The organism is Cryobacterium sp. M91 (genome assembly GCF_002929615.1).
In the GTDB taxonomy this organism is placed as follows: domain Bacteria; phylum Actinomycetota; class Actinomycetes; order Actinomycetales; family Microbacteriaceae; genus Cryobacterium; species Cryobacterium levicorallinum.
Genome location: NZ_PJJT01000089.1, coordinates 171895 through 228243, shown reverse-complemented (window position 1 = coordinate 228243; position 56349 = coordinate 171895). Strand labels below are relative to the sequence as shown.

The following is a 56349-nucleotide window of genomic DNA, read 5'->3' as shown; positions in this document are numbered from 1 at the left end:
GCAAGCTGACCCCGGAGCTGATCGACCAGGAGGCCTGGGGCTGGGGCGATGAGCACCGCGCCCAGCCGCTCGTCGTCGCGATCACCCAGACCACCGAGCTCGGCACCGCGTACACCGTCGACGAGGTGCGCGCCATCGCCGATCACGCCCACTCCAAGGGCATGACGCTGCACATGGACGGCGCCCGCATCTCCAACGCCGCCGCCAGCCTGGGTGTGCCGCTGCGCGCGTTCACCCGCGACGCCGGCGTCGACGTGCTCAGCTTCGGCGGCACCAAGAACGGCATGATGCTCGGTGAGTGCATCGTGGTATTGAACCCATCGGCATCCACTGGTCTGAAATTTCTGCGCAAGTCGAACATGCAGCTCTCCAGCAAGATGCGGTTCGTCTCGGCGCAGCTCATCGCGCTGCTCGACGGCGACCTGTGGCTGCGCAACGCCAGCCATGCCAATGCCATGGCGGCTCGGCTGCGCGGCGCGCTCGAGACCGAACTCGCCCAGGGAACCATCACCGGCCTCAACTTCAGCCAGGCCACCCAGGCCAACGCCATCTTCGCCACCCTGCCCGACGGTGTCGCCGACCGGCTGCGCGAATCCTTTCGCTTCTACGACTGGGATGCGTCCAAGAACGAGGTGCGCTGGATGTGCGGCTTCGACACGACCGAAGACGACATCGACCAGTTCATCGCCGCCATCACCCGAGAACTGTCATGACCTTCAAGGATCAGCCCTGGCTCGCCTCTTACGCGCCCGGCGTGCCCGGCACCATCGACGAGACCACCGAAACCCTCACCGAGATGATCGAGGCCTCGGTCGAGACCTTCGCGTCGAACATTGCCTTGGATTTCTTCGGCGCCACGACCACCTTTGAGCAGCTCGGTGAGCAGATCTCCCGAGCCGCCAACGGCCTGCGCAAGCTCGGCGTGAGCCCGGGTGACCGAGTGGCCCTCGTGCTGCCTAACTGCCCTCAACACGTCGTGGCGTTCTACGCGGTGCTGCGCCTCGGCGCCATCGTGGTTGAGCACAATCCGCTCTACACCGACCGCGAGCTGCGCCACCAGTTTGAAGACCACGGCGCCAAGGTCGCGATCGTCTGGGACAAGGTCTACGACGCCGTCCGTGCTTTTCCCAGAGATATGGGCATAACGGATGTCGTCACCATCGATCTCACGCGCGCCATGCCGTTCTCGAAACGGCTGGCCCTCAAGGTGCCGATCAGGAAGGCCCGGGACGCTCGCGCCTCCCTCACCGCCGGGCCCGGAAAGGGCGCGATCAGCTGGGACTCCCTCGTCGGAACCCGCAAGTTGCATGCCTCGCATCAGCGCCCACTGCTCGGGGACACCGCCGTTTTGCAGTACACGAGCGGCACGACCGGCACCCCCAAGGGCGCCATTCTGAGTCACTACAACCTGCGCGCCAACGCCGCCCAGGGCTCCGCCTGGGTGGCGGGCCTGCGGCCCGGCGAGGAAACCGTGTACGGCGTGCTGCCCATGTTCCACGCCTACGGCCTCACGCTGTGCCTCACCTTTGCGATGAGCATCGGTGCCCGCCTCGTGCTGTTTCCCAAATTCGACGAGAAGCTCGTGCTCGACGCCACCAAGCACGCACCGCCCACCTTCCTGCCGGCGGTGCCGCCGATCTACGACCGCCTGGTCACGGCCGCTGCGAAGAAGAACGTGAGTCTCGCCGGCATCCGTTTTGCTATTTCTGGTGCCATGAACCTGCCGGTGTCGATCGTGGAGCGCTGGGAGAGCGCGACCGGCGGGCTGTTGGTCGAGGGCTACGGCATGACCGAGGCGTCCCCGATCGTGGCCGGCAACCCGATCGGCCCGAGCCGCCGCCCCGGAACGGTCGGCGTGCCGTTTCCGAGCACAGACATTCGCGTGGTCGACCCGGAGGACCCGACGGTTGAGCGCGGCTTCGAGGAGGAGGGCGAGCTGCTCGTGCGCGGTCCGCAGGTGTTCTCGGGCTATTGGGACCGCCCGAGCGAGACCGCCCAGGTGCTGCTGCCCGGCGGCTGGCTGCGCACCGGCGATATCGTGCGGGTCTCCGCCGACGGCTTCATCACCGTCGTCGACCGGATGAAGGAACTCATCATTACCGGCGGATTCAACGTGTCGCCGTCTGAGGTCGAAGAAGCCCTGCTCTCGCACCCCGACATCGTTGATGCTGCCGCGGTGGGTCTGCCGAGCGCGAACGGCGGCGAAGACGTCGTGGCCGTGGTCGTATTGGCTACCGGCGCCGAACTCGACGTGGCCGCGGTGCGCGAGTACTGCCGCACCCGGCTCTCGGCATACAAGGTGCCGCGCCGCATCGTCGAGGTCGACGACCTGCCCCGCAGCCTCCTCGGAAAGGTGCTGCGCCGCGAGGTGCGGGGCCGGCTGCAGGGCAAGTAGACCGGTCGGGCTCCGTCGGAGAGCAACATGCAGCCGGCTCGGTTCATTGTTGCCCGCCGCGGCTCGGCGAGCTTTGCGAAGATCAACGATGCTCTCATGGGCTTCAACAAGGCGTGGGCCGACACGGCATCCGTTCTGATCGCCAGCGTGGCGAAGCTGTCGATCGATGAGACCCGCGAGAACCCGTGGGCACGCTACGACCTCGGTCAGGCCGTTGCCCACCTGTCGATCCAGGCCCAGCACGACGGACTGCACACCCACCAGATGGGCGGATTCGATGGTGCAGCCATCGCCGCAGCGTTCAACCTCACCGAGGATCAGACCGTCGTCACCGTCACGGCGCTGGGAGTGCTGGGCAATGCCGACGATCTCACCGCCGAGCTGCGCGAACGCGAAGTTGCCCCGCGCAGCTGCAAGCCGCTCACCGAGCTGCTGCTCGTCAACGACTAGCTCGCAGCGCGTGGCCCACGGAGTAACAGCGTCGGAATCAACGAACCGACAATGATCAGGGCCGTGAGCCACGCGAGGTGTACGTCGAGCGGGAACGGCCAATACATGGTCACCCCCACGCCGGCAAGGGTGACAATGAGTGCACCCAGGGCCGGCCCCCACACTCTGCGCCACGCCACTACCAGGGCCGCGGCGGGAAGCCAGTAGGCGACTTGGCTGCCCGCACCCATGTCCCGAACCATGTCGGCCGGTGCCAGCAGAAACGACACGGCGTCGACCCAGGGCCCGAAGAACATCGCGGCGCAGTGAAAAACCAGGGCAAGCCCGCTGACGAACGCCACCACAGCCCCCAGCCATCCCACGCGCACCGAACGTTCTCGCAGCAGCGGGTGACCCACCACGAGCCGCAGAATCGCGGAGGCGATGGCGAAGGCCAGTAGCCCTCCCCAGAGGAACGGTTGGTTCACAATTGTCCCTCCAGAGCGGGCCAGACGGTGGGTCAGGGGCGGAGCAGCACCTTAATAGCGCGGCGCTCGTCCATCGCGGCGTAGGCCTCGGCCACCTCGGCCAGCGGCAGCTGCAGGTCGAAGACCCGGCCCGGGTTGATCTGGCCGGAGAGAACCTCGGGCAGCAACTCCTCGACATAGCTGCGAACGGATGCGACACCACCGTTCACGCCCACGTTTGTTCCAAACAGGGTGCGGATCGGCAGTTCGGCGCCGCCGTTGGGCACGCCGACGTAGCCGACCATTCCGCCGGGGCGAGCCGATCGGATGGCCTGGTCCATGGATTCCTGGGTTCCGACGCACTCGAGCACGTAGTCAGCGCCGACGCCATCGAACAGGGCCTGCACGGCGGCAACGCCCTCATCGCCGCGCGCCTCGATGATGTCGGTCGCACCGAATTCGCGGGCGACGGCCTGGCGGTCGGCGTGGCGGGACATGGCCACGATGCGGCTCGCGCCGAGGCGCTTGCTCGCGAGAATGGCGCAGAGTCCAACAGCTCCGTCACCGACGACGACCACGGTGCTGCCCGGTTCCACGCCGGCCGAGACGGCCGCGTGGTGTCCGGTGCCCATGACGTCGGCGAGGGTGAGCAGGCTCGGAACGAGGTCATCGCTCGGAACTGTCGGCGTGGCAACGAGCGAACCGTCGGCGTGGGGAACACGCACGCGCTCGCCCTGGGCTCCGTCGGCGAATCCGCCGAGCTGGTCGTCCGCGCCCCACCAGCCGCCGTTGAGGCAGGAGGTGCTCACACCGTTCTGACAGTTGATGCAGGTGCCGTCGCAGTCGTAGAAAGGCGCAATGACGAAGTCACCGACCTTGATGGTCGAGACGTCGGGACCGATGGCTTCGACGATGCCGACGAATTCATGGCCGATCCGGTGCGGTTCCTTGGTGGGGGCGATACCCCGGTACGGCCACAGGTCTGACCCGCAGACGCAGGCCGCAGTCACGCGAACAATGGCGTCGCCACCGGTCGAGAGTACGGGTTCGGGAACTTCTTCGAGGCGAACATCCCGTTCGCCATAAATCACAGTTGCGAGCATGAATTAAGCGTAACCCGCGACTCTGGACATCTCCCTTTTACACGCGAGAGCGGGAATCGGCTAGAGCAGGTCCTCCTCGAGGGGAACGTCCAACAGCGCGGGGGCGGATTCGACGGTGAGCGAGTCCCCGTCGGCTTCCAGACTCACGAGCACCGTGTCGCCGTCGCGAATCTCCCCGGAGAGCAGCGCCCGCGCCAGGCGGTCGTCGATCTCGCGCTGCATGAGGCGTCGCAACGGACGCGCACCGTAGATCGGGTCATAGCCGCGTTCGGCCAGCCAGCGGCGGGCATCCGGTGTCACGGCGAGCTCGAGGCGACGTTCGGCCAGGCGCTTCTGCAGCCGGTCGACGTCGAGTTCGACGATTTCGCCAAGCTCCTCGGTGCTGAGCGAGGAGAACACCACGATGTCGTCGAGCCGGTTGACGAACTCGGGCTTGAAGGCCTGCCGCACGAGCGACTGCACGGCTTGTTCCTTCTGCTCCACCGACAGGGTCGGATCGACTAGAAACTGCGAACCAAGGTTCGAGGTGAGCACGAGGATGGTATTGCGAAAGTCCACCGTGCGGCCCTGGCCATCGGTGAGGCGGCCGTCGTCGAGCACCTGCAGCAGCACGTCGAATACCTCGGGGTGCGCCTTCTCGACCTCGTCGAACAAAATCACCGAATACGGGCGACGCCGCACGGCCTCGGTCAGCTGCCCACCCTGCTCGTAGCCGACGTAGCCCGGAGGCGCTCCGACCAGGCGCGACACCGAGAACTTCTCGCCGTACTCGCTCATGTCGATGCGCACCATTGCTTTTTCATCATCGAATAGAAACTCGGCGAGCGCCTTGGCGAGCTCGGTCTTGCCGACGCCGGTCGGGCCGAGAAAGAGGAAGGATCCGGTCGGCCGGTCGGGGTCGGAGATCCCGGCGCGTGAACGCCGCACGGCGTCGGCGACCGAGCGAACTGCCCGCTTCTGCCCGATCAGGCGGTGGCCGAGCTCATTTTCGAGGTTCAACAGTTTTTCGGTTTCGCCCTGCAGCAGCCGGCCGACCGGAATGCCGGTCCAGGCGGCGACGACAGCGGCGATGTCCTCGCTCGTGACCTGGTCGTTGACCATGCGGGGTCCGACTGATTCTTCTTTTTCGGCGTCGGCGAGCGCGCGTTCCATCACCGGAATATCCCCATAGAGCAGCCGGGAGGCCTTTTCGAGGTCGCCTTCCCGCTGAGCCCGGTCCGATTCGATGCGCGCGGTGTCCAGCCGCTCGCGCAGTTCGCCGACCCGGTTGAGCGAGGCCCGCTCGGCGTCCCAGCGGGCCTGTAGTTCCCCCAGGTTCGCTTGGCGCTCCGTGAGGTCGCTGCGCAGTTTTACCAAACGTGCTTTCGACGCGTCGTCTTTCTCCTTCTTCAAGGCGAGTTCTTCGAGTTTGAGCCGGTCGACGCTGCGCCGCAGCTCGTCGATCTCCACCGGAGAGGAGTCGATCTCCATGCGCAGCCGGCTCGCGGCCTCATCGATCAAGTCGATGGCTTTGTCGGGCAGCTGGCGGGCGGTGATATACCGATTCGAGAGGGATGCCGCGGCCACGAGGGCAGAATCGGCGATTGTCACCTTGTGGTGGGCTTCGTAGCGTTCCTTGAGCCCGCGCAGAATAGCGACGGTGTCTTCGACCGAGGGTTCGCCGACGAGCACCGGCTGAAAACGGCGCTCGAGCGCGGCATCCTTTTCAATGAATTCGCGGTACTCGTTGAGGGTCGTGGCGCCGATCAGGCGCAGTTCGCCGCGGGCGAGCATGGGCTTGAGCATGTTGCTGGCCGCGACGGAGCCCTCGCCGCCGCCCGCGCCCATGAGCGTGTGCAGTTCGTCGACGAAGGTGATGATCGCTCCGTCGGCGTCATTGATCTCCTTGAGCACGGCCTTGAGCCGTTCCTCGAACTCGCCGCGATACTTGGCGCCAGCCACGAGGGCGGCCAGGTCGAGCGAGACCAGCTGTTTGTCCTTGAGCGAGTCGGCAACGTCACCGGCCACGATGCGCTGGGCCAGTCCCTCGACCACGGCGGTCTTGCCGACGCCGGGTTCGCCGATCAAGACCGGGTTGTTCTTGGTGCGCCGGGTGAGCACCTGGCTGATCCGGCGAATCTCGGCGTCGCGCCCGATCACCGGGTCGAGCTTGCCGCTGCGGGCGATGTCGGTGAGGTTCACCCCGTAGAGCTCGAGGGCCGTCTTGGCGTCTTGCTGCGGTGGTCGCTGACCGGCTTGCATGAGCTGTCTCCTCTAAAGTTGAGCCTTGCTGGCTCAAGTTTAGTCCCCCCAGGCTAACCGCCGAAATAGGTCGCCGAAAATTACAAAACTGAACAACTTGTTCGGCCAAGCCCGCTGAACACCAGTCAGATAGTGCAGTTTGTGACGTGCTGATTGGTCGAATTGTCAAACTTCTGCTGCATCACTACGCTCTGAACCAGACCCGTCATTGCCGACGCTTTACTCGACGCGCATGTCTGGCACACCCGTCCCGAGTTGAGGTTGAAAAGTTATGGTGCAGCAACGCGAAGCCATCAGCAGACTGCCCGCGTACAAGCAGGGCGCCGCAGCGGGCGATTCCGGAGCGTTCAAGCTCTCCTCGAACGAGAACCCGTTTGCGCCGCTCGCCTCGGTGACCGAGGCAATCGCATCCGCTCTCGGGGAGATTCATCTGTACCCGAGCATGGCCGTCGCCGAAGTCACCGACCGTATTGCGGCCCGGTTCGGCGTCTCGAGCGACAACGTGGCCTTCGGTGCCGGGTCGGTCGAGGTGCTATCCCAGATCATCCACGCGAGCGCCGGGGCCGGTGACGAGGTCATCTTCGCCTGGCGGTCATTCGAGGCTTACCCGATTCTGGTGCAGGTCGCCGGTGCGACGCCGGTGCCGGTCGCGCTCACGAGCGATGAGTGCCACGATCTGAACGCTATGGCCGATGCCATCACCGCGCAGACGCGACTGATTTTGGTCTGCAACCCCAACAACCCGACCGGCGCCTTCGTCACCAGCGAGGAACTGCACGCGTTCCTGGCCCGGGTCCCCGAGAACGTGCTGGTCGTCGTCGACGAGGCCTACGTGCACTTCAACCGTGACGCCTCCTCCGCTGTTGGCATTGATTTCTTTCGCCGTTACCCCAACGTGGCCGTGCTGCACACCTTCTCCAAGGCGTACGGCCTGGCCGGCCTGCGCATCGGCTACGCGATCGCACCGACCGCTATCGCGGCCAACCTGCGCCGGGTGGCCCTGCCGTTCGGCGTAACCGCGCTCGCCCAGCGCGCGGCCCTCGCCTCCCTCGACGCGGAGGCCGAGCTGACCGTGCGCATCGACCAGATCGTGGCCGAACGCACCCGGGTGCTCGGGTCATTGCAGGCGAGCGGATGGCGCGTAACCGACTCGCAGGGAAACTTCGTCTGGCTCCGCACCGGCGACGACACCGACCGGGTGAACGCCGTGTTCATCACCGAAGGCATTCTGGCCCGGGCTTTCCCCGGCGAGGGACTGCGCGTGACGATCGGCACGGCCGAGCAAAACGACCGATTCCTGGTCGCCGCGGCAGCCGCCCTCGCGCCCGCAACCGTCTAACCCCTAACCGTCCGGCCGCAGATTCCTGCGTGCCGTATCAGCATAAATTCAAAGGAGAATTTCCAGCATGAAACACACCAGATCTTTATCCGGTCTCGCCCTGGTCGCCGCGGGCGCCCTCGCACTCAGCGGATGCGCGGCGAGCGAGCCGGAAGCATCCGCTTCAGACGACATGATCACGATCGGCATCAGCCAGATCGTGCAGCACCAGGCGCTCGACGACGCCCGCGAGGGCTTCAAGCAGGCCTTCGTGGACGCCGGCTACGTCGAGGGCACCGACATTGAGTTCGACGAGCAGAACGCGCAGGGTGAGCAGGCCACCGCGAGCACCATCGCTGCTAAGTTTGCCGCCGACAAGGTCGACCTCGTGCTGGCGATCGCCACGCCCACCGCGCAGGCCGCCGCGCAGACGATCATCGACATTCCCGTGCTGTTCACCGCCGTGACCGAGCCCAAAGAAGCCGGACTGGTCGAGAGCTGGGAGAAGCCGGGCAGCAACATCAGTGGTACTAGTGACCTGAACCCGGTCAAGGAACAGCTCGAACTGATCCAGGAGATTCTGCCAGACGCCCAGACGGTCGGCATCATCTACAGCTCGGGCGAGGTCAACTCCGACGTGCAGGTTGAGCTCGCCAAGGAGGCTGCTAAGGACCTGGGCCTGACCATCAAGGAAGCCACCGTCACCAACTCAAGCGAGGTCGCCCAGGCCACCGTATCGCTCGGCGATGTCGACGCCATCTATATTCCCACCGACAACCGTGTCACCGAGGGCCTCGAAGCCGTCATCCAGTACTCCGAGTCGAACCAGATTCCGTTGTTCGGTGCCGAAAACGGCCAGGTCGAGCGTGGCGCCATCGCGACCTACGGCATCAGCTACACCGACCTCGGCTACCAGACCGGCCAGATGGCCATCCGCATCCTCGAAGACGGGGAGAACCCGGGCGATATGCCCGTTGAAACCCTCGACACGATCGAGTTCATCCTCAACCCGGCCGCTGCCGAGCGCATGGGAGTGACCCTCACCGAAGAACTCATCGCCAAGGCCGACCGAATCATCGAATAACAACCGCTCCTCATATCCGAAGGAATAACCAGATGAATGCGGCTCTCGAACTCGGCCTGCTCTACGGAATCATGGCGTTGGGTGTCTACCTGACGTTTCGAATCCTCAACTTTCCCGACCTCACCGTCGACGGAAGTTTCACGACCGGGGCCGCGGTAGCCGCGTCGCTCATTATCAATGGTGTGCCCGCTCCCCTCGCCACCCTCGCCGGGGCGGCGTCGGGAGCGGTGGCCGGTCTGGTCACCGGTGTGCTCTATACCAAGGGGCGTATCGACGGCCTCCTCGCCGGCATCCTGACCATGATCGCGCTGTGGTCGATCAACCTGCGCATCATGGGCAAATCCAATCTGCCCTTGTTGCGCGAAGACACCATGATGACGCCGCTGCGTGACGCCGGTCTGCTCGGCGGAGCCTGGAGCATCCTGATCTTCGCCGTTGCGGCCCTCATCATCAAGTTCGCCATCGACTGGTTTCTCAGTACCGACCTCGGCCTGTCGATTCAGGCGACCGGCAACAACGAGCAGATGATCCGCAGCCTCGGCGTCAATACGCACCGCACGACGATTCTTACCCTCGCGATCTCCAACGGGCTTGTCGCGCTCTGCGGCGCGCTCATCGCGCAGTACCAGGGCTTCGCCGACGTCAGCATGGGCATCGGCCTCATTCTGGTCGGACTCGCCTCCGTCATCGTCGGCCAGGCCGTTTTCGGGCGTCGCACCATTTTTCTCGCCTCGCTCGCCGTCATCGGCGGCGCCGTCATCTATCGCTTGGTGATCTTCTTTGCCCTGGGCGCCGGCCTCAACCCGAACGATATGAAGCTCATCTCGGCGCTGCTCGTCGTCGCAGCGCTGCTGTTGCCGCGCTGGGGCTTCCTGAAACACATCCCCTCGCTGCGCCAGATGCGTTCCGCCGCCGGCAGTGCCAACTACAGCAAAGCCACTTAGGAGTCTCATGCTGCTCATTCAGAACATCACCAAGACCTTCTTTCCCGGCACAATCAACGAACGCGTCGCCCTCAACGACGTATCACTGCAGCTGAAAACCGGTGATTTCGTCACCGTCATTGGCAGCAACGGCGCCGGCAAATCCACCCTGCTCAACATGATCAGCGGCAAGCTGCCGATTGATTCCGGCGACCTGTCGATCGATGGCAGTTCTGTCAAGCGGATGCCCGACTACGCACGCGCCGCGTACGTCGGCCGGGTGTTCCAGGATCCCATGGCCGGCACAGCGCCCGACCTGAGCATCGAACAAAACCTTGCGCTCGCGCTGCGCCGCGGTCAGCGTCGCGGGCTCGCCTGGGGCGTCACCCACAAGCGTCGGGCGTTCTTTCGCGAGGAGTTGCTCTCGCTTGAGCTCGGCCTCGAAAATCGGCTCAAGGCCCGGGTAGGACTGCTTTCAGGCGGCCAGCGGCAGGCGCTGTCACTGCTCATGGCGAGCTTCACTCAGCCACGCATCCTGCTGCTCGATGAGCACACCGCCGCCCTCGACCCGCAGCGGGCTGAGCTGGTCACGACGCTCACCCAGAGCATCGTCGAGAAGCACCATCTGACCACGCTCATGGTCACGCACAATATGGAACAGGCGCTGCGCCTCGGCAACCGACTCATCATGATGCACGAGGGCCAGATCATTCTCGACGTCGACGCCGAGCGCAAGGCCACCATGACGGTGCCCGACCTGCTCGCTGAGTTCGCGAAGATCAAGGGCGCGTCCCTCGACGACCGGGCGCTGCTCGGGTAGTCGGCGGCGGCAAGGAACGCGGGTTCGGCCCTGCGGAATTGCGCAGTCCGGGCGGCGCTTCTAGGGTCAGGGACTCAATCGCGGCTGGCTCGGCGGCGTCTGAGCCGGACAGGCGGTCTATAACGACCTTGGTGACGAAGAGCAGGCCGTGGTCCGGTTGGACCTCCAGCGCATCTTCACTGGCACACCATTTTGAGCGGATGCAGTCCACCAGATTGAGCACCACGCGTCACACACGAAGACGGTATGACGGGTTATGACTTGCGTCATGAAGACTGCGATCTCGGTTCCCGATGGCGATTTCGAGCGCTTCGAGCGCATCGCGGGCAAGCACGGCATGAACCGTTCGGAGTTCTATCGACTCGGCGCGCGGGGATGTCGTCTGGGTCGATTTCGGGTCGTCCCGCGGCTCCGAACCGGCGAAAGTTCGCCCTGCGGTCGTTGTTCAGGAGGACTGGCTGTTGGCCACGAACATCGCCACGGTACAGGTCGTCCCGTTGACGTCGAACACGGGACTGGAAGCATTCCCGGGGAACGTCCTGATACCCGCCGAGGCCTCCGGACTTGAGAAGGACTCCGTCGCCATTGTCTCTCAGGTCGGTCCGGTCAGCCGGGAATTCCTCGACCCCTATCCCGCCGGGCATGTACCTGCGTACCTGCTCGCCGAGATCGGCGCGGGCATTCGCCTCGCACTCGGTTTATAGAGCCAGAACGCCCCGCGGCAGCTAACTTAGCCGTCTGACTGAATGCCCTTCGGGCAATTCGCCGCCGCAGAACCCAGGCTATGAGCGACCAGGGCGCGATGGCTCCGCTGCTCAACACTCCCGCTATCCGCAATCCCGGTGTCGTCAGCGTAAGTGCGAACAGGGCGCAGAGAGCGCACGGTGGTGGAGCCACGTGCTGTGGTACGGCGCCAGAGTATCCGCATTCACCCGGCGCCGTTCACAACTGCGGATACTTGTGGATCATCAGCTGAACGGTGGCACGGGAGACGAAACGAACGCAAATATGCAAGTTCTCTTGGAGTACAAACTGTTGCAAGACTTCGCTCACGATACGCACTGACCTAGAAACTGAACGGGCTCTAGCAGCGCTGACCAGTGTTGGACTGTCCCGCTCGGATGGCGATCATGGAGGCTGAACGTACTCACCGCCGCGCTCGACTCCGGGCCGAGTCCGAAGCGCTCCGGAACGATCCGGAAGACGTCACCGCTTCTCGCAAACTTGCGGCCGATCTGGACGCTCTTCGTGCGTGGCGACCTCTACCGCCTGAAGACGCCTAGTGACCCTCGTGGACACGAGCAAACTGGGGCGCGGTTCGCTGTGGTCCTGCAGTCCGACGAGGTGAGGCGTCATTTCGCCCCGAGGTCGAAATCAATGGAACGAAGACCAGAGTGTTGGTCGAGCAACTGACAGCGGTCAATCAGGAAATCCGGCTGGGTGAGTTCGCCGGTCACTTGAATGGCTCGAAAATGCGCGCCATAGACGCGGCTCTGCAGAACCTGCTGGGTCCGGACTGACCGCTAGTTGCGGGGGCGGGCCGTTCCGCTACGACTGGTAGCGGGCGAGAAACTCGATCGCAGCTTGTTTGAACGCCCGTGAGCTGACCGCGTTCATATGGGTACGGGCCGGCAGCCACAACACTTCGGAGCAGGCGGCGAGCGCCGCGAGCTCGGCCGTGCCGGTCGCGAGCACATCACGGTCGCCGGTCACGAAAAGAAGGGGCCGAGACGGAACGGATGCGCCCGGCTCGAACCGCTCAGCCTTGATCGCGGCGACCAGCCGCAGCAGGGCCGGGGTGTTCGCGCCCGGAGCGAGCTGCATCAGGGTCATCAGTGAGGCGGTCGACTCGTGCGCGATCGCGCTGGAATCCGACAGAAACAGGGCGGCCGCCTCGAGGTCGAAGTCGGCGAGCGGGTCCTCGGCGCTCATGCCGCCGAGCACCGCGCGATTGACCAGGTCGGGCCGCTCGGCGGCGAGTTCCCAGGCCAGGCGCGAGCCGAGCGAGTACCCGACCAGGTCGACGCCGGATGCGGGCTGGCCGACCTTGCGGGGCCGGGCGCCGGCCAGGGTGAGCACCTCGAGAACCGCCGCGCGCAGGCGGCTGGGGGCGTAGGCATCCGTCTCGAGCGGTGCCCTGCTCGCTCCGTGGCCGAGCAGATCGATGGTAATGACGCGCCGTCCGGCGCTCACGAGGTCACGCACCCAGCCGGTCGCCTCCCAGTTGAGGGCGGTGGATGAGGCGAAGCCGTGCACGAGCAGCACCGGGGCAAGGCCCGCGTCGAGTTCGGGTTCGTGCTGGCGCCAACTGGTGAGCATGTCTAGTCCCCGTCGAGAACGACGGTGAGGCGCACGCGGCGTTTCGGCGCGGCCTCTGCCGGCACAGTGCCGACGATGCCGGCCGAGTCGTCGGCGACCGTGAAGGTGATCAGCGGAGTGTCGACGAGCACCACGTCGCCGGGCTCGCCGTGCAGGGTGAGCACGATACCGGCGATGGGTGACGGCAATTCCACCGACGACTTCGTCGTTTCAACCTCGACGAATGGCTGGTTGCGTTCGACTTGGTCACCCACCGTGACGAGCCATTCGAGCACGGTCGCCTCGAGCAGTCCCTCACCGAGGTCGGGCAGGGGAAAAGAGATTTCAGCCACGGCGGTACTCCAATACTCGCTGAACTCCAAAGAGAATTCGATCAATGTTCGGGATGTACTCGTCCTCCAGATCGCCAGACGGGTACGGCACGTCGAAGCCGGTCACGCGCTCGACCGGCGCCCGCAGCGTGTCGAAGCAGCTCTGCGAGACGAGCGCGGCGACCTCGGCACCGAGGCCAATGGTGCGCGGCCCCTCGTGCACGACGATGGCCCGACGCGTGCGTGAAACGGATGCCGCCAGCCCCGCTTCGTCGATCGGCTTCAGCCAGCGCAGATCGAGCACCTCGAGTTCGATGCCATCTTCCGCGGCTAACTCCGCCACCTGGAGGCAGCGGGAGACCATTGAGCCCCACGCGATGAGGGTCGCGTGCTTGCCCGGACGGGCGATCACCGAGCCCTCGAGGGAGGCGCGGCCGGTGAGCGGGCCATCCGTTCCCCCGGAGATGCCATCACCGACCACGTTGTCGACCAGGTTGACCCCGGCCTTGTTCCAGTAGCGCGCCTTGGGCTCCATGAAGATGACCGGGTCGGGCATCGAGACGGCGTGCTTGAGCAGGTGGTAGGCCTGCTGCGGGTTGGCCGGCGACACGACCTTGAGTCCGGGCACGTGCGCGAACAGCGATTCGAGGCTCTCACCGTGGTGTTCGGGGGCGCGGATGCCGCCAAAGCTCGGCACCCGCAGCGTCACAGGCATCGGCAGGCGTCCGCGGCTGCGATAGTTCATGCGGGCCAGCTGCGTGATGATCTGGTTGACGGCCGGGTAGGCGAAGCCGTCGAACTGCACCTCGGGGATCGGGTGAAAACCGGCCATGGCCAGCCCAATCGCGGTGCCGAGAATGCCAGACTCTGCGAGCGGGGTGTCAAAGACCCGGTTCGCGCCGAAGCGCTGCTGCAGCCCGTCGGTGACCCGAAAGACTCCGCCGAGCACGCCGACGTCTTCGCCGAAGATGAGGGCGCGCTCATCCGTTTCGAGAATCTCACCGAGCGCCCGGTTGATGGCCTGCTGCATGGAGAGTTGCAGGAGCGGGGCCTCCCGCACGAGTTCGAGGACGGCGCCGTTCATAGACTCAGACATGCTCGGATTCCTCTCTCCACTGGCGCGCCTGGGCGCCAAGCGTCGGGGTTGATTCTTGAAAAACGAAGTCGAACATTTCGCTTCCGGGCCGGCTTTCGAGGGCCACGACTCCGTCGCGAATCTCGTCGGCACGCGCCTGGGCGTCGGCGTCAGCCACGGCGAAGAAGGCAGAGTCAGCCACGTTGTCGGCCAGCAGCACCGCGCGAAACCGGTTGAGCGGATCTTCGCCGCCGTCGGTTTTCTCGTCCTCGAGGGTGCGGTAGCGACCGGGGTCGTCGCTCGTGGAGTGCGGACCGCGCCGGTAGGTCATCGCCTCGACCACGACCGGGCCGAGGCCCGCGCGGGCGTGGGCGACCGCGCGTCGGGTGGCGTCCAGCACGGCGAGCACGTCGTTGCCGTCGACCTGCACGGCTGGCATGCCGTAGCCGGCAGCGCGTGCGGCCACCGAGCCGCCGGCCACCTGTTGTTCGGTCGGCACCGAGATGGCCCAGCCGTTGTTTTGCACGAAGAACACCACCGGCGCCTTCAGAATGGCGGCGAAGTTCATCGCCTCGTGCACGTCACCCTGCGAGCTCGCGCCGTCGCCGAGAAAGGCCAGGCCCACGCCGAGGCCGGTTGTTGAAACGGATGCCGCACCGCCCGTTGCCACAGCCGTCCCGTTCAGCGTCTGGCCGTTCAGGGTCTGCCCGTGCGCCCAGCCCACCGCGTGCAGAACGGATCCGCCGACAACCGCTTGAAAGGGCGCGAAGTGGGTGGCCCCGGGGTCGTAGAGCCCGCCGTGCCAGATCGCTTTGTGGGTCGACATGTACTCGACCATGTTCACGCCGACCGTGTAGGCCACGCCCATCTCACGGTAGGTCGGAAAGATGAAGTCCCGGGTCTTATCGACGCCGAAGCCGGCACCGACCTGGGCTGCCTCCTGGCCGAGCATCGGCGCGTAACCGGGAATAAGACCCTGGCGCTGCCACGCCACGGCATCGCGGTCGAGCTGACGCACGTTCGCCAGCATCCGATACAGGTCGCGCAGCTGATCCGGGGTGAGGTCGCCGACATCCGCACTCTGCATCTGCATCTGCCCTGAACGCAGGGGAAGGGTGTCGAGGGCGTGAGTCGCCATGCTGGCTCCTTCTGATCGTTGACTGGGCGGGCTACCGCAAAGTTAGTGACTTTGCCGAGCGTCTGCCACAGCGACCATTTGAAGTGCACACTCTGTGAATAATTGTGTGCATTTTCAACGAAACACCATACAGTTGGTACACCCCCGCTCGGCAACGATGCCCGACCGGACCACCGAAAGGTCACGCTCATGGATGTCGACTCGCTGGATGCTCGACTCGTCACACTGTTCTGCGAGCGGCCGAAGCTCTCGGTGCTCGAGGCCTCGCGGCGGCTCAAGGTGGCCAGGGCAACCGTGCAGGCCAGGCTCGACCGGCTAATGAGCCGCGGGGTGATCAAATCCTGGGCGCCGACCCTGAACCCGAGCGAGTTCGGCTACCCGGTCACCGCCTACTGTTCGCTCACCGTGCGGCAGGACTCTGGCCACGCGGTTGTCGTTGCGGCTCTCGCGAAGATTCCCGAGATTCTGGAGTTGCACACGGTCTCCGGCGACAGCGACATGCTCGCCCGGGTCGTCGCCCGGTCGAACGCCGACGTGCAGCGCGTGCTCGACCTCATCGTCGCCACCCAAACGGTCGTGCGCTCCTCGAGCGTGATCGTGCTGCAGACCCGCATCGAGGCGCAGGCCCTGGCCCTGCTGCAGGCCACTGCCGCCGGCACTATCTCCACTCCTGGCACGCCGGAGCCGCCCGTCGATCGTGGCTAATTCAGGATAATTTCGGCGAGCGACCCCGCGGCTCCCGAACCAATGCGGCGCAACTCCCCCCGCTCAGGCAATTTCCTGAATTAGCCACCAGGCAGCTCCGTGACACACCACGCTGAGCTGAGCCACTCAGGCTCGCGTGAGAGAATAAGGGTTGGTCCCTTTTTCTTACGGAGCTCCCTCACCTATGGCCCATTCCCTCAGCACTCACGAGATCGCCCGCATCGTCGGCAGCCAGTCGTTCTCGCGCGGTGAACGGTACGCCCGCAACGGACACGTCACCGAACAGTCCTGGGCCCCGTCGGGAACACACCTCACCGGACGCGTGAGCGGCACCAGTCCCCAGCCGTACACCGTGCTGGTCTCGTTCACCCTCAATGCGGCCGGCCAGGCCGTTCGAGCCAGCGGAACGTGCACCTGCCCGATGGCCAGGAACTGCAAGCACGTCGCCGCCCTGCTGCTGGCGAGCCGCAGCACGCCCGCGGAGCTGAATGCCGAGCGCGCGGCGTCCAACGTGCGTGCCATCGGCGACCGCCGCACCCCCGTCTTCGAGTCGACCTTCGTACCGACCGCGTATCAGCCGCCCACCCCGGCCCCCGTCGTTCCCATTCGCCCACCGGTCCCGGCCTGGCGCGCCGCCCTGGCCCCGCTTGCGAAGCCGAGCGGCGCCGAGACGGTCACGAGCACGGCCCTCGCGCTGCAATTCGACCTGCTTGATCCCGTCTACAGCCCGAACCGCCGCACCGGGCCTCGCCGCCTCGGCGCACGCCCCATGGTGATGGGCAAGAAGGGCAAGTGGATCCGCGGCTCCCTCACCTGGGACAACCTGTCCTGGACGCCCGGCACCTACAACCGCGGCCACCGCAAAATCCTGAACGCCCTCTACGCCCTGTCGGCCACCGGGCAGCGTTATTACAGCTACACCGACCACTGGCTCTACCTCGACAACTTCGAGAACAAGGCCCTCTGGGATCTGCTGCACGAGGCCCAGCTGAGCGGTCTGCCACTCGTCTGCGCAACGGATGCCCAGAATCCCGTCCTCCTCTCTCCCACGCCCGCCTCGCTCGAGGTCGACATTCGGCGGGACGATGACGGCCTGCAGCTGACCCCCTTGCTCGTGTTGAACGAGAAGCTGCACCGCGGCTCCGAATTCGGTTTTCTCGGCGATCCGGCGCACGGCGCCTACACCTGGACCGCCCCGGCCGACCCGCTCGCGACCGGCAATCAGCTCATCCTCGCCCCGCTGACTGCCACGGTGAACTCCGAGATCCGCGCCCTGGCCGTGACCGGCGGCTTCGATATTCCGGCCGACGACGAGGTGGCCTTCCTCACCGACTTCTACCCCTTTCTTCAGCAAAAACTAATCTTGACCAGCCATGACGCATCGTTTGAGCTGCCCAAGACCGCTCGCCCCCAACTCGCCCTCACCATCACGCACCAAACGGATGCCCGCATCACCCTGGCCTGGGAGTGGCAGTACGTCGCGCCCACCGACCAGGCCGCAGCCGTCCCGACCGACGCCTTCGAAATAGAGCCCGCCCCCGTGCTCTACCGCCACCCGCTGCGCCCGACACCCAACGACACCCGCTTTCGCAACGCGACCCGCGAGAGCGACACGCTGCGAGACGTCGAACGCGCCATCAGCTCGTTCGAGCAGCTCTGGCAGCCGGCAACCCCGATCAGTGCGGCCCTACTGCTCGAGCACGCCGAGCTGCAGGGCGCCGTCATGATCACCTTCCTCGGTGAAGCCGTATCCCAGCTCGCGAAAGATGGCGTCATCGTGCAGGTCTCCGCCGACGCGCCGAGCTATCGCGAGGCTGACGAAGCGCCCGTGATCAGCCTCGCCACCACCGAGAGCACCGATACCCGCGACTGGTTCGACCTCGCCGTCACCGTGTCGATCGAGGGCGAAGACATTCCCTTCGACGACCTCTTTCGAGCGCTGGCCACCGACCAGGACCTGATGATCCTCGACAGCGGAACCTATTTCAGCCTCGACCGGCCCGAGCTGCAGCAGCTGCGCCGCCTGATCGAAGAGGCCCGTGGCCTGCAGGAGAGCAATGCCGGCACTCTCGGCCTCAGCCGTTTTCAGGCCGACCTGTGGGACGAACTGCAGCTGCTCGGCGTGGTCGCCGAACAGGCCGCTACCTGGCGCAGCGCCGTCGAGGGCCTGTCTGAAGCCGCTCCCATCGCCGAACGCCCGCTCCCGCTGGCCGTGCACGCCACCCTGCGCGCCTACCAGCAGACCGGTTTCGACTGGCTCAGCTTTCTCTACGACCACCAGCTCGGCGGCGTACTCGCCGACGACATGGGGCTCGGCAAGACCCTGCAGGCGATCGCCCTGATCGCCCACGCCCGGGACAGCGAACGCGCGCAGCCGGGCACCGTGCGCAAGCCGTTCCTCGTCGTCGCGCCCACGAGCGTCGTCTCCAACTGGGCCACCGAGTGTGCCCGGTTCGCTCCCGACCTGGCGACAGCAGCCATCACCCAGACCGCCGGAAAGCGCGGCTCCAGCCTGCAGGACGTGATGGGTGAAGCGGATGTCGTGATCACCTCGTACACGCTCTTTCGCCTCGACTTCGAGGAATACAACGCTCAGGACTGGGCCGGACTGCTGCTCGACGAGGCCCAGTTCGTGAAGAACCACCAAAGCAAGGCGCACGTCTGCGCCCGCCGGCTGCGCACCCCGTTCAAGCTCGCCATCACCGGCACGCCGATGGAAAACAACCTGATGGAGTTGTGGTCACTGCTCTCCATCACCGCGCCCGGCCTGTTCCCGAGCCCGAGCCGCTTCGCCGACTACTACCGCAAGCCCATTGAAACGGATGCCGACGGTGAGCGGCTCACGCAGCTGCGCCGCCGCATCCGTCCCTTCATGCTGCGCCGCACCAAAGCCCAGGTGGCGAGCGACCTGCCCGAGAAGCAGGAGCAGGTGCTGGAACTCGACCTGCACCCGCGGCACCGCAAGGTCTACGACATGCACCTGGCCCGGGAACGCCAGAAGGTGCTCGGCCTGATCGAGGACATGAACGCGAACCGGTTCGAGATCTTTCGCTCGCTCACCATGCTGCGCCAGCTCAGCCTCGATGCGAGCCTGTACGACAAGAAGTACGACAGCGTTCCCTCGACCAAGCTCGACGCCCTGCTTGAGCTGCTCGAAGACACCGTCGCCGAGGGCCACCGCACCCTCATCTTCAGCCAGTTCACCCAGTACCTCGGCAAGGCGCGGGACCGGCTCGACACAGCCGGCATCAGCTACTCCTACCTCGACGGCAAGACCCGCAATCGAGCCAAGGCCATCAGCGACTTCAAGGAGGGCTCGAGTTCGGTTTTCCTGATCAGCCTCAAGGCCGGCGGATTCGGCCTCAACCTCACCGAGGCCGACTACGTCATCCTGCTCGACCCGTGGTGGAACCCGGCGACCGAGGCACAGGCGGTCGACCGCGTACACCGCATCGGCCAGACCAAGAACGTCATGGTCTACCGATTGGTGTCGAAGGACACTATCGAGGAGAAGGTCATGGCCCTCAAAGCCACCAAGGCCCGCCTGTTCGAGAGCGTTATGACCGATGGCGCCCCGGCCGGCACCGCCCTGACCGCCGCCGACATCCGAGAACTCCTCGCCTGACCCCCTCCACCCCCTGCGGTCGGGGCCCGGGCCCGGAAAGCGGGCCCATGATAGGTCATGGGCCCGCTTCCACAACCTGGGCCCGGGGGATGACCATCCGTCACCAGAAGTTCACTCGCCACCCCTAGACTGCCCGCGACTCCCCACCCCGCGCTGCAGAAACGGTGACATGTCTAGAACCTTCGATTGGATCGACGCCCGCCTCGCCACGGCGCTCACCCCGAGCCGCCGTCTCACCCTGCAACGACCGCGCACTCTGGCCCTGGGGTTCCTGGGCCTGCACGCGGTCTTTCTCGTCGCGCTGCTCCCGACCATCCTCACCGGCCGGGTGCTCGGTGATCTCCCGCTCTACCGACGATGGGCCGAACTCGGCCTGGGCAACGGTTTCTGGCAGGGCCTCGACGTGGCCTGGGTGTATCCGATCGGGGCCATGCTGCCGATCGCGTTCGCCGGCATCGCCGGGCCGCTGCTCTACCAATTGCTCTGGTTTCTGATGACGGCAGCGCTCAATGCCGTCGCCGCCGGAGCCCTGACCGATTGGGGACGCCGCCGCAGCGGCTACAAGCCGGCCTGGTACTGGTTGCTGTGCTCGTTCCTGCTGAGCCCGGTCGGGCTGTTACGCCTGGAAGGAGTCACCGCACCGATCGTCATTGTCGGCCTCGTGCTGCTCGCGCGTCGACCGGTCATCGCCGCGCTCCTGCTGGCCCTCGCCACCTGGATCAAGGTCTGGCCGGCCGCCGTTTTCCTCGCGGTCGTCACGGTATCGTCGCGAAAACTGACGATGGTCCTGACCGGAGCGGCGTTGTCGGTGGCGGTGGCGGCATCCGTTTGGCTGCTCGACGCTGCGCAGTTTCTCACCGGATTCGTCACCGAACAGACCGACCGTGCGCTGCAGCTCGAGGCTCCGGTCACGACTCCGTGGGTGTGGCTGGCCTCGCTCGGCCAACACGACACGGTCATCTACGAAAACTTTGCCATCGCGACCCGCGAGGTGAGTGGCCCCGGGGCCGGTCTCGTCGCCTCCCTGATGACACCGGTCATGTTCGGTGCCATCGCGGCGATCTTCGTGCTGATGGTCATTGCTCAACGTCGACAAGCGGATGCCGCCGAGCTGCTGCTGCTTGGTTCCCTGGCCCTGGTCAGCGCATTCATTGTCTTCAACAAGGTCGGGTCGCCGCAATACATGCTCTGGCTGGTGCCGATCGTCGCGGTCGGCGTTGGCCGCAGCTGGGCGGCCTGGAGGGTGCCCGCCGTGCTGATGCTGGCCATTTCAGCCCTGACGACGTTGATCTTTCCAATCTTCTACCTGCCCCTGATCGACGGCAACCTATTTTCGCTGCTACTGCTCACGGCGCGCAACGGGCTGCTCGTCGCACTCTGCGGCTGGTCCATCGTCGCGGTCGCACGGTTGGCCCACACCGCACCGCGGAACGAGGCCGCCGCTGGCGCGCGGCGCGCACTCCCAGTCGGCCAAGGCAGAATAGACGGGTGACCACGGCGACGACCTTCGCCCTCATCCGCCACGGCCAGACCGATTGGAACGCCGCCGCGCGCATCCAGGGCGCCACCGATATCCCACTGAATGACGTGGGGCGCGGTCAGGCAGCGGATGCCATCGCTCCCCTGAAACGCTACGACTGGGATTTCATCGTCTCGTCCCCGCTCTCCCGTGCTGCGGAAACCGCCGACCTGATCGGCGAGCGGCTCGGCCTCGACACGGCCCGCCGCCTCCCGGCACTGATCGAGCGCAACTACGGGCCGGCCGAGGGTTTGAGCGCTGGCGCCGAACTCGATGCCCTGCGTTTTCCCGGAGGGTTCCACGGTGCCGAGACCGAACAGGCCGTCGCCGCGCGCGGCATCGACGCCCTGCGCGACCTCGCCCGCGAGCACCCCGGAGCGCGCATCATTGTGGTCGCGCACGGCACGCTCATTCGTTTGAGCCTCGAAAACGCGCTCGACCAGCCCATCGGCAGCATTACCAACGCCTCGCTCAACGTCGTGCAGCACCACCACACACACGCTGATGGATCGACCGCCTGGCAGCTCGACGTTCTGAACGGCGAGCCGCTCGTACGCGCCTGATCGCGCCCGAAGTATCACCGCAGACCGGCAGACCAGTGTCTGCCGGTCGTCACCATCCACTGATCGAGCTTGCCGAGATCGCCCTAGGCCCGCCGTAAGCCGCCCCGAAAAAGCTAGCGACCGGTCGACACCGTCACCGTGAACTTGGTGTTGCGGCCGACTTGGCGGGTCGAACCGACGATGCGGGTCAGCATCGGACGGTAGCCGAGGTGCGTGTTCCAGACCGTCCACAGTTCGCCGCCGGGCGCAAGCACTCGGGCCGCGTCGATGAACAGCTTCTCGGCCAGGCCCGCGTGCACGGATGCGCCGATGTGAAAGGGCGGGTTGAGCAGAATCAGGTCGGCGGAGTCATCAGCCTGGCCGGACAGGCCATCGGCCCGCACGACGGTGACTCGTTCGGCGAGCGCGTTGGCGTCGACGGTGGCACGAGCGGATGCCACGGCAACGGCCGACTGGTCCGTCGCGAGCACCCGCAGCAGGGGTCGCTGCGCAGCGAGCGCCGCGGCGAGCACGCCGGTGCCGCAGCCGAGGTCGATGGCGCGCTCGGCATCGGGCTTCATGCGGTCGAGCACCTCGAGCAGCGCCCGGGTGCCGATGTCGATGCTGGTTCCAGCGAACACTCCGCCGTGGCCGCGCACCACGAGGTCGAAGTCCTCGTGCTTCTCGCTGTGCGGCCAGTCGGTCGTCGACGTGGTGAGCGGCGAGGAGGCGATGAGCACGCGGGACTTCTGGCGAGCCGGGCGCACGTTGAGGGCGCCGAAGTGACGGCGCAGCACCTCGTTCATGCTCACGGTCATGTGCTTGATGCGGCCGCCGGCGAAGACGATCACGTCGGGGGCGGCGTACTTGGCGATGGCGCCGGCGATCTCATCGAGGGCGTCGAGGCTTTTTGGCAGCTGCAGCAGCACGACGTGGGCGTCGGCCAGCAGTTCCTCGCCGAGCGGAAGGGAGCGGTAGGCATCCGTCAGGTTGACGCCGGAGGCGTTGCTGTCAAGCGCGTACTCGCCCGAGAGGGCGTCCTGATAGACGCGAATGCCGCGGGCATCGTGCAGTGCGGCGGCGCCGAGGGTGAGGGCGCCATAGCGGTCCTCGAGCACGACGACTCCACCGCTGCGGTAGGCGGCGATCGCACCGGCGGCCTCATCGAGGATGAGCCGGTCGCTGGCGTCGACGGCGAACAGGTTCTCGGCCTCGATGTCGGGGCGACGTCGCAGCCGATCGAAGTCGAAATCATTGGTGTTCCGCGGCGCGGACTGGTCGTGCGTGCCCGATTCGGACATGGTTCCCCCTGAAAGTGGTGCCGGTGCAACCAGTTCGTGCTGTGAAAGCGAAACGTGGAGCTAGGTGTTGTAGAACTACGTGTGGTCTCGCGGCCGCCAGATGACAATCTGGTTGCTGCGTCTGGTGCGGGTGCCCGCCTTCATCGAAATGACGTCGCCGGCCGAGCCAGCCGCGAAAACGCGGCGGCCCGGACGGTTCAGCAATTCGTCGGCGAGCGTCGATTCCAACTCGCGCAGGCGTTTTTCGAGCCCGCGCACGTGATCCTCGAGTTCGAGGATACGACGGATGCCCTCCAGACTCACACCTTCTGAGCCCAAGAACGCAATTTCACGGAGCTTTGCCACGTCGAGCATGGAGTATCGACGGCTCTTTCCGGGGGTGCGCTCCGGGCTGACCAGGCCCAGGCGATCGTATTGGCGCAGGGTTTGCGGGTGCATTCCCGCAAGCTCTGCTGCCGTGGAAATCACGAAAACCCGGGTGGTCTCGTCCATGACTAGCCCTTCGCTCGCGCGATCAGTTCATCACGCGGATTTTCCTTGGGCAGTGCCTCGGCGAAGGCTGCGAGCTTTTCTTCCGCATCCTTTGACAGGTGTGACGGTACAGCGACCTGCACGATGGCGAGCAGGTCGCCGGTGCCCTTCGCCGTGGTGACGCCGCGACCCTTGACCCGCAGCACGCGTCCTCCGGGAGTGCCGGGGGCCACGCGCAGTTTGACCGGGGCACCACCGAGGGTGGGCACCTCGATCGTCGCACCGAGGCTCGCCTCGACGAAGGTGACCGGAACGGTCACCCGCAGGTTGAGGCCGTCCCGTTCAAACACCGGGTGCTTGCGCACGGTGATCGTCAGCACGATATCGCCGGTTTCTCCGCCGTCGGGGCTGGGCTGGCCCTTGCCGCGCAGGCGAATCTTCTGCCCGTCGGCGACGCCCGCTGGCACCTTGACCTTGATCGGCCGGCCGTCCTGGGTCTGCAGACTGATCTGGTCGCCCTGGGTAGCCGTGATGAAGTCGATGGTCGTCGACGCGATCACATCGCGGCCTCGGGTAGGCGCGCCCGATCCGCGGTAGCCGCCGGTGGGGTTGCCGAAGCCACCGCCACCGCCGCCACCTCTGCCGAACATACCCCCGAGGATATCGTCGAAGCCGCCCTGCTCGAAGGTATAACTTTGCTGACGACTTCCGCCGCCGAACATGCCTCCGAAGGCGTCCTCAAAGCCACCGCTCTGGGCCCGGCCGCCGGGCGCGGCGAACCGCGCCCCACTGCCCATGGCCCGCACGGCATCGTATTCCTTGCGCTGCGCGGCATCGCCCAGCACCGAGTGCGCCTCGCTCAGTTCCTTGAACTTCGCCTCGGCGGCGGGGTTCCCCGGGTTGGAATCCGGGTGGTACTTACGCGCGAGCTTGCGGTACGCCTTCTTCAACTCGGCCGGCGTGACATCTTTCGATACCCCGAGAACCTTGTAGAAGTCCTTGTCAAACCAATCCTGGCTAGCCATCGCTCGGTACCTGAACGACGACCTTGGCCGCGCGCAGCAGCGTGGAGCCGAGGTAGTACCCCGTCTCCGCGACGTCGCCGACGGTTTCAACGTCGACCGCTGCACTCGGCTGCTGGAAGATCGCCTCGTGCATGGTTGGGTCGAAGGGTTCGCCGACCGTGCCGAACGAGGTCAGCCCGAGCCGTTCAACGCTCGAACGCAGTTTGGCTGCGATCGTGGCGAAGGCCGAGTCGGGCACGAGATCGCCGTGCTTCTCAGCACGGTAGATGTCGTCGAGTACCGGAATAAGCACCTTGACGATATCCCCGGTCACGCGCTCTTTCTCGATGGCCCGGTTGGCTTCGGTGCGCCGACGATAGTTGGCGTACTCGGCCGTCACGCGCTTGAGGTCGGCGAGGTGTTCGCTCGTCGGCTCAGCAACTTCGCGTTCCGCCGCGTCCAGAATGTCCTGAACGGTCAGTTCGTCTTCTTCGATCCCGTCGGCCGTACCGTCGGCTACAGCACTGTCAGGTTCAGAAGCGGATGCTGCATCAGCTGCGGCCGCGCCCGCAGCGGCGGTGCCGTCATCGGGCACCCCCGCAGCGGACGCGTCGTTGTCTGGATGTTTCTTGTCAGCCATGGTTGCGGCCTACTTCTTCTTCTTCTCGTCTTCGTCGTCGTCAACAACTTCGGCGTCGACAACGTCTTCGTCCTTGTTCTCTTCGGCAGGAGCCTCGTCGGTGCTGGTCTCATCAGCGCCGGCTGCGGCATCCGCCTGGCTGGACTTGTAGATGGCTTCGCCGAGCTTGCCCTGGCTTTCGTTGAGCTTGTCAAACGCGGTCTTCACCGCGTCGTCATCGTCGCCGGCGAGAGCGGACTTGAGGGCGTCGACATCAGCCTGCACCTCATTCTTCACGTCCTCGGGGAGCTTGTCGACGTTGTCCTTGATCAGCTTCTCGATCGAGTAGGCGAGCTGCTCGGCCGTGTTGCGGGTCTCGGCGACTTCACGCAGACGCTTGTCTTCTGCGGCGTGCTCTTCACCCTCGCGCACCATGCGCTCGATGTCTTCCTTCGCGAGCGAGGAACCGCCCGTGATGGTCATCGACTGCTCGGTTCCAGTGCCCTTGTCCTTGGCAGACACGTGCACGATGCCGTTGGCGTCGATGTCGAAGGTGACCTCGACCTGCGGAATGCCGCGCGGCGCCGGCGCGATGCCGGTGAGCTCGAAGGTTCCGAGGTTCTTGTTGTCGCGGGTGAACTCACGCTCGCCCTGGAAGACCTGGATCGCAACGGACGGCTGGTTGTCGTCGGCCGTGGTGAAGGTTTCGCTGCGCTTGGTCGGGATGGCCGTGTTGCGCTCGATCAGGCGCGTCATGATGCCGCCCTTGGTTTCGATGCCGAGGCTCAGCGGGGTGACGTCGATGAGCAGAACGTCCTTGCGCTCGCCCTTCAGCACGCCGGCCTGCAGTGCGGCGCCGACGGCGACGACCTCGTCCGGGTTGACACCCTTGTTCGGGTCCTTGCCGCCGGTCTCGCTCTTGACGAGCTCGTAGACGGCGGGCATACGGGTGGAACCACCGACGAGAACGACGTGGGCGATGTCACCGACCTTGACGCCGGCCTCACGAATAACGTCCTGGAAGGGCTTCTTGGTGCGGTCGAGCAGGTCCTCAGTCATCTTCTCGAACTGGGCGCGGGTGAGCGTCTCGTCGAGGTTGGCCGGGCCGTTTTCGGTCAGCGACAGGTAGGGCAGCTGGATGCTCGTCGACATGCTCGAGGAGAGTTCCTTCTTGGCCTGCTCAGCGGCTTCTTTGAGGCGCTGCTTGGCGATCTTGTCCTTGGACACGTCAACGCCGGTGGTCTCCTTGAAGCGCTTGATCAGGTGATCAACGATGCGCTGGTCCCAGTCGTCGCCGCCGAGGCGGTTGTCGCCGGCGGTCGAGCGCACCTGGATGGTGGAGAAGTCGTCGTCCTTGCCCACCTCGAGCAGCGACACGTCGAAGGTTCCGCCTCCGAGGTCGAAGACCAGAATGAGCTCGTCTTCCTTGCCCTTGTCGAGACCGTAGGCCAGCGCGGCGGCGGTCGGCTCGTTGATAATGCGCAATACGTTGAGTCCGGCAATCTCGCCGGCCTCCTTCGTGGCCTGACGCTCGGCGTCGTTGAAGTACGCCGGCACGGTCACGACGGCGTCGCTGACCTTCTCGCCCAAGTACTGCTCGGCATCCCGCTTGAGTTTGGCGAGGATACGCGCGCTGATCTCCTGCGGGGTGTACTTCTTGTCGTCGATCGCGACGGTCCAGTCGGTGCCCATGTGGCGCTTGACGCTGGAGATGGTGCGGTCGACGTTGGTGACGTTCTGGCGCTTGGCGGTTTCTCCGACGAGAACTTCGCCGTCCTTGGTGAATGCGACCACCGAGGGGGTGGTGCGCAAGCCCTCAGCGTTGGCGATGACGGTGGGTTCTCCACCTTCGAGCACGGACACCACCGAGTTTGTGGTTCCGAGGTCAATACCTACTGCACGAGCCATCTGGGTTGTTCTCCTTCAATCATGTGCGAAACGAACTGCTAAGTAATCTCAAGACTTGAGCCTCGATGGCTCAAGTATTCCAGAGCCGTTTCGTCCCTGTCAATTTCTACGGCTGAAAGTTGAGTGTGAGTGGCTCAACTTTCAAAGCGGATGCCGCTCCGCCGACGGCAGACATGGAAGAACGGGCCGCACGATGTAACCAGTGCGACCCGTCCACGTATTTTTCGCCCGAAGGCTGGTTAGTCGCCCTCCACCTTGATGGTGGCGATGGTACCGGTGAGCACGCCGATCAGGCGGTCACCGTCGAACTCGGTGGTGGGGGCATCCATCACGATGCGGCCGAGGCGCAGCACGACGATGCGGTCCGTCACCTCGAGTACGTGCGGCAGTGTGTGGGAGATGAAGATAACGCCGAGTCCCTTGGCCTTGGCCGCACGAATGACATTGAGCACTTCGCCCGCCTGACGCGCACCGAGGTGGTTGGTGGGCTCGTCCAGAATGATCACTTTTCGCGCCCACGACACCGCCCGGCCAATCGACACCGCCTGGCGCTGGCCGCCGGAGAGCTGAGAAACGGAACGGTTCGACGCCGGCACGGCGATTCCAACCCGCTCGAGGTCAGCGTGCGCCTCGCGGGCCATGGTCTTCTTCGACAGAAACCCCAGCTTTCCCAGGAATCCCGGCACGACCTTTTCACGGCCGAGGAACACGTTTTCCGAAACGGTCAGGTGCGGTGCCAGACCGGAGTCCTGGTAGAGAGTCTCCACCCCGGCCTCGAGGGCCTCCCGCGGCGAGCTCCATTCACGCTCCACCCCGTCGAGCAAGATCTGTCCGCCGTCGGGTTGGTGGGCGCCCGAGAGCACCTTGACCAGGGTCGATTTTCCGGCACCGTTGTCGCCGACCAGGCCGACGACTTCGCCGGCGTGGAGCTTGAGGCTGGCCCCGTCGAGGGCGATGACTGAGCCGTAGCGCTTGGAAACGTTCCGGACTTCGTAGATGACTTCGCCGACCATGGTCACTTTCTCCCGTTCTTGCTCTGCAGCGTCTGAGCGGCGACCGCCGCAGCGATCAGAACGGCCACGACAACCTTTTTCCAGTCCGGTGCAACACCGATCATGATCAGGCCGGACTGCACGGTGAAGAGGATGAGGGCGCCGAGGATGGTGCCCATGATGCGGCCGACGCCACCCATGAGGGACGCGCCGCCGATGACGACAGCCGCGATGGCGTCGAGTTCACGGCCCGTTCCCGACGAGGGGGAACCTGCGCCGAGACGGATATAGACGTACATGCCGGCCAGGCCGGCCAGCGCACCGGACAGCGCGTAGACCATGGTGAGGTGTCGTTCCACGTTGATACCCGCTGCCCGTGCCGCAAAGGCATTCGAGCCGATGGCGTAGGTGTACAGACCAAAGCGGGCCTTGTGCAGGAACAGGCCCAGCACGGCAATGACGATGGCCACGAAGAGCACGGCCCAGGAGAGCGGATTCCAGGTCGGCGACATCGCGCTGATGAGAGTGAAGTCATTGGCGCTGCCGATCGGGGCGCCCTTGGAAATGATGACCGAGAATCCGAGCGCCGCGCCCATCGTGGCCAGGGTAGCGATGAACGGCACGATTTTGAGCTTGTTGATCAGGAATGCGTTGACCAGACCGACGCCCAAACCGACGGCGACCGAGACCACGGTTCCGATCAGGAGCGGGCCGGCAGCATCCTGCCCCTTGACGGTCTGGTCCAGGCCGAGCACGTTGGCCATGGTCCAGGCGGAGATGACGCCGCTGAGTCCGATGGTGGCACCGACCGACAGGTCGATGCCACCGCTGATCACTACAAAGGTTTGACCAACGGCAATCAGGGCAACGGAACCCCAGTCCGTGAGGACGTTATTGGCCGTCGCGACCGAAAAGAACTTCGGTTCGAGCACCGTGAACACGACGATCAGAATGATCATCACGCCCACCAGGATGGTGCTTTGATTGGCGGCCAGGGAGGAGAACCGTGACGAGAGCGCTGACTTCTGCACGCTCTGACTGACGTTGGTCATGTATTTGCCTTTGTTTTCTACAGCTACCGGGAGGACGACTTATTCAGTGGCGACGTAGGTGTACTTCGCGAAGTCGTCATCAGAGGTGCTGGAATCCAGAACTACGTTCGGAATGACAACCTCGTGCTCGGTCGACGTCTCACCGGTCTTGATGTACTCGACGAGCGTCTGAATGGCGAGGCGGGCTTCGGCGGCGGGATCCTGCGCGATGAGCGCGGTGAAAACGCCGGACTTGATCTTCGCGACGTTGTCGGGGTAAGCGTCGTAGCCGACGAGTCCAATGGTGCCTTCCAGGCCCTTGGATTCGAGGGCCGCAGCCGCACCCGAGGCGTTCGTGCCGTCAATGGCGAAAATGCCGGCCAGGTCAGGGAAGCGGGTGAGCCAGTTGTTCACGTTGGTCGCGGCCTTTTCCGGGTTGGACTCGGAGTACGCGACGTCAGCGATTTCAATGCCGGGATATTCGGCTTCGATCTGGGCCGTGAAGCCGTCGAGGCGGCTGACATTGGTGGTCGCGGTGGCGCTGGTGAGCCCGACGACAACCTGGTAGGTTCCGCCGTCTTCGTAGCCGATCTGGGTGGCGAGCGCGTCAGCGGCCTTGGCGCCGCCGTCGGCGTTGTCACCGGTGATGAATGACACGACGTCGGAGAGGTCGTCGACGTGGGTGTCTACGTTGACCACGGGGATGCCGGCGGCAACGGCCTTGGAGACCGAGGACTGCAGGGCCGTCGGGTCGGTCGGGATGAGCACCAGGCCGGAGGGCTGCTGGGCCAGAACCGCGTCGACGATCGGGATCTGGGTCTCGGCCGAGTAGTTCGCCGGGTCGCCCTGCCAGATGAGCGTGACGCCGAGCTTGGCGGCTTCTTCCTCTGCGCCGGCCTTCATCGCCTGGAAGAACGGGTCGGCCTCTGCGCCCATGACGAATGCAATGGTGATTTCATCCGCTGCCGCAGCATCGGTGGAATCGGTGGTGGCTGCGGTCGAGCAACCGGCCAGGGTCAGTGCGAATGCCGTCATTGCACCAACTGCTGCAATCGTTCGGAATGAGCGCCTCATGAATGTCTCCTTTGACTTACGTGACCAATGCGAGATCGTTCTCGCAAACCTTGGTACTATATATTCCAATGGGAGAATGAGTAATGCAACTCGAGTAGGTAACGGTTGCATCACGTTTACAAAGGGGTCACTGTGCGGGACGACGACGTCACGAAGCCAAGTCATCTGCCGACAATCGTCGACGTTGCCGCCGAGGCGGGTGTGTCTCGAGCCACGGCCTCGCGGGCGCTCGGCCGCTACGGCCGCACGTCGGCCTCCACCATCGCGCGGGTCGAGCAGGCGGCGGACGCGCTGGGTTACCGCCCGAACGAACTCGCCCGGGCGATGCGCGTCGGTGTCACCAAGACCATCGGTCTGGTCATCATCGCTGACTTCACGAATGCGTTTTTCGATCGCGCTACCAAGGCCATCGTGGACGAGGCCAAACTACACGGCTACCAGGTGCTCATTACCAACACCGATGAAGAAACCGCGATCGAGCGCCAAGCTATCGAGACCCTGCTCGAGAAACAGGTCGATGGGTTGATCGTGGTGCCGTCGCTGTCAGAGGGCTACGAGCATCTAAAGCCGGCTCAGCTCGGCGGCCGACCGATCGTGCTCATTGACCGCCGCCTGGACGACCCGCCGCTCACCTCCATCACCACCGACGACTTCGCCGGCACCCGCGAAGCCGTGCGCCACGCCATTTCACTCGGCCACAAACGGCTGGGTTTTCTCATCTCGGCCTCGAGCGTCGAGGGCGTGACCGACCAGAGGCCAACCCATCTCATCTCGACCGTTCTGGACCGCACAGAAGGCTTTCTGCAGGGCGCCTCCGATGCCGGTATCCGTCGCAACAGCCAGCATTGGATCTTCTGTGAGGACAAGCCGAAGTCATCCGAGGCGGCCGTGGCGTCGCTCCTGGACCGACCGAACCCACCCACGATCATTTTCACGTCGAACAACGACATGGCTCTGGCCGTGCTGAAGGTTGCCGGAAACCGGCGCCTCACCATCGGCCGGGACATCTCGCTCGTGACGGTCGACGACAGCCAGTGGGCGGCGGCAATAGTTCCCGGCATCACCGTGGTCGCCCGCCCGGTTGAAGAAATCGGCCAACTGGCCGTCACGAAGCTGCTGGCCGAAATCGCCGAGCCCGGCCAGCCCATCGAAGTCGTGGTGCTGCCAACCGAACTCATCACCCGCGATTCGGTGGCGAACCTGTACCTGCAGGACTACCGCGTCAGCTGACGTTCGCCCGAGCGGATGCCAACCCGACGGTCCCAGTATCGGCGCAGCATCCGTTCCTTACCGGCGGGCAGTAGATTGTGCACATGATCCACACTGTCGCCGGAGACGCAGCCACCACTCCAACGCGTGGCCGGGTGGTGGCCTGGGCGTTCTGGGACTGGGGATCAGCCGCGTTCAACGCCGTCGTCACGACCTTCGTCTTCACTGTGTACATCACCGGCGCGTCTTTCGGCGATGAAGACGTGATCAGCGCCCAGCTCGGCTGGGCCCTGGCCATCGCCGGCCTCGTCATTGCCGCACTGGCCCCGATCACCGGGCAACGCTCCGACACTTCCGGCCGCCGCAAATTCTGGCTCGGCGTGAATACCTTCATCGTCGTCGCGCTGACCGCTTGCATGTTCTTCGTGCAGGCAAGCCCGAGCTACCTGCTGCTCGGACTGTTCCTGGTCGCGGCCGGCAACGTCTTCTTCGAATTCGCAGGCGTCAACTACAACGCCATGCTTGCGCAGGTGTCGACACCGCGCACTATCGGCAAGGTCAGCGGATTCGGCTGGGGCATGGGCTACCTCGGCGGCATCGTGCTGCTGCTCATCGTGTACTTCGGCTTTATCCAGCCCGAGGTCGGCCTGTTCGGGGTGACCGGCGACAACGGTCTCGCCGTGCGCGTCTCCATGTTGCTCGCAGCCGCCTGGTTCGGTCTCTTCGCGCTGCCCGTGCTCCTGCGGGTACCGGAGTATCGGGCGCCCAAGGCCGCCCGACGCGAAAAAGTCAGCTTCTTCCAAAGCTACGGGGTGCTCGGCCACGATATTGCCCGCCTCTGGAAGACCAGCCGCCAGGCGGTGTACTTTCTCATCGCGAGCGCGGTGTTCCGCGACGGCCTGGCCGGCGTGTTCACCTTCGGCGGTGTGCTCGCGGCATCCGTTTTCGGATTCTCGCCCGGCGAGGTCATCATTTTCGCCATCGCGGCCAATGTGGTCGCCGGCATCGCGACCATGAGTGTTGGCGCGCTCGACGACCGGCTCGGCGCGAAGCCCGTCATCATGACCGCCTTGGTCGGGCTTCTGGTCAGCGGCCTCCTGGTGTTTTTCCTGCACGACGGCGGGCAGATCGTGTTCTGGACGGCAGGGCTGGCCCTATGCCTGTTCGTCGGCCCCGCCCAATCGGCCAGCCGCACCTTTCTGGCTCGGCTCATTCCCGTCGGCCGCGAGGGTGAAGTGTTCGGGCTCTACGCCACGACCGGTCGAGCCGTCAGCTTTCTCGCGCCGGCCGCCTTCGCGCTGTCGGTCACAATCTTCGGCGAGACCTACTGGGGCATCCTGGGCATCATGCTCGTGCTGCTCGTCGGCCTGCTACTGCTCATTCCGGTCTCGGCCAGGCAGCAGCATATCTCCTAGCCGGACGCCAGCCCGTCCTTGCCTGAGCATCTACTGAATTGCGGCTGTTCCCTCGCCCAGGGCGCGCAGGCCGGTCAGACTGAAGAGCATGACTCTTACCCAGCTCCAGAAGGCCGAACTCCTGCTCTCGCTGCACGTGCCCGGCGAGCCCCTCATCGTCACCAACGTGTGGGATGCCATTACCGCCAAGATCGTGGCCGATGCGCCCGGAGTGAAGGCCCTCGCCACCGCGAGCCACTCCATCTCGAACGTGCGCGGCCTGCCAGACGGCGAAGGCCTCTCGCTCGACGAGGCCATTCTCGCCGCCACGATCATCGCCCGCGCCGTCGACCTGCCGGTCTCTGCCGACTTCGAGAAGGGCTACGCACCGGATGTTGCCGGCGTGACCCGCAACGTGCGTCGCCTGATCGAGGAATCCGGCATCGTCGGCATCAACATCGAGGACTCGGTCGGCGCCGCGAAGGCCCCGCAGTTCGACATCGAGACCGCCGCCGCCCGCGTGGCCGCAGCGAGAGCCGGCGCCGAGCAGAGCGGCATTCCCGTCGTCATCAACGCCCGCGTCGACACCCTGGCCGGCGGCGGCGACTGGGACGAAGCCGTCGCCCGCGCCAACGCCTACCTCGGCGCCGGCGCTGACGTCATCTTCTTCCTCGGCCTGACCGACGAGGACAAGGTGGTCCGCGCGATCGAGCAGGTTAACGGCAAAATATCGGTGATCGGTGCGCCCGGACTCGTTCCGCTGAAGCGCCTCGCCGAACTCGGCATCAGCCGAGTCAGTTTCGGCCCGGGCACCCTCGGCCTCACCCTCGCAGCACTGCAGGCCGCGGCCACGAACCTCACCGCCCTCGGCGACTACCCGGCCGACCTCGGGTTCAAGTTCACCCTCTAAGCCACCCAGACACCGAGGCCATCAGCATCCGTTTCTCAGCGGATGCGGGTGGCCTCATTGTGTTCGACGAGTTGCCAGGTCGCGCCCTCATCGGCGGAGACCCACCCCTCCCACTTGTAGCTGTCGGGGGTGATGGCGGTGAAATTCCAGCGGATCGGGCGGCCGTCCGTGCGGGTGCCCTCCTGCCGAACTCCATGCCGGTATGGGGTGGCCACGAGCTGGCAGTATTCGCCCAGCGCCGGGGCGAAGTGGCTCACGCGCCAGGCTCCGGCGAACGGGTCGTAGACGCGCACGGTAGTGGCGACGGTTTCAAACCCAGACGGATGCGTCGTGCTCGCAACGACCTCGACGTCTTGCACGGCCCGACCGTCGAGGATGAATTCGACCATCCAGACGAAGTCACGTTCGATCCACTCTCCGGTGGTCTCGTCGAGGCGGGTACCCTTGGCGGCCCAGGATCCGACCATCTGGCCGAAGCGGTGCATGCGCCCCGGATACTCCGGCGTGGGGCCGTGCGCGATCAGCGCCTCGTCGAATCGGGTCGGCATGGAGGTCATATTCAGATTTTACCCGACGCGAGGTTACGTTCGACGTATTACGTTTGCTCGGCCCGCGGGCATCCGCTTGTGTTGGAAGGCTGCATCAGCGGTCGATGACCGTGCGGTGAAAGTTTTGGAACGAGCGTGACGCCGTCGGGCCGCGCTGGCCCTGGTAGCGGGAGCCGTATTCGCTCGAGCCGTAGGGCTTCTCGGCCGGGGAGCTGAGCTGAAAGAAGCACAGCTGGCCAATCTTCATTCCGGGCCAGAGCTTGATCGGCAGCGTCGCAACGTTGCTGAGCTCGAGCGTGACGTGGCCCGAAAAGCCGGGGTCGATGAACCCGGCCGTGGAGTGGGTCAGCAGACCGAGACGTCCGAGCGAGCTCTTGCCCTCGAGCCGGGCGGCAATGTCGTCTGGCAGGGTCACCTGCTCGTAGGTGGCGCCGAGCACGAATTCGCCCGGGTGCAGAATGAACGGCTCGTCGGGCTTGGTCTCGATCAGGCGGGTCAGCTCTGGCTGGTCCTCGGCCGGATCGATGTAGGCGTACTTGTGGTTGTCGAATAGCCGAAACAGGCGGTCGAGGCGCACATCAATGCTCGATGGCTGGATCATTGCGGGGTCGAGCGGCTCCAAACCGATTCGTCCAGCGTCGAGTTCAGCCTTGATATCGCGATCTGAGAGCAGCACGGTGCCAGCCTAGCCGCGCTGGGTTGATATGCTGGCACGGTTCCGATTGTTGTTCACTCACGGTCGGGCGCGCGGATGTAGTTCAATGGTAGAACTTCAGCTTCCCAAGCTGATAGCGCGGGTTCGATTCCCGTCATCCGCTCCGAATAAGCACCGTCACGTTCTCAGTGGACAACTTCGTGTGGTGCAACCGGACTGTGACCACCCAAAGTTGTCCAGTCAGTGACGAGGTTGGTCGGCACCCACGTCGTGCAGAAAGTACGCCCCGAACGTCGTCACCAGGCCACCTCGCCGGCCCGAAAACGACAGGCCGGGCATGGGCGTTCGAGTACCCAGCTCCAGTCAGACGTGTCAGGAACGATAGGCATGGTTTCATGGTAACGCCCGCACTTCGCGGCGCTGCGGGCTCATCGTCATGGTGCGCCCGCTAGCGTGGAATAAATCAAGGAGACAGATGACGGTACTCATTGCCGGATGCGGCGACCTCGGCACCGAGGTTGGCCTGCGGTTCGCGCGGCTGGGGCACACTGTGGTCGGGCTGCGGCGCAACGCACGCCTGCTCCCCCCAGAAATCACCGGCCAGTCCATCGACCTGAGCGTCGAGAAGCCAACCATCCCGCCAGACACCGAGTTCGTGGTCGTCGCGATCTCGGCCGGCAGCCCCACGGCCCTGGCCTATCGCACCACCTACCTTGACGGCCTGCGCAACCTGCTCGACGCGCTCAATGAGGCGCAGGTCACGCCGCGCCGCGTGCTGCTGGTCTCGTCGACGGCGGTCTACGACGTCAACGACGGCAGCCGGGTCGACGAGCAGACGCCGGCGAATCCGAAACCGGGCACCGATTCAATCGTGCTCGATGCCGAACGGATGCTCCACTCCAGACTCCCCGCCGCCACCGTTCTGCGCCTGGCCGGCATTTACGGCCCCGGCCGTGAACGACTGATCGCCCACGTACGCGCGGGTGCCGGGCTCTCCGCCCAGTCACGCCACACCAACCGCATCCACCGGGACGACGCAGCCGCCGCGATCGTTCACCTGCTGCTGCGTTCTGAGCAACCGGCGCCGCTCTATCTCGGCGTCGACAATGAGCCAGTGCGCAGTGACGAGGTGCTGACCTTTCTCGCTGCCGAGCTCGGCCTGCCCGAACCGGCGCTGAACGAGTCGGACCAGCCGACGCGCACCCGCGAAAGCCAAAGAGGCGGCGACAAGCTACTGAGCAACCAGCTTCTGCGCGATACCGGCTTCATCTTCAGCTACCCCACCTACCGGGAAGGCTACCGGGCCATGCTGGCCGGGCGCGGAATCCGCCACCCCTAACGGTGGCCCAGGCGGTCATACTCAGGCGGTCAGGCTCAGATCGGCATCCGATCCCACGGTCAACGCCATCGCGGACAGCATGGCGCCCAGCCGTGCTTGGTCCTCCGGGCTCACGTCGCGCACGGAGTGAGTGATGAGCGCCTCGAAGTCGTCGTAGATTTTCTGCGTGATCTGCTCCGCGGCCGGTGTCAAGGTCAAGAGCAGACTCCGTCGATCGTGCGGGTGAGCCACCCGAACCAGCAGTTGCAAGGCCACGAGTCGATTCGAGATCGCGGTCACTGCACCGGTCGTCATTTCCATCGATTCCGCGAGCAATTTCGGGGTAATGCTGCCCGCTTCGGCAACGCGAGCCACGGCGCGCAGCTCGCTCCCGGTCAGACCGCTCTCGGTCGCGACCCGGTTTCGATTCCGATCCATGGCGCGCAGAAAAGCTAAAGCGGATGCCGACAAGGCGTCCGGGGTGCGTCCGGAACTGTCCCGACCATACATTCGTTCTCCTGACCTCTGGTCTGTTGGTTTCGCCCAACTTCAGGCTCGCAAAATTGCCCGTGAGGGCATTCTGTTCTGTCAGTGTAGCCGCTAGATCAATTACTAAGTTTCTTAACTCTTAAATAGTTTACTGTTTGAAGTAAATCCCGTATATTGAAACGCGCGCTGCCGAGCAGCGCGACGCGCAGAGTCCGCGGTGGCAGCGAAGCCCCCGCATGCTCCTAACCGGCAGCGCGCTCACGAACCTGTCACAACGAAATGGACAATGCAATGCAGAGCTATCGGTTGACGATCAATGACGACTGGTTTTACCTATCGGACGAGTACAACATTGCCGGTCTCAAGTCAGCCCTGTCCGCCGCCGTGCACAGCGGCGGAGGCTTCGTCGACGTCGTCAGCCCCATGCGGGCGCACGTCTCCCTGCTGATCACGGCCCACTCCATGGTCAAGATTGAAACGATCAATGCCGTCGACCTCCCCGATATCAACGACGCAACCCCGGTGACCGGCCCGCAGTACATGGACGACGACTACTGGCTGGACTGAAGCCCGCAAGTCGAATCGTTGGCCGGTGGCTATTGACGATGCACAGACAGGCGGGTACATTCACGCGAACGGCTTAGTCCGCGCCACATCCAGGCCAACCTGAAAGGCAGTTCTCATGAGTTTCCTCGGATTTCTCCTGCTCGGTCTCATCGCCGGAGCCATCGCGAAGGCGATCCTGCCCGGTCGCCAGGGCGGGGGCTGGCTTATCACCCTGCTGCTCGGGGTTGTCGGTGCCTTCCTCGGTGGATGGCTCGGCGGGCTCCTGTTCAATGTCAGTCTGGAGGAGTTCTTCTCGCTGACTACCTGGGCCCTCGCTATCGTCGGATCGCTGATCGTGCTGCTTATCTTCGGCGCGATCACTAACCGTCGCAAGGCCTGACCCGCCTCGGCACACAGCGCGTCACCCAATTCGGGTGGCGCGCTGTTTTTTGCGCACCGATCCCCTTAAACGGGGAGATCAGGGCCACAATTAGTACCAATCCGAAGCGGATGGAGCTCCGAATAAATAGCAACCACGGGTTAACCGTGAATCACCTAGGAGGCACCTGAAATGCGCACATCACCCAATCGCCTGATCGCCACCGTCTTCGGCGCGGTCTATCTTCTCGTCGGATTACTCGGCTTCGCCGTCACCGGCAGTGTCGGCTTCATCGCCACCGAGGGCGGATTACTTCTCGGCATCTTCGAGGTCAACCCGCTGCACAACATCGCGCACCTCTTGATCGGAGCGGCTCTGCTCATCGCCGGACTCTCCAACGCCATGGCAGCCAAGGCCACCAACAGCACGATCGGTGCCGTGTACCTGCTCCTCGGAATCGTCGGATTCTTCATCGCGAGCACCTCGCTGAACATCCTGGCGCTCAACACCGCCGACCACTTCCTGCACCTCGCCAGCGCGATCGTGCTTCTCGGTGTCGGCCTCACCGCAGACAAAACGGTTCACAGCAAAGCCAACGCCTAACGCCGCACCGCTTCACTCCATCCCTTCGCGCACCAAGTCAATAGGAGCATCATGTCCCCGGTCGTTCGCACCTGGCTCGGCTTCGCTGCTTTCGGCGCCGCCCTGATCCATCTGGCCGTGGGTGTGACCGCTCCATTGCCCCTGTCGGTTCTGCTGGTCGGGTTCGGCATTGCCGAACTCGGCTGGGGAATCGCCACCCTCGCTGCTGGCCGGGTTCTGGTGCCCCGGATCATCGTGGGTGCGGCGCTCATCCCGGTCTTCATCTGGGGTACCACCGCCGTGCTCGGTAATGGCCTCGGGGTGACCAGTGGCCAAACCGGCCTGCCGCTCTACCCGATGTCCGTCGCTTCACTCTTCAACGTATTCCTGGCCGCCACGGTAGCCATCGCACTGCGCCGCTCTCCGACCGGGCCCCCTACGCCCGCGACCCCCAGCATTGAAACGCGACGTGCTTCCGCAGCAGGCGCTGCCACACCCAGCGGCTGGCGTTTTCTTACCGGTCTCGTCGTCGGAGGCTTTCTGCTTTCGGCGCTCACCACCCCGGCCCTCGCCGCCACGGAGGTCGGCTCCCATGCCGTGCCCCACGGTTCACCCGGAGTGACCGAACCGACCATCCCCGACTCCGGCGGCCACGGAGCACACTAGAGTCCCTCGCAGAGCTCACCAGCGCACGACAGCACGGGTCAGGCGGGCAGCCCGGTTTCGGGGTCGGTTGGCTCCTGGCCCGACGTGTCAAGCCCCGCCAGGTTAGCCACCGGCGGCACCACCTCGATGTTCATAAACCGTTTGACGTTCTCGTCGACGATTATGTCGCTCGGTCGCAGTGGCCTGGTCAGGTACAGGCCATTGAGGCTGGTCAGCCGGCTCAGCGCAACGTACGTCTGACCGGGGCTGAATACCCGTGCTCCCAGGTCGACAATCGCCCGCTCGTAGGTCGCACCCTGAGACTTGTGAATGGTGACCGCCCAGGCCAACCGCAGCGGAAATTGCGTGAATTCCGCCACGACATCCCGGCTCAGCTTCTTGGTCGCGGCGTTGTAGGTGTACTTGTACTTCTCCCACACCGTCGGCTCAACCTCGTGCACGTCACCGTCGATGTCGACGAACACCGTCGAGGTGACCTTGGTGACCGTGCCGATACTGCCATTCACCCAGCGCGGCCCGCCATCGAGCGGGGAGTCGTTGCGCAAAAACATCACCTGTGCTCCCACCTTGAGCTCGAGCACCTCGTCGGCCGGAAACTGCTTGCCGCCAAAATCCCCGGTGATATCGGCCTTCGCGGTGAGCGATTTGCCCGACAGCTTCTTCAAAGCGGATGCGTTGATGCGGTTTACCGCATCATTGCGCGTCGCGAGGGTGATCACGCCCTCACTCGGCGGGGTTCGCATCCCCGCACCGTTGAGCGCACCGCCGATCTCGGCGGTGACCTGACCATGGCGCACGGCATTGAGCATGAGCTTGAAATCGTTGTCCCGCTGGCGGTGAATCTCGGTGAGCTCGAAGATGCGCAGCTCGGCATCCCGCCAGACCTTGGCGTCGAAGAACCACATCGACCGATAGTGGTCGGCGAAATAGGCGCGCTCGTCGGGGCCGCCGGGCACCGGGGCCAGCTGGTACGGATCGCCGAACAGCACGATCTGCACCCCGCCGAACACCTCGAACGGGCGTTGGCGGGCCTGACGCAAACTGCGGTCGATCGCGTCCATCAGGTCGGCGTTGACCATCGAGACTTCGTCGATCACGAGGGTGTCGATGGTATTGAGGAGCTTGCGCACCTGGTCGTTCTGGTCGATCGGGCTGTCGGCGATGACTCCGATCGGCAGGCGAAAGAGCGAGTGAATAGTCTGGCCACCCACGTTGAGCGCAGCGACACCGGTGGGTGCCGCAATCACGATCTGCTTGCTGGTGTTCCAGGACAGGTGGTTCAGCAGCGTCGATTTACCCGTTCCGGCCCGACCGGTGACGAACACGTTCTGCTTGGTTCCCTCGATTGCCGCGAAAACCAGCGCCTGTTCACGGCTGAGCGGAATCTCGGACACGGCACACTTTCTCTGGCAGGCTCATGCTGCGCGGGGGACATACCACTGTAACGTCCCGTGGGCCCACAGCGAGCACTGGATCGGGCACTGGCCGTAGGTCCGACCCGCCCCCCGTACAATATTTATGTGACCACCCCGGCCGAAAACCAGCGGGCGAGCGGGCGCCGCGGCAGAATGCTCCGGGCCGTCCTCGCCCTCGTGGTGGTCGCTGCCCTCCTCGCGGCCGGTCTCGTGGGAACCATCACCGCCCTCAATCGCACGGTGTACAGCGCCGGCGGATTTGTGGAACAGTACCTCGACGCCCTCGCCCGCGGCGATACCGTCGGAGCCCTCGCGCTCGGTGGGGTCATGCCTTCGGCTGCGGAACTGACCGCGGCGGAACTGACCGTCGAATTGCCGGAGACGCTGCTGCGGGCATCCGTTTTGAGCGGTCTGAGCGATATCGAGTTGAAGAGTGACACGCCCAGCAATGCGGCCGGCGATGACACGCACCGGGTCGTCTTCGACTTTGATTTGAACGGCACAGCGTCGAGCATGGCGTTCACGGTCGAGCGGGCCGGAACCTTCGCTGGCGTCTTCAACGCCTGGACGTTTGCCGTCAGCCCGCTCGCTGTGCTGCAGGTGTCGGTGCTGCACGAACGCACCTTCACGGTCAACGGCCTCACGCTCGATACCCGCGCCCACGCGGCAGAGGATGCGCCAGCCACCTTCTCTTCCGGCGCCGCGTACCTCGCCTTCGCCCCGAACCGCTACACCATTGAACACTCCTCAGCCATGCTGACAGCGGAGAAGACGAGCGTGCGCGTGACGGCATCCGGGGCCACCGCGGTCGAGATCGACGCCCTGCCTAACGAAAAGATGATTGCGCAGGTGCAGTCAGAACTGAACAAGTTCCTCGACGAGTGTGCCACCCAGACCGTGCTGCAACCGACCAGCTGTCCGTGGGGTATCTCGATCGATGACCGCATCAAGGGCGCCCCGGCCTGGTCGATCACCGGTTACCCCGCGGTTGAACTCACCGCCGGCGAGCGGTCCTTCGAGATGGTGGCGACGGCCGGACAGGCCCACATTGTGGTCGAGGTGCAATCCCTGTTCGACGGCGACATCAGCACCCGCGACGAAGACGTGCCGTTCACCATGGGGCTCAGCGTCATCGTGCAGCCCAGCGGCGCCCTGGCCATCCAGCTGCACTAGCCGCGCGGACTTTGCGCGTCGCGCTCGGTGATCCGGGCCAGGTTGGTATTGTAGGCGATCAGCTCGGCGTCTTCGTTGCGATCGGCCTTGCGATCCAGCCTTCTCGTGACCTTGGTGTCGTCGCGGCTCCACTGAATCGCCACGACAACGGCCAGCACAAAGGTCGGCAGCTCGCCGATGCCCCAGGCGACGCCGCCGCCCATCTGCTGGTCGGCGATGGCGGAGAGACCCCAGGTGCGGCCCATCGCGCCGTACCAGTCGGCCAGGAGTAGCCCGGTGCCGCTCATCAGGGCGAGGCCGAAGAAGGCGTGGAAAGCCATCGTCACCAGCAGCAGCAGCAGTCGGAAGGCATACGGCAGGCGGTACGGCACCGGGTCGATGCCGATCAGGGACTGCACGAACAGGTAGCCGGTGATCAGGAAGTGCACGATCATCCATTGGTGGCCGATGTGGTCGGTCGTCGCCCAGCTGAAAATGGACGTGTAGTAGAACACCCAGAGTGAGACGCCGAAGAGTAGGGCAGCGACGATCGGGTTGGCGACGATGCCGGCGAAGCGCGAGTGCACGGCGGTGAGAATCCATTCGCGCGCCCCAAGGCTGCCGTCGTGGCGCTTGGCGATGGCGCGAGCTGCCAGCGTCACCGGGGCTCCCGGAACGAGCATCAGGGGCACGAGCATGGTCAGCAACATGTGCATGAGCATGTGGGTGGAGAACAGGTACTTCTCGTAAACGTTCACCCCCCCGTTGGTGATGTAGAACAGGGTGAGGATGCCCAGAATCCAGAGCACGCTGCGATAGATCGGCCAGGAGTCGCCGCGGCGGTGCAGCCTCCAGACGCCGGCCAGGTAGAAGAAGATGCCGAAGGCGCAGAACAGAATCCAGGCGAGGTCGAAGCTCCACTCGGTGAAATAGCGGGAGAAGGTCAGTTCCGGCGGCAGGAGTTCGCCGGTGAGGATCTGGGCCGGTGTCGACTGCGGAATCTCGGTGGCGACAACCTGGGCGACCGGTGTCGCCGTGCGAGCGAGGGCGGCGGCTACGCCCGAGGCGAGCCCCATGAAGCCGAGTTCGGTCACCACGAGCCACCAGAACCAGCGACCGTGCGTCGAGTCGGTCCGCTGCATCCGCTTGATGAAGAACCGGCGTTGCAGAATGCCGAAGCCGCCGAGGGCGACGAGGGCAGCGACCTTCACGAGCACAAGCAAGCCGTACGGGCTGAACAGGTTGTCCCAGCTGCCGATGCGCAGTTCGGCGCTGACATAGCCGGAGGCGGCCACCACGACGAAGGAGACCACGGCGAGGGAGGAATAGCGTGCAATCACCGAGCGGATGCGTTCGCCGTCGAGCTGGGTGCGCAGCACGATGATGGTCAGCAGGCCGCCGAGCCAGATCGCCGCGAAGACAAGGTGCAGGCCGAGGGCGGTGATCGCGGCGTTGTGGCCGGCAGCGCCCGCCGAGTGGCCCTGCTGGGCCATGGGTAGCAGCGAGAGCAGCGCCAGCACGGTGACGAAGATGAGGGCGGTCTGGTTGCGCACGGCGAAGCAGAGCACGGTCACGCCGGCGGCGATCAGCGTGGTCGCGAGCCAGGCCTGGCCGAGGTCGATCTGGCTGAAGAACTGTCCGACCGTGGCGCTGAACTGATCACTGAAGCCGAAGGGAACGTTGGTGACCTGGAGAAAGGTCAGAAAGCCGGTGACAGCGGATGCGACGGCGAACAGTGCGGCCGAGGCTGCGGCGAAGTCGAGGGCGGTGCCGAACTCGCGTTCCCGGGGGCTGAGGGCGAAAAGCGTGAGCACGAGGGCACCGATCGTTCCGGCCGCGCTGATGTTGACAATGACCTTGGCGAGGGGAAGTCCCCAACGCACCACCGGCCCGGGGTCGGCCAGCAGTTGGGCCGAAGCTCCGCCGCCATAGGCGAGGGCAACGAGGGTGGACAACACAGCGACCAGCAGCAGGGCTGCCGGTCCGAGAACGCGGACGAGACGGGGCACCTGCCCAGCTTATTCGCCCAGCCCTGGGCATCCGTCTCGCCTGAGGCCGGTGCCCGGTGCCGGCGCGCGCCGAGCCGTGAGTTTTGGCCCTTTTTCGAGGAGAAATTCACGTCTCGACGCGGCCCTCGATCGACATCGGAGGATGTCCGGGGACGCCAAAGAGGGCGCCGACCGTGGTCGACGCCCCCTTTCAGTACTGAAAGCTACTTCGCGGCAGCCTTGAGCTTGCTTCCGGCGGTCAGCTTGACGCGGTGGCCGGCAGCGATGGCGATTTCGGCGCCGGTCTGCGGGTTGCGACCGGTGCGAGCAGCGGTTGCGGTGCGCTCGACGCCCAACCATCCCGGGATGGTGACCTTGCCGTCAGCGGCAACGGTCTCGGCCAGGGTTGCAAAGAATGCATTCAGAACGCCGTCAACGGCGGCCTGGCTCTGTCCGGAGTCAGCGGCAACCTTGGCAACGAGCTCGGTCTTGTTCAGCGACTTGTCAGCCATTGAGTGTCCTCCTCGGACCTTCGTCTGTATAAACAGCGATATTCGTGATACGGATGCTCCTCGAGAGAGAAGCCCCGCTGGTCGGTTCGACCGAGTTGAAATCTAGCATTGATCCGCCAAAATCCCCGGATTTACGGCGATTTTCGACCATTTCAGGGCAGTTTCACCCGCTCAGACACCCGATTTCGCTCTCCGCGAAAAGGTCGTGACCACAAAACGGGATGTCGACCGAAGTTGACATCCCGTTTTGATGGTTCAGACACCGGCGAAACCGGCTACCAACTGCACTTACCAGCGCAGGAGTTACCAGCTGGACTTGGTGATGCCGGGCAGCTCGCCGCGGTGCGCCATGTCGCGAAAACGAACGCGCGAGATGCCGAACTTGGAGAGGTGGCCACGGGGACGACCGTCAACGGCGTCACGGTTGCGCAGGCGCACCGGGCTCGCGTTGCGCGGCAGCTTCTGCAGGCCCTTGCGAGCAGCTTCACGCGACTCGTCGGTGCCGGCAGGGTCAACCAGGGCCTTCTTGAGCTCAAGGCGCTTGACGGCGTAACGCTCGACGATGACCTTGCGCTGGTTGTTCTTGGCAATCATGCTCTTCTTCGCCATGTTTAGCGCTCCTCACGGAAGTCAACGTGCTTACGGATGACCGGGTCGTACTTCTTGAGTACCAGACGGTCGGGGTCGTTACGGCGGTTCTTCTTGGTCACATAGGTGTAACCGGTTCCAGCCGTGGAACGAAGCTTGATGATCGGACGTACGTCATGAGCCTTAGCCATTAGATCTTCACCCCACGAGCGAGAACGTCCTTGACGACGCTCTCGATACCACGAGCATCAATAACCTTGATGCCCTTTGCGGACAAGGTCAACGTGACCTTGCGACGAAGCGACGGCACGTAGTACGTCTTCTTCTGAACGTTCGGGTCGAAACGACGCTTGGTGCGTCGGTGCGAGTGCGAAATGTTGTGTCCGAAGCCGGGAACAGCTCCGGTCACCTGGCATACAGATGCCATGGTTTCCTCCATTACCGAAGAGCGAGTGCTCTTCCCAAGATCCCTTGTCGACGGGCAGAACCACATCGGCCCGGAGCTAACTCAAGGCCGGGGGAGAATCGCCCGCAATGTACGCACACAGGCGTAGCAGCTCACAACGTTACTAGATCCGCGCGCCTCCCGCAAACTCTCCTGGCCGCGAGAGCGGGTGAACGGTTACTTCAGCGAGCACGAAGCAACCGTTCACCCGCTTTCGCGCAACTTGTTAAGCGGATGCTGCGGCTGCTTGACTCGTCGCCGTGACAGTGCAGGCGGCGCAGAGACCGAAAACGTCCACGACGTGGGCGGCGGCGGTGAAACCATTCTTGGCGGCGACGTCTTTCGCCCAGGTTTCCACGGCATCCGCTTCGATCTCGACCGTGAGCCCGCAATTGCGGCAGATCAGGTGGTGGTGATGATCATTGGTGCTGCACGCGCGGTACAGGCTCTCGCCCTCCGGGGACTGCAGGGAGTCGGCGTCACCCTTGACCGCGAGGTCGGCGAGGGCGCGGTAGACCGTGGCGAGGCCGATTGGGGATCCGGTCGCATGCAGGGCGGAGTGCAGCGCCTGGGCGCTGACGAAGCCGTCGTTGGCATCGAGGGCGCCTCGAACGGCCTCACGTTGCCAGGTGTTTCGCTTCATGACTTCAACCGTAGCGATGTTCGCGCGGGCCGGCGCGCATCCGCTTCTTGGGGCACCCGCGCGGCACCGACCAATCGCCGAGCGACCAGGGCGAGCAGAAAGAACGCCGCCGCGGTGAGGGCGATGCTGGGGCCGGCGGCCACATCGAGCGAGCGGGAGAGCAGCACGCCGATCACGCCGGACACCGCGCCGAGCACGGGGGCAATCAGAAACATCTGCGAGGTCGTGCGCGAGACCAGGCGGGCCGCGGCGGCGGGGGCGGCGATCAGGGCGATGGCGAGGATTGCTCCGACGGCCGGCATCGCGGTCACGACCGTGGCCGTGATGAGCACCAGGGACAGCAATTCGATCGGCCATTCTCGATAGCCCGCTGCGCGAAAACCGTTCACGTCGAAGGTCGAGAACATGATCTGTTTGCCCAAAACCACGATGGTCAGCACTGCGAATGCCAGCACGATGGTTACGAGCGTCACATCCCTGGTGGTCACCGTGAGAATCGAGCCGACCAGATAGGAGTCGACCTTGACCGGCAACGAGGGATTGAGTCCCTGCAGCAGAACACCGAGCGCGAATCCGGCGGTGAGCAGAATGCCCGATGCGACCTGATTTCCCTGTCGCTTGACGCGTCCGATCATGGTCATGATCCCCACAATGAGCACGCTAGCCACTGCGGCGCCGAGCGGGATGCTTACGCCCAGGATCGCGGCGCCGACCGCTCCCGGAAAGGTCGCGTGGGTGAGGGCCTGGGCGAAAAAGGTGCGCTGGCGCAGTACCACGAGGGTCCCGACGAGGCCACTGAGCGCGCCGATCAGCAGCGCGGCGAGGAGCGCCTGCTCGAAGTAGCCCATCAGCGCAGCACCGCGCCCGCCGTGCGACGAGGGCCGCCGATCCGGTCGATCCCGAGCCGAGCGACCAGGGCCAGCACGTAGCCGCCGACGAGCACGAGCACGACGGTGGCGCCGCTCGGCAGGTCGACACCGCGGTTCACCGAGGCTTCGTAGCCGAGCACGAGGCCCAGCCAGGCGGCCAGAATCGCGAAACTGGCGGCGACCAGAAAGAGCAGCCAGAGGCGACGGGTCACCAGACGAGCGACCGCGCCCGGCACGATCAGCACGGCAAGCACGAGCAGGTTGCCGACCGCGCTACTGGCGGCCACCACGACCAGGGCGATGGCGACGTTGAGCAGAATGTCGAGGACGAGCGGGCGGTATCCGGCCGCAGCGGTGCCCTCGAGGTCAAAGGCGCGAAAGACCTGCTCCTTGAGGGTGAACCCCACGATAATCAGCGCAATCAGGCAGACCACGACGGTCTGATTGACCTCGGCCGTACTGACGGTCAACAGACGCCCGAACAGCAGCGCGTCGAGCTGGCCGACGTAATTTGTTTCCCGTGAAACCACGATGATTCCCACGCTGAACATGGCCGTGAAGACGATCGCGATCGCAGCATCCGAGGTGACCGCTCGTTTGACGATCACCGTGAGCACGACGGCGGCGATGAGGGCCGCCACCAGTGCTCCGACAAAGAGTCCGTCACGACCACCCCAGACGAATCCGATCGCCACCCCGGGGAAGACGGCGTGGGTGAGTCCGTCGCTGATGAATTCGAGTCCGCGCAAGTTGACGAGTACGCCGACGAGGCCGGCCACGAGGCTCAGCACCACGAGCACGAGCAACGCCCGAGCCATGAAAGGCAGGTCGAACGCGGTGATCAGCACGGTATTCATCACCGGCGTGACGGCATCCACTCAGTGCCCCCCGTGGCCGGGAACCACGATGGTGTGCTCGTCCATTTCGACGCCGACCGAGCCGAACGCCTGCTGCACGTTAGAGAGGGTCAGCACCGTATCGCGCGGCCCGAACGCCACCTGGGCGCCGTTGAGCAGCAGCACGCTTTCGCACACGGCGCGGGCCAGGTCGAGGTCGTGGGTGGATACCAGCACGGCGACCCCCTGCAGCTTGAGCCGCTTTACCGTTTCGATGAGGGCATCGCGGTTCACCTGGTCGAGTCCGTTGAAGGGCTCATCGAGCAGAAGCAAACGCGGGGCGGATGCGACGGCTCGCGCCAGCAGACCGCGCTGCTGCTGCCCGCCCGACAGCTCCCCGAACCGGGTCTTGGCTCGATTGCTGAGTCCGACGGTCTCCAGCGCCTCGGCGACAGCCTGCCGATCAGCCCTGGCCGGCATGCGCCACCAGCCGAGCGAGCGGTAGCGGCCCATCATGACGACTTGCTCGAGCGAGACCGGAAAGTGCGGGTCGAGCTGGTCGGTCTGGGGTACATAGCCGATGTAGCCAGCGGGGGCTGGCCACTGGCCGAGCACCTCGACCGTGCCGTCCGTGCGGGTGATGAGTCCGAGAATGCCCTTGAGCAGGGTGGACTTGCCCGAGCCGTTCGGGCCGATCAGGGCAACGGCCTGACCCGGCAACACGGTGAAATCAATGCCGGTGAGCGCAGGCTCTGCGCCGTAGGCAAACGACGCTGCCGCCACTCGAAGAGCGGCGGCAGCGTCCGATGTTGGTGTTTCTTGAGAAGTGTTCTCGATCACGTGTTAACTATTGCAGTTCGGCGGGCAAAGCAGAGGGTGTGACGCCCCACGATTCGAGCATCAGCGTTGAATTGTGCAGCTGCGCCTTGATGTAGGTGTCGCCGGCGCTACCGGCGGGGCCGAGCGAGTCGACGTAGAGGGCGTCGTCACCGGAGTAGACGGTGACGCCGGCTTCGGTGGCGATCGTCTCGGCGGTTTTCGGGCTGAGTGACGCCTCGGAGAACACGGCCGTCACACCGGTGGCCGTGATCGCCGCGACCAGTGAATCGATCTCGGCGGCGCTCGGCTCGGCGTTATCGTCGAAGCTCGGAATCACCGATCCGACGTAGTCGATGTGGTACGCCGCGGTGAAGTAGCCGAGGGCGTCATGGTTGCTCACGAGCAGGCGGTCGCTTTCCGGCACGGTCTCCACGTTGGTGCGGATCCAGTCGTCGAGCGCACTGAGCTGGGCGGAATACGCTGCGGCGTTGGCCTCAAAGTCCGCTGCGTTATCGCTGTCGGCAGCCACGAGGCCGTCGGTGATCGTCTGCACGATGGTCTCGGCGTTGTGCACGTCGGTCCAGATGTGTGGGTCTCCACCGTCGTGGGCGTCTTCGGCCTCGCCTGCGTGGGCATCCGCTTCTTCGTCAGCGTGGTCATCCTCCTCGGCGACTTCGTCGGAGTGATCTTCGCCGGCCCCAACCTCGGAGATGGTGATGCCCTCGTCGGCGTCGATCGTGACACCGTCGAAGCCCGACGCGACGATGGCGTCGTCGAGCCACTCCTCGAGTCCGACACCATTGATGACGAGCACGTCGGCGGCGCCGAGCGCGGTCAGGTCGGCCGCGGACGGGTCATAGCTATGGGCGCTCTGGTTGGGCTGAATCAGCTGCGTGAGGTCGACGCCGCTGGCGTCACCGATCACGTTGCGGGCGAAGTCGGCGACCTGGGTGGTCGTGGCGACGACCTTGAGTCCAACGTCCGCGCTGTCGGCGCTGGCGGTCGTGCCGGCCGAGCACCCCGAAAGGGCGAGTGCGGCGGACGCGAGGAGTACGGGAACGGCGAAATATCTCTTGTGCATGCTTCGAGATTAGCGTTGTTGATAATGATTGTCAAAACCATTAACAGTGTGCGCACACACCCTCTGACCGCGCTACTGGTCGGTGATGAGGTCGGGCGCCGGCACGACCTGCAACGTGGTTTGCTCCGGGCTGAGCGTGGGGGTGTCTTCGTCGTAGAAGTTCTTCCACCCCCAGGCGACACCGGCCGGGGCATCCACGTGCAGTGCCGACCAGGTGGCCAGTTTGTCGGGCTGGCTGCCGGGACCGTCCACGTGAATGAGCAGTCCGATCTCCGCATGCGTCACGTCGCGCAGCGCACGGTTGCCGATCATGCTGGAGCGAAACTGGTGCAGGACGAGGAGTTTCTGGCGCAGGGCCCCCTCACTGGTCAGCGCAGCGAGCCAGCTGACGACGGCATTGATCTCCGCCACATCGACCGAACCGATCTGCCCGAGGTGGCGATGATCGCGTGCAGGGGCACGACGCTTCGGGCGGTCAGCGACGCAAACGCCAGGGGCATGCCAACCGCCGCACGCGTACATCGACCGCCGCCAACTCGCCCTCCTCGATCCTTCATCCTGAGGTCTGCCACGATCGGGGAGTCACAACTGCGGTCAGGTCGAAGGAATGGGCCACATGTGACGCTGACCGTGGGTCTTTCCGCCCTTGTGAACGACGCGCCGTCCTACTCGAGCAGCAGGGCCGGTTCCTCCATGATGCTCGCGACGTCGGCAAGAAAACGGCTCGCGACGTCGCCATCGACGACCCGGTGGTCGAAGCTCGCACCGATCGTGGTCACGTACCGCACCCGTACCTCGCCATCGACAACCCACGGCTTCTGCTTGATCGTGCCGAGGGCCACGATTCCGGCCTCCGGGGAGTTGAGAATGGGGGTGCCGGTGTCCATACCGAACACGCCGATATTGGTGATCGTGATCGTGCCGTTGCTCATCTCGGCCGGGCTGGTCTTGCCGTCGCGCGCAGTCATGGTGAGCTTCTCGAGCGCCGCAGCGAGTTCGAGCAGGCTCATATCCTGCGCTTCCTTAATGTTGGGCACGATCAGCCCGCGCGGGGTCGCCGCGGCAATGCCGAGGTTGACGTAGTGCCGCACGATGATTTCCTCATCGGTGAAGGTGGAGTTCACCGTTGGATTGCGGCGCACCGCCCAGATCATGGCCTTCGCCATGATCAGCAACGGCGAGACGCGAATGCCGGCGAAGTCGGTCGAGGCCTTGAGTCGCTTGACGAATTCCATCGTGCGGGTGGCATCCACGTCGACGAACAGGCTCACATGCGGCGCCGTGAAGGCGCTCTTCACCATGGCCTGGGCGATGGCTTTGCGAACGCCCTTCACCGGAATGTGCTCGTCGCGATCGACCGGCCATTCCGGCGTCTGGATGTTGCGAAAGACACTGGCCTGGGTCGCCCCGCGCAGCACGTCTTCCCGGGTCACGTCACCCACCGGACCGGTCGCTTCGACGAGGGCGAGGTCGACGCCGAGGTCTTTGGCGAGCTTACGAATTGGCGGCTTGGCCATGACCGGGCCGACGGATGCCGCGCGCCGGGTCGGTTCCAGCGGCTCGGCCCGCGGGCGCACAGCGGGTTCGGGCGCCAGCGTCTCGTGGGCGACACTCGAGCCGCTGTGCCGACGCCGCCGGGTGGGCATCGTCGCGGCAGAGCCGCGGCCGACGAGAAGCGGTTCGGGCGCCTCATCGCTGATGCTGCTGCTGGTGTCCGTTGTGAGCGTGGTCGTGTCGGCGCTGTCACTGTCGGCCGTCTGCGCAGCGGATGCACCGGCCTCCACTGCCAAACCAGCCGCCGGCAGGTCTGCACTCGCGTCGGCGTTCGGCCCGCTATCGGAATGTATCGTGATGATCAACGTACCCACGTCGACCGTCGTGCCCGCCGCGACCAGAATTTCACCGACGACGCCCACGAACGGAGACGGCAGCTCGACCAGGGATTTGGCCGTTTCGATCTCGACCAGCACCTGGTTTATCGTCACGGTATCGCCGGGGGCGACCTTCCATTCCACAATTTCGGCCTCAGTCAGGCCTTCGCCGACATCGGGGAGGGTGAATTTCGACACGCTCATAAGGTGCCTTTCTTGAAGTTCATAAGTGCTAATTAGTAAGCGAGAGCGCGGTCCACGGCTTCGAGCACCCGGTCGGGACTCGGCAGAAAGTGCGTCTCGACCGCCGCCGGCGGGAAGGGGGTGTCGAAGCCGGAGACGCGCAGCACGGGCGCTTCAAGCGTATAGAACGCCCGCTCGGCGACCGTGGCGGCGATCTCGCTGCCGACACTGACAAAGCCGGGGGCTTCCTGGGTGACCACGAGGTGACCGGTCTTCTGGACGGAGTTCAGAATCGGTCCGTAATCGATCGGGGAGATCGAGCGCAGGTCGATCACCTCCAGGCTGATGCCCTCGGTGGCGGCCAATTCGGCGGCCTGCAGCAGCACGCTCACCATGGCGCCGTGGCCGACGACGGTCACGTCGGTCCCAGCCCGCACCACGCGGCTGGCGTGCAGCGGCGTTCCGCTCTGCTCGAACCGCACCTCGCCCTTGGGCCAATAGCGGCTCTTCGGCTCGAAGAAAATGACCGGATCGTCACTCGCGATAGCTTCCTGCATCATCCAGTAGGCATCGTGCGGGTTGGACGGGCTCACCACGCGCAGGCCGGGGGTGTGCGCGAAGTACGCCTCCGGGCTTTCCTGGTGGTGCTCGATTGAGCCGATGTGTCCACCGTAGGGAATGCGAATCACGACGGGCATGATCAGGCCCCCCTCGTGGCGGTTGCGCATACGCGCCAGCTGGCTGGTGATCTGGTCGAACCCGGGAAAGACGAATCCGTCGAACTGGATCTCACAGACCGGACGAAACCCGCGCATGGCCAGGCCGATGGCCGTGCCGATGATTCCGGACTCGGCGAGCGGGGTATCGAGCACGCGCTTGTCGCCGAATTCAGCGATCAGCCCCTCGGTGACCCGAAAGACGCCGCCGAGCGGGCCGATGTCCTCGCCCATCAGCAGCACCTTGGGATCGTCCAGCATCGCCCGGCGCAGCCCGGCGTTCAGGGCCTTCGTCATCGGCAGTGAAGCGGATGCCACACTCGTGTCAATTACAGCGGTCATCAGTTCTTACCCTCGTCGAAAGACGCTTCGTAGCGTTCCAGCCAGGCCTTCTGCTCGGCCACGAGCGGATGCGGTTCGGCATACACGTTGTCAAAGATCACCGATTGCTCCGGGCCGGTGATCTCCAGCGCCCTCTTGCGGGTGTCGGCAGCGAAGTCGACCGCTTCTTCATCGACGGCGTCGAGGAACTCCTGCTCGATCCCCCGGCCCTGCAGATAGCTGCGAAAGCGCACGATCGGGTCGCGGGCCACCCAGTAGGCGAGTTCGTCCGGATCGCGGTACTTGGTGGGGTCGTCGGCGGTGGTGTGCGCGCCGACCCGGTAGGTGAGTGCCTCGATCAGTGCCGGTCCGTGGCCGGCGCGGGCGTCATCCATCGACTTCGCGGTGACGGCGAAGCTCGCGAGCACATCGTTGCCGTCGATCTGGGTGCCGGGCATGCCGAAACCACCGGCGCGCAGGTAGAGCGGAGTGCGCGACTGCCGGGCGACGGGTACCGAGATGGCCCAGTGGTTGTTCTGCAGAAAAAACACCTGCGGGGTCTGGTAGCTGGCCGCGAAGACCAGCGCCTCGTTGGCGTCGCCCTGCGAGGAGGCACCGTCGCCGTAGTAGACGATGACGGCCTGGTCGGTCTCCGGGTTGCCGGTCGCGGTCGCCCCATCCAGTTGCATGCCCATGGCATAGCCGGTGGAATGCAGCGTCTGCGAGGCCAGCACGAGGGTATAGAGGTGAAAGTTTCCGTGTTCTTCCGGCACCCAGCCACCGAGGGTCACGCCGCGCAGCATCCGCAGAATATCAACGACATCGAGGCCGCGGATCATGCCGACGACGTGCTCGCGGTAGGAGGGAAAGACGTGGTCCTGGGGCCTTGTGGCGTAGGCCGACCCGACCTGGGCGGCCTCCTGGCCGTGGCTCGGAACCCAGAGGGCAAGCTGGCCCTGGCGCTGTAGGTTGGCCGCTTCGGTATCGAACTTTCGCACCACGACCATGTCACGGTAGAAGCGGCGGTGGTCCGCCTCACTGAGGCGATCGAGGTAGGGCAGAAATTCCTCGGCGGCGGCATTGGGTTCGAACGTGCCGTTCGGGGAGATCATGCGTACGCAGGTCGCGGCCCCATCGAGGCCAAAGGCTGCTGACGTGGGCGCTGCTGTCATGGGCACAGTCGCATCGTTTCGGGTGGCTGACACCGTACTAACCTATCTTTCGTGCCGGGTGACCGGCGGGAAGGGCGTCGACAAGATCCGCGCTCATTAATAGGAGTGTCGCCACAGCCTGCTCCTCACCGATCGACACCCGAATGCCCTCCGGCACGAAGGGGCGCACGATAAGGCCGGCCTCGCCGAGAGCCTCGGCCACGCTCGCGGTTTCGGCACCCGTGGGCAGCCAAAGAAAGTTGCCCTGCGGCTGGGGAATATTCCAGCCCTGCTGGGTGAGTGCCGTCCAGGTTGCATCGCGACGCGCAGCAATGGTTCGAACCCGGTCAAGCAGTTCCTTTTCGGCGTCGAGCGAGGCGATCGCTGCCGCGGCTGCTGGCGCGGTAACCGAGAGCGGGATGGCGGTCGCGCGGGCGGCGTTCAGAATATCCACCGGCCCGAGGGCATAGCCGATGCGCAGTCCGGCCAGGCCGTAAGCCTTGGAGAAGGTGCGCAGCACGACCAGATTCGGGTAGCGGGCCAGGAGCGGCGGGCCGGTCACGGCATCCGCTTCGGTGACGAACTCGATATATGCCTCATCGAGAATGACCAGCAGATCGGTCGGGACAACGGCCATGAAGGCCTCGAATTCGTCCTTGGTGACGATGGTACCGGTGGGGTTGTTGGGCGAGCAGACGATGACGACCCGGGTCGCCTCGCCGATCGCGGCGGCCATTTCGGGTAGGTCATGACCGTGATCGGCGCGGTTGGGCACGCGCACGCTGGTCGCGCCCGCGACGGTGACGAGCGAGGGGTAGGCCTCGAAAGACCGCCAGGAGTAGAGCACTTCATCGCCAGGGCCGGCGGCAGCGAGAATCAGCTGGGCCAGCAGGGCCACCGAACCCGAACCGACGTGCACCTGGTCGACATCGATGCTGTACTTGGCAGCGAGGCGTTCGCACAGGGCCAGCGCCGAGGCATCCGGGTAGCGGTTAAAGGCCATTTCGGCGGCGACCGCCGCCACGACCCCCGGTAGCGGGTCAAAGGGGTTCTCGTTGCTGGAGAGCTTGAAGTCACTGGCGTCAGCCGGTTTGCCCTGCTTATAGGCCGGGAGTGCGATAATCTCCGGGCGCAGGCGGACGGAGGGTCGGTCGGAGAGGCTCACTCGTGGAGTCTACGCCCGCATATATTCGCAATGGCGAATGAATGATTGCCCGCCTTTCGACCGCGCGGCCCGGACGCCGCACCCGACGGCGCTTCCCGGTGAGATAGTAGGGACATGGCCAGATTCCTGATCAAGTTGATCGTCAACGCGGTGGCCCTGTGGCTCACCGCCCTGCTCGTCACCGGAGTGCACGTCATTCCGTACGCACCCGATTCGGGTGCGAGCGTGATCACCTACCTGCTCATCGCGCTCATCTTCGGGTTCGTGAACACCGTCGTCGGCGGCGTCGTGCGGGTCGTCGCATTTCCGCTGTACATTCTCACGCTCGGACTGTTTGCGCTCATCGTCAACGGCCTGCTGCTGCTGCTCGTCGCCTGGCTCTCCGGTTTTCTGGGTTTTGGCCTCGTTGTCGATGGCTTCTGGTGGGGCGTACTCGGTGCCCTGGTACTCGGAATCATCTCCTGGCTGCTCGGTCTGATCGTGCGCCCGGTCACCGACCGTAACTAAGCCGCGCCGTCACTTCGGCGCTGACCCGGCTGGCAAGCGGATGCCGCGCCACAAGACGGCCTCGCCCTCCGCGCTCCCGACAATGCCAGTCATCGTGTCCTGAAAATTTTGCAGGTTCTCTTCTGGGGAGGCGTTGATGAGTTGCGCCGTCTCGCGGTAGCGATCAAGGTGGTGGGCCGGCACGTTCTCCCCAACTGGGGGTTCGGTCGTCGCGAAGACCTCGCGACGCACGGTGAGGCGATCCTCCGAGTCGATCAGGCATGACCCACCAAGAGCCGTCACCACGTCATCGCTGTGCTCAACGGTGAGCGTCGCGACACCGGACGGCACCGGAACACACGTTTCCGGCGCCCCAAAAGTGGCCACCGCCTGCACGTTGAACGCCTCAGAGGCAGCTACCTGCGTGGCGACGATGCCACCCTGCGAATGACCGGCCACGACTACTGGATCACCGGGTTCAACGCCGGCGGCCTGCATCGCCTCCATCACCGCCCGAAAGGACCCCGCGTTTTGCTGGGCAATCGCAGACACGTTCGCGGCGAGGTCGAAGGGCTCGTTCGTGGCGACCGGATCCCAGTCGACCGTCCCACCGATGTACACGGCCCAGGACGTTTGCTCGCCGTCACCATATTTCTCGATGCGAACCTGCGCCCCGCCTTTGGCGGCTTTGGGAATTCGCGCGGCCACGTCACTCACCCCGGTGGGTGGCTTCAATTTTGCCAAAATACGGACCCGCCGCACCCTCACCGCACCTTCCCGCAACAGCCCGCCACTTCGCGCTACGGCGAGCACGGCGACTGCGGTGCTCGAGATGCCCGTCACACCCAGGCCGGTGTCTCCGAGAATCAGGTCAACTCCAAGAGGCACTCCCAGTGCGCCCAGAGCGACGTCATCGAGCGAAGAGACGAGCAGTTTGGCCATGAGGACCGTTTGCGGGTCCGTGATAACCCGTTGGTCGAGAACAAACCCGTATCCCG

Annotated in this window: 58 protein-coding genes and 1 tRNA gene (2 of these 59 cut by a window edge); 24 read left to right on the top strand and 35 right to left on the bottom strand. The window is 64.9% G+C overall.

Annotated features, from left to right (window positions below):
- The 3 genes in view from CXY80_RS15545 to CXY80_RS15535 are tightly spaced (at most 27 nt apart) and all read left to right on the top strand, a layout consistent with a single transcriptional unit that may run on beyond the window.
- On the top strand, positions 1 to 713 hold the 3' portion of the coding sequence (locus CXY80_RS15545; protein ID WP_092447941.1) for a low specificity L-threonine aldolase. Its footprint begins 370 nt before the window's first position; only the last 713 of its 1083 coding nucleotides appear in the window; its start codon lies off the left edge, out of view; it ends in the stop codon at positions 711 to 713.
- The gene (locus tag CXY80_RS15540; RefSeq protein ID WP_104132998.1) at positions 710 to 2395 is read left to right on the top strand and encodes a long-chain-fatty-acid--CoA ligase; all 1686 of its coding nucleotides are present in this window, start codon (positions 710 to 712) and stop codon (positions 2393 to 2395) included. The genes CXY80_RS15545 and CXY80_RS15540 overlap by 4 nt, the downstream gene beginning before the upstream one ends.
- Before the next feature lie 27 nt (positions 2396 to 2422).
- Positions 2423 to 2845 carry a nitroreductase family protein gene (locus CXY80_RS15535; RefSeq protein ID WP_104132997.1) on the top strand — a complete coding sequence of 141 codons (423 nt, stop codon included), beginning with the start codon at positions 2423 to 2425 and terminating at the stop codon, positions 2843 to 2845.
- Here CXY80_RS15535 and CXY80_RS15530 read toward each other — a convergent pair.
- From CXY80_RS15530 to CXY80_RS15520, 3 genes are read right to left on the bottom strand one after another with little or no spacing between them, the layout of a single operon-like run.
- Positions 2842 to 3312 (bottom strand): hypothetical protein, encoded by a 471-nt coding sequence (locus tag CXY80_RS15530; RefSeq protein ID WP_092447944.1) that lies wholly within the window; start codon positions 3310 to 3312, stop codon positions 2842 to 2844. The two genes, CXY80_RS15535 and CXY80_RS15530, sit on opposite strands and share 4 nt — an antisense overlap.
- Positions 3313 to 3344: 32 nt before the next feature.
- The gene (locus CXY80_RS15525) at positions 3345 to 4394 is read right to left on the bottom strand and encodes a zinc-dependent alcohol dehydrogenase family protein (protein ID WP_092447945.1); all 1050 of its coding nucleotides are present in this window, start codon (positions 4392 to 4394) and stop codon (positions 3345 to 3347) included.
- A 60-nt stretch (positions 4395 to 4454) separates the two neighbouring features.
- The gene (locus CXY80_RS15520) at positions 4455 to 6635 is read right to left on the bottom strand and encodes an ATP-dependent Clp protease ATP-binding subunit (RefSeq protein ID WP_104132996.1); all 2181 of its coding nucleotides are present in this window, start codon (positions 6633 to 6635) and stop codon (positions 4455 to 4457) included.
- Between the two features lie 271 nt (positions 6636 to 6906).
- Here CXY80_RS15520 and hisC point away from each other — a divergent pair, with 271 nt between their 5' ends.
- From hisC to CXY80_RS20305, 6 genes are all read left to right on the top strand, one after another.
- Positions 6907 to 7974 carry a histidinol-phosphate transaminase gene (hisC, locus tag CXY80_RS15515; protein WP_104132995.1) on the top strand — a complete coding sequence of 356 codons (1068 nt, stop codon included), beginning with the start codon at positions 6907 to 6909 and terminating at the stop codon, positions 7972 to 7974.
- Positions 7975 to 8041: 67 nt separating this feature from the next.
- Complete coding sequence (locus tag CXY80_RS15510; protein WP_092447948.1) at positions 8042 to 9037, top strand: ABC transporter substrate-binding protein; 996 nt, start codon at positions 8042 to 8044, stop codon at positions 9035 to 9037.
- 32 nt (positions 9038 to 9069) lie between these two features.
- A complete protein-coding gene (locus CXY80_RS15505; protein ID WP_092447949.1) occupies positions 9070 to 9981 on the top strand; it encodes an ABC transporter permease in 912 nt (303 codons plus the stop codon).
- 7 nt (positions 9982 to 9988) lie between these two features.
- Positions 9989 to 10780 (top strand): ABC transporter ATP-binding protein, encoded by a 792-nt coding sequence (locus CXY80_RS15500; protein WP_092447950.1) that lies wholly within the window; start codon positions 9989 to 9991, stop codon positions 10778 to 10780.
- Between the two features lie 356 nt (positions 10781 to 11136).
- Positions 11137 to 11484, top strand: a complete 348-nt coding sequence (locus tag CXY80_RS15490; protein WP_104132994.1) for a type II toxin-antitoxin system PemK/MazF family toxin — start codon at positions 11137 to 11139, stop codon at positions 11482 to 11484.
- Positions 11485 to 12174: 690 nt separating this feature from the next.
- A complete protein-coding gene (locus CXY80_RS20305) occupies positions 12175 to 12300 on the top strand; it encodes a type II toxin-antitoxin system PemK/MazF family toxin (protein ID WP_233195413.1) in 126 nt (41 codons plus the stop codon).
- 28 nt (positions 12301 to 12328) lie between these two features.
- Here CXY80_RS20305 and CXY80_RS15480 read toward each other — a convergent pair whose 3' ends face one another.
- From CXY80_RS15480 to CXY80_RS15465, 4 genes are read right to left on the bottom strand one after another with little or no spacing between them, the layout of a single operon-like run.
- A complete protein-coding gene (locus tag CXY80_RS15480; protein ID WP_104132993.1) occupies positions 12329 to 13099 on the bottom strand; it encodes an alpha/beta fold hydrolase in 771 nt (256 codons plus the stop codon).
- 2 nt (positions 13100 to 13101) lie between these two features.
- On the bottom strand, positions 13102 to 13431 hold the full coding sequence (locus tag CXY80_RS15475; RefSeq protein ID WP_092447953.1) for a biotin/lipoyl-containing protein: 330 nt from the start codon (positions 13429 to 13431) through the stop codon (positions 13102 to 13104).
- Positions 13424 to 14506 carry an alpha-ketoacid dehydrogenase subunit beta gene (locus CXY80_RS15470; RefSeq protein ID WP_092447954.1) on the bottom strand — a complete coding sequence of 361 codons (1083 nt, stop codon included), beginning with the start codon at positions 14504 to 14506 and terminating at the stop codon, positions 13424 to 13426. Before CXY80_RS15470 ends, CXY80_RS15475 begins: the two co-directional genes overlap by 8 nt.
- Positions 14499 to 15578 (bottom strand): thiamine pyrophosphate-dependent enzyme, encoded by a 1080-nt coding sequence (locus tag CXY80_RS15465; RefSeq protein ID WP_104133015.1) that lies wholly within the window; start codon positions 15576 to 15578, stop codon positions 14499 to 14501. The genes CXY80_RS15470 and CXY80_RS15465 overlap by 8 nt, the downstream gene beginning before the upstream one ends.
- A gap of 234 nt (positions 15579 to 15812) precedes the next feature.
- Between CXY80_RS15465 and CXY80_RS15460 the strand changes: the two genes are divergently transcribed.
- From CXY80_RS15460 to CXY80_RS15445, 4 genes are all read left to right on the top strand, one after another.
- Entirely contained in the window at positions 15813 to 16328 is a 516-nt protein-coding gene (locus CXY80_RS15460) for an Lrp/AsnC family transcriptional regulator (protein ID WP_092447955.1), read from the top strand.
- A gap of 184 nt (positions 16329 to 16512) precedes the next feature.
- Positions 16513 to 19953 (top strand): DEAD/DEAH box helicase, encoded by a 3441-nt coding sequence (locus CXY80_RS15455; RefSeq protein WP_104132992.1) that lies wholly within the window; start codon positions 16513 to 16515, stop codon positions 19951 to 19953.
- A gap of 169 nt (positions 19954 to 20122) precedes the next feature.
- Complete coding sequence (locus CXY80_RS15450; RefSeq protein ID WP_104132991.1) at positions 20123 to 21445, top strand: glycosyltransferase 87 family protein; 1323 nt, start codon at positions 20123 to 20125, stop codon at positions 21443 to 21445.
- Positions 21442 to 22035: a histidine phosphatase family protein gene (locus tag CXY80_RS15445; protein ID WP_104132990.1), complete on the top strand. Its 594-nt coding sequence runs from the start codon at positions 21442 to 21444 to the stop codon at positions 22033 to 22035. The genes CXY80_RS15450 and CXY80_RS15445 overlap by 4 nt, the downstream gene beginning before the upstream one ends.
- A gap of 113 nt (positions 22036 to 22148) precedes the next feature.
- Here CXY80_RS15445 and CXY80_RS15440 read toward each other — a convergent pair whose 3' ends face one another.
- From CXY80_RS15440 to CXY80_RS15405, 8 genes are all read right to left on the bottom strand, one after another.
- The gene (locus CXY80_RS15440; RefSeq protein WP_092447959.1) at positions 22149 to 23315 is read right to left on the bottom strand and encodes a class I SAM-dependent methyltransferase; all 1167 of its coding nucleotides are present in this window, start codon (positions 23313 to 23315) and stop codon (positions 22149 to 22151) included.
- A 75-nt stretch (positions 23316 to 23390) separates the two neighbouring features.
- Positions 23391 to 23807: a heat shock protein transcriptional repressor HspR gene (locus tag CXY80_RS15435; RefSeq protein WP_092447960.1), complete on the bottom strand. Its 417-nt coding sequence runs from the start codon at positions 23805 to 23807 to the stop codon at positions 23391 to 23393.
- Between the two features lie 2 nt (positions 23808 to 23809).
- Positions 23810 to 24811, bottom strand: a complete 1002-nt coding sequence (locus CXY80_RS15430; protein WP_092447961.1) for a DnaJ C-terminal domain-containing protein — start codon at positions 24809 to 24811, stop codon at positions 23810 to 23812.
- On the bottom strand, positions 24804 to 25430 hold the full coding sequence (locus tag CXY80_RS15425) for a nucleotide exchange factor GrpE (protein WP_092447962.1): 627 nt from the start codon (positions 25428 to 25430) through the stop codon (positions 24804 to 24806). The genes CXY80_RS15430 and CXY80_RS15425 overlap by 8 nt, the downstream gene beginning before the upstream one ends.
- A 9-nt stretch (positions 25431 to 25439) precedes the next feature.
- The gene (dnaK, locus tag CXY80_RS15420) at positions 25440 to 27317 is read right to left on the bottom strand and encodes a molecular chaperone DnaK (RefSeq protein ID WP_104132989.1); all 1878 of its coding nucleotides are present in this window, start codon (positions 27315 to 27317) and stop codon (positions 25440 to 25442) included.
- Between the two features lie 239 nt (positions 27318 to 27556).
- Positions 27557 to 28330 (bottom strand): ATP-binding cassette domain-containing protein, encoded by a 774-nt coding sequence (locus CXY80_RS15415; protein WP_092447964.1) that lies wholly within the window; start codon positions 28328 to 28330, stop codon positions 27557 to 27559.
- Between the two features lie 2 nt (positions 28331 to 28332).
- Complete coding sequence (locus CXY80_RS15410; protein ID WP_092447965.1) at positions 28333 to 29361, bottom strand: ABC transporter permease; 1029 nt, start codon at positions 29359 to 29361, stop codon at positions 28333 to 28335.
- A gap of 39 nt (positions 29362 to 29400) precedes the next feature.
- Positions 29401 to 30414: a substrate-binding domain-containing protein gene (locus CXY80_RS15405; protein ID WP_158251677.1), complete on the bottom strand. Its 1014-nt coding sequence runs from the start codon at positions 30412 to 30414 to the stop codon at positions 29401 to 29403.
- A gap of 132 nt (positions 30415 to 30546) precedes the next feature.
- Here CXY80_RS15405 and CXY80_RS15400 point away from each other — a divergent pair, with 132 nt between their 5' ends.
- The 3 genes from CXY80_RS15400 (at position 30547) to CXY80_RS15390 (ending at position 33927) form a co-directional block, all read left to right on the top strand.
- Complete coding sequence (locus CXY80_RS15400) at positions 30547 to 31644, top strand: LacI family DNA-binding transcriptional regulator (RefSeq protein ID WP_158251676.1); 1098 nt, start codon at positions 30547 to 30549, stop codon at positions 31642 to 31644.
- An 83-nt stretch (positions 31645 to 31727) separates the two neighbouring features.
- Positions 31728 to 33038 (top strand): MFS transporter, encoded by a 1311-nt coding sequence (locus CXY80_RS15395; protein WP_092447968.1) that lies wholly within the window; start codon positions 31728 to 31730, stop codon positions 33036 to 33038.
- A gap of 88 nt (positions 33039 to 33126) precedes the next feature.
- Positions 33127 to 33927 (top strand): isocitrate lyase/phosphoenolpyruvate mutase family protein, encoded by an 801-nt coding sequence (locus tag CXY80_RS15390; protein ID WP_104132986.1) that lies wholly within the window; start codon positions 33127 to 33129, stop codon positions 33925 to 33927.
- A gap of 35 nt (positions 33928 to 33962) precedes the next feature.
- Here the strand turns inward: CXY80_RS15390 and CXY80_RS15385 are convergent, their stop codons facing one another.
- Positions 33963 to 34484, bottom strand: a complete 522-nt coding sequence (locus tag CXY80_RS15385; protein ID WP_104132985.1) for a hypothetical protein — start codon at positions 34482 to 34484, stop codon at positions 33963 to 33965.
- A gap of 85 nt (positions 34485 to 34569) precedes the next feature.
- Positions 34570 to 35151: a dCTP deaminase gene (dcd, locus tag CXY80_RS15380; RefSeq protein WP_104132984.1), complete on the bottom strand. Its 582-nt coding sequence runs from the start codon at positions 35149 to 35151 to the stop codon at positions 34570 to 34572.
- Between the two features lie 71 nt (positions 35152 to 35222).
- Between dcd and CXY80_RS15375 the strand changes: the two genes are divergently transcribed.
- Positions 35223 to 35293: transfer RNA gene (locus CXY80_RS15375), tRNA-Gly, on the top strand.
- Positions 35294 to 35605: 312 nt separating this feature from the next.
- Positions 35606 to 36469 carry an NAD-dependent epimerase/dehydratase family protein gene (locus CXY80_RS15370; protein ID WP_104132983.1) on the top strand — a complete coding sequence of 288 codons (864 nt, stop codon included), beginning with the start codon at positions 35606 to 35608 and terminating at the stop codon, positions 36467 to 36469.
- Between the two features lie 21 nt (positions 36470 to 36490).
- Here the strand turns inward: CXY80_RS15370 and CXY80_RS15365 are convergent, their stop codons facing one another.
- A complete protein-coding gene (locus tag CXY80_RS15365; RefSeq protein WP_092447973.1) occupies positions 36491 to 36958 on the bottom strand; it encodes a MarR family winged helix-turn-helix transcriptional regulator in 468 nt (155 codons plus the stop codon).
- A gap of 270 nt (positions 36959 to 37228) precedes the next feature.
- Here CXY80_RS15365 and CXY80_RS15360 point away from each other — a divergent pair, with 270 nt between their 5' ends.
- The 4 genes from CXY80_RS15360 to CXY80_RS15345 all read left to right on the top strand — a co-directional run bounded on the left by CXY80_RS15360 (position 37229) and on the right by CXY80_RS15345 (position 39110).
- Entirely contained in the window at positions 37229 to 37504 is a 276-nt protein-coding gene (locus CXY80_RS15360) for a hypothetical protein (RefSeq protein ID WP_134477775.1), read from the top strand.
- A gap of 115 nt (positions 37505 to 37619) precedes the next feature.
- Positions 37620 to 37883: a GlsB/YeaQ/YmgE family stress response membrane protein gene (locus CXY80_RS15355; protein ID WP_092447975.1), complete on the top strand. Its 264-nt coding sequence runs from the start codon at positions 37620 to 37622 to the stop codon at positions 37881 to 37883.
- 171 nt (positions 37884 to 38054) lie between these two features.
- Positions 38055 to 38465: a DUF4383 domain-containing protein gene (locus CXY80_RS15350; protein WP_092447976.1), complete on the top strand. Its 411-nt coding sequence runs from the start codon at positions 38055 to 38057 to the stop codon at positions 38463 to 38465.
- Positions 38466 to 38516: 51 nt separating this feature from the next.
- Positions 38517 to 39110 carry a hypothetical protein gene (locus CXY80_RS15345; protein WP_092447977.1) on the top strand — a complete coding sequence of 198 codons (594 nt, stop codon included), beginning with the start codon at positions 38517 to 38519 and terminating at the stop codon, positions 39108 to 39110.
- Positions 39111 to 39148: 38 nt separating this feature from the next.
- On the opposite strand, the gene CXY80_RS15340 is transcribed toward CXY80_RS15345, so the two are convergent.
- Complete coding sequence (locus tag CXY80_RS15340; protein WP_092447978.1) at positions 39149 to 40504, bottom strand: ATP-dependent RecD-like DNA helicase; 1356 nt, start codon at positions 40502 to 40504, stop codon at positions 39149 to 39151.
- Positions 40505 to 40630: 126 nt separating this feature from the next.
- Between CXY80_RS15340 and CXY80_RS15335 the strand changes: the two genes are divergently transcribed.
- Positions 40631 to 41698: a hypothetical protein gene (locus tag CXY80_RS15335; protein WP_092447979.1), complete on the top strand. Its 1068-nt coding sequence runs from the start codon at positions 40631 to 40633 to the stop codon at positions 41696 to 41698.
- On the opposite strand, the gene CXY80_RS15330 is transcribed toward CXY80_RS15335, so the two are convergent.
- From CXY80_RS15330 to CXY80_RS15260, 15 genes are all read right to left on the bottom strand, one after another.
- On the bottom strand, positions 41695 to 43686 hold the full coding sequence (locus CXY80_RS15330) for a cytochrome c oxidase assembly protein (RefSeq protein WP_104132982.1): 1992 nt from the start codon (positions 43684 to 43686) through the stop codon (positions 41695 to 41697). The genes CXY80_RS15335 and CXY80_RS15330 overlap by 4 nt on opposite strands.
- A gap of 203 nt (positions 43687 to 43889) precedes the next feature.
- A complete protein-coding gene (locus CXY80_RS15325) occupies positions 43890 to 44177 on the bottom strand; it encodes an HU family DNA-binding protein (protein WP_092447981.1) in 288 nt (95 codons plus the stop codon).
- A 303-nt stretch (positions 44178 to 44480) separates the two neighbouring features.
- Positions 44481 to 44786: a 30S ribosomal protein S14 gene (rpsN, locus tag CXY80_RS15320; protein WP_092110538.1), complete on the bottom strand. Its 306-nt coding sequence runs from the start codon at positions 44784 to 44786 to the stop codon at positions 44481 to 44483.
- Positions 44787 to 44788: 2 nt separating this feature from the next.
- Complete coding sequence (gene rpmG, locus CXY80_RS15315; RefSeq protein WP_035880539.1) at positions 44789 to 44956, bottom strand: 50S ribosomal protein L33; 168 nt, start codon at positions 44954 to 44956, stop codon at positions 44789 to 44791.
- Positions 44956 to 45192, bottom strand: coding sequence for a 50S ribosomal protein L28 (rpmB, locus tag CXY80_RS15310; protein WP_035835252.1), 237 nt, complete (start codon positions 45190 to 45192; stop codon positions 44956 to 44958). Before rpmB ends, rpmG begins: the two co-directional genes overlap by 1 nt.
- Positions 45193 to 45436: 244 nt before the next feature.
- Positions 45437 to 45853, bottom strand: coding sequence for a Fur family transcriptional regulator (locus tag CXY80_RS15305; RefSeq protein ID WP_104132981.1), 417 nt, complete (start codon positions 45851 to 45853; stop codon positions 45437 to 45439).
- Complete coding sequence (locus tag CXY80_RS15300; protein ID WP_092447983.1) at positions 45850 to 46701, bottom strand: metal ABC transporter permease; 852 nt, start codon at positions 46699 to 46701, stop codon at positions 45850 to 45852. The genes CXY80_RS15305 and CXY80_RS15300 overlap by 4 nt, the downstream gene beginning before the upstream one ends.
- Positions 46701 to 47600, bottom strand: a complete 900-nt coding sequence (locus tag CXY80_RS15295; RefSeq protein ID WP_233195412.1) for a metal ABC transporter permease — start codon at positions 47598 to 47600, stop codon at positions 46701 to 46703. Before CXY80_RS15295 ends, CXY80_RS15300 begins: the two co-directional genes overlap by 1 nt.
- On the bottom strand, positions 47601 to 48398 hold the full coding sequence (locus CXY80_RS15290; RefSeq protein WP_233195411.1) for a metal ABC transporter ATP-binding protein: 798 nt from the start codon (positions 48396 to 48398) through the stop codon (positions 47601 to 47603).
- A gap of 7 nt (positions 48399 to 48405) precedes the next feature.
- Positions 48406 to 49458, bottom strand: coding sequence for a metal ABC transporter substrate-binding protein (locus tag CXY80_RS15285; RefSeq protein ID WP_104132979.1), 1053 nt, complete (start codon positions 49456 to 49458; stop codon positions 48406 to 48408).
- Positions 49459 to 49530: 72 nt separating this feature from the next.
- The gene (locus CXY80_RS15280; protein ID WP_146070749.1) at positions 49531 to 49869 is read right to left on the bottom strand and encodes a hypothetical protein; all 339 of its coding nucleotides are present in this window, start codon (positions 49867 to 49869) and stop codon (positions 49531 to 49533) included.
- 254 nt (positions 49870 to 50123) lie between these two features.
- Entirely contained in the window at positions 50124 to 51533 is a 1410-nt protein-coding gene (locus CXY80_RS15275) for a dihydrolipoamide acetyltransferase family protein (protein WP_104132977.1), read from the bottom strand.
- A gap of 32 nt (positions 51534 to 51565) precedes the next feature.
- Complete coding sequence (locus CXY80_RS15270; RefSeq protein ID WP_104132976.1) at positions 51566 to 52570, bottom strand: alpha-ketoacid dehydrogenase subunit beta; 1005 nt, start codon at positions 52568 to 52570, stop codon at positions 51566 to 51568.
- Positions 52570 to 53721, bottom strand: a complete 1152-nt coding sequence (locus tag CXY80_RS15265) for a thiamine pyrophosphate-dependent dehydrogenase E1 component subunit alpha (RefSeq protein ID WP_104132975.1) — start codon at positions 53719 to 53721, stop codon at positions 52570 to 52572. Before CXY80_RS15265 ends, CXY80_RS15270 begins: the two co-directional genes overlap by 1 nt.
- A gap of 37 nt (positions 53722 to 53758) precedes the next feature.
- Entirely contained in the window at positions 53759 to 54865 is a 1107-nt protein-coding gene (locus CXY80_RS15260) for a histidinol-phosphate transaminase (protein ID WP_104132974.1), read from the bottom strand.
- 114 nt (positions 54866 to 54979) lie between these two features.
- On the opposite strand from CXY80_RS15260, the gene CXY80_RS15255 reads away from it, so the two are divergent.
- Entirely contained in the window at positions 54980 to 55372 is a 393-nt protein-coding gene (locus tag CXY80_RS15255) for a phage holin family protein (RefSeq protein WP_092447992.1), read from the top strand.
- A gap of 9 nt (positions 55373 to 55381) precedes the next feature.
- On the opposite strand, the gene CXY80_RS15250 is transcribed toward CXY80_RS15255, so the two are convergent.
- Positions 55382 to 56349 carry the 3' portion of an alpha/beta hydrolase gene (locus CXY80_RS15250; protein ID WP_104132973.1) on the bottom strand. The gene runs 493 nt beyond the window's last position, so 968 of the gene's 1461 nt are visible here — the last part of the coding sequence; the start codon falls outside the window, past its right edge; it ends in the stop codon at positions 55382 to 55384.

Coding starts and splice junctions, on each gene's coding strand:
- CXY80_RS15255 (WP_092447992.1), top strand. CDS start 54,980: ATGGCCAGATTCCTGATCAAGTTGATCGTCAACGCGGTGGCCCTGTGG.
- CXY80_RS15405 (WP_158251677.1), bottom strand. CDS start 30,414: ATGAGGCGCTCATTCCGAACGATTGCAGCAGTTGGTGCAATGACGGCA.
- CXY80_RS15440 (WP_092447959.1), bottom strand. CDS start 23,315: ATGTCCGAATCGGGCACGCACGACCAGTCCGCGCCGCGGAACACCAAT.
- CXY80_RS15410 (WP_092447965.1), bottom strand. CDS start 29,361: ATGACCAACGTCAGTCAGAGCGTGCAGAAGTCAGCGCTCTCGTCACGG.
- CXY80_RS15415 (WP_092447964.1), bottom strand. CDS start 28,330: ATGGTCGGCGAAGTCATCTACGAAGTCCGGAACGTTTCCAAGCGCTAC.
- CXY80_RS15360 (WP_134477775.1), top strand. CDS start 37,229: ATGCAGAGCTATCGGTTGACGATCAATGACGACTGGTTTTACCTATCG.
- CXY80_RS15265 (WP_104132975.1), bottom strand. CDS start 53,721: ATGACAGCAGCGCCCACGTCAGCAGCCTTTGGCCTCGATGGGGCCGCG.
- CXY80_RS15385 (WP_104132985.1), bottom strand. CDS start 34,484: ATGACCTCCATGCCGACCCGATTCGACGAGGCGCTGATCGCGCACGGC.
- CXY80_RS15520 (WP_104132996.1), bottom strand. CDS start 6,635: ATGCAAGCCGGTCAGCGACCACCGCAGCAAGACGCCAAGACGGCCCTC.
- CXY80_RS15355 (WP_092447975.1), top strand. CDS start 37,620: ATGAGTTTCCTCGGATTTCTCCTGCTCGGTCTCATCGCCGGAGCCATC.
- CXY80_RS15285 (WP_104132979.1), bottom strand. CDS start 49,458: ATGCACAAGAGATATTTCGCCGTTCCCGTACTCCTCGCGTCCGCCGCA.
- CXY80_RS15460 (WP_092447955.1), top strand. CDS start 15,813: ATGGATGTCGACTCGCTGGATGCTCGACTCGTCACACTGTTCTGCGAG.
- CXY80_RS15370 (WP_104132983.1), top strand. CDS start 35,606: ATGACGGTACTCATTGCCGGATGCGGCGACCTCGGCACCGAGGTTGGC.
- CXY80_RS15525 (WP_092447945.1), bottom strand. CDS start 4,394: ATGCTCGCAACTGTGATTTATGGCGAACGGGATGTTCGCCTCGAAGAA.
- CXY80_RS15505 (WP_092447949.1), top strand. CDS start 9,070: ATGAATGCGGCTCTCGAACTCGGCCTGCTCTACGGAATCATGGCGTTG.
- CXY80_RS15395 (WP_092447968.1), top strand. CDS start 31,728: ATGATCCACACTGTCGCCGGAGACGCAGCCACCACTCCAACGCGTGGC.
- rpmB (WP_035835252.1), bottom strand. CDS start 45,192: ATGGCATCTGTATGCCAGGTGACCGGAGCTGTTCCCGGCTTCGGACAC.
- CXY80_RS15350 (WP_092447976.1), top strand. CDS start 38,055: ATGCGCACATCACCCAATCGCCTGATCGCCACCGTCTTCGGCGCGGTC.
- dnaK (WP_104132989.1), bottom strand. CDS start 27,317: ATGGCTCGTGCAGTAGGTATTGACCTCGGAACCACAAACTCGGTGGTG.
- CXY80_RS15535 (WP_104132997.1), top strand. CDS start 2,423: ATGCAGCCGGCTCGGTTCATTGTTGCCCGCCGCGGCTCGGCGAGCTTT.
- CXY80_RS15425 (WP_092447962.1), bottom strand. CDS start 25,430: ATGGCTGACAAGAAACATCCAGACAACGACGCGTCCGCTGCGGGGGTG.
- CXY80_RS15540 (WP_104132998.1), top strand. CDS start 710: ATGACCTTCAAGGATCAGCCCTGGCTCGCCTCTTACGCGCCCGGCGTG.
- rpmG (WP_035880539.1), bottom strand. CDS start 44,956: ATGGCTAAGGCTCATGACGTACGTCCGATCATCAAGCTTCGTTCCACG.
- hisC (WP_104132995.1), top strand. CDS start 6,907: ATGGTGCAGCAACGCGAAGCCATCAGCAGACTGCCCGCGTACAAGCAG.
- CXY80_RS15390 (WP_104132986.1), top strand. CDS start 33,127: ATGACTCTTACCCAGCTCCAGAAGGCCGAACTCCTGCTCTCGCTGCAC.
- CXY80_RS15270 (WP_104132976.1), bottom strand. CDS start 52,570: ATGACCGCTGTAATTGACACGAGTGTGGCATCCGCTTCACTGCCGATG.
- CXY80_RS15345 (WP_092447977.1), top strand. CDS start 38,517: ATGTCCCCGGTCGTTCGCACCTGGCTCGGCTTCGCTGCTTTCGGCGCC.
- CXY80_RS15435 (WP_092447960.1), bottom strand. CDS start 23,807: ATGGACGAGACCACCCGGGTTTTCGTGATTTCCACGGCAGCAGAGCTT.
- CXY80_RS15325 (WP_092447981.1), bottom strand. CDS start 44,177: ATGGCTGACAAGTCGCTGAACAAGACCGAGCTCGTTGCCAAGGTTGCC.
- CXY80_RS15430 (WP_092447961.1), bottom strand. CDS start 24,811: ATGGCTAGCCAGGATTGGTTTGACAAGGACTTCTACAAGGTTCTCGGG.
- CXY80_RS15305 (WP_104132981.1), bottom strand. CDS start 45,853: ATGAAGCGAAACACCTGGCAACGTGAGGCCGTTCGAGGCGCCCTCGAT.
- CXY80_RS15300 (WP_092447983.1), bottom strand. CDS start 46,701: ATGGGCTACTTCGAGCAGGCGCTCCTCGCCGCGCTGCTGATCGGCGCG.
- CXY80_RS15450 (WP_104132991.1), top strand. CDS start 20,123: ATGTCTAGAACCTTCGATTGGATCGACGCCCGCCTCGCCACGGCGCTC.
- CXY80_RS15275 (WP_104132977.1), bottom strand. CDS start 51,533: ATGAGCGTGTCGAAATTCACCCTCCCCGATGTCGGCGAAGGCCTGACT.
- rpsN (WP_092110538.1), bottom strand. CDS start 44,786: ATGGCGAAGAAGAGCATGATTGCCAAGAACAACCAGCGCAAGGTCATC.
- CXY80_RS15455 (WP_104132992.1), top strand. CDS start 16,513: ATGGCCCATTCCCTCAGCACTCACGAGATCGCCCGCATCGTCGGCAGC.
- CXY80_RS15470 (WP_092447954.1), bottom strand. CDS start 14,506: ATGTCTGAGTCTATGAACGGCGCCGTCCTCGAACTCGTGCGGGAGGCC.
- CXY80_RS15510 (WP_092447948.1), top strand. CDS start 8,042: ATGAAACACACCAGATCTTTATCCGGTCTCGCCCTGGTCGCCGCGGGC.
- CXY80_RS15465 (WP_104133015.1), bottom strand. CDS start 15,578: ATGCAGATGCAGAGTGCGGATGTCGGCGACCTCACCCCGGATCAGCTG.
- CXY80_RS15500 (WP_092447950.1), top strand. CDS start 9,989: ATGCTGCTCATTCAGAACATCACCAAGACCTTCTTTCCCGGCACAATC.
- CXY80_RS15365 (WP_092447973.1), bottom strand. CDS start 36,958: ATGTATGGTCGGGACAGTTCCGGACGCACCCCGGACGCCTTGTCGGCA.
- CXY80_RS15480 (WP_104132993.1), bottom strand. CDS start 13,099: ATGCTCACCAGTTGGCGCCAGCACGAACCCGAACTCGACGCGGGCCTT.